This is a genomic window from Bombella sp. ESL0385, from assembly GCF_009725755.1.
GTDB lineage: Bacteria > Pseudomonadota > Alphaproteobacteria > Acetobacterales > Acetobacteraceae > Bombella > Bombella pollinis.
Genome location: NZ_WNIJ01000001.1, coordinates 1,261,671 through 1,319,341 on the forward strand (window position 1 = coordinate 1,261,671; position 57,671 = coordinate 1,319,341).

A 57,671-nucleotide genomic window follows, 5' to 3' on the forward strand; every position below is an offset into this window, starting at 1 on the left:
CCTCTTTCGTAACCGAACCCCCGCCCCATGGCTGCCAAACCTTCCCATACAGCTCATAAGAAACAACGGAGGCCCTTTTTTCTCCTCCGTTGGGTAGCGGCCTGTCGGCAATGGCGCAATGACCGTAAGCAAAACCCTTTTAGCTGGTTAGAAACAAGCCATAATCGGCTCATCTATTTGGGGATGGGATTTCTCTTTCTTTATGGTGGGGTCGCGTTAAAGGCCCTCTTTGCCACCATTCTTGCCCCTATGGCCCCGCTTCCTAATCAAGTCGGGGCAATTATTCCCGACATTCCCCACCCAGACCCTAAAGCCCTCGCTGGCAGTGGGTTTGTACTGCCTAATATTCAACGCGCTACCATTACAGACCGTAACGGCCAGCCCTTGGCTCTCTCTCTGCCAGTTGTGCAAGTTTACGCCAACCCGATGGAAATTATTGAGCCTGAAGATGTTGCCAAACAACTCCATTCCATATTGCCTAATCTAAATATCCCTGAGACCATTCGCCGCTTAAAGCAGAAAAAACAGTTCGTTTATCTCGCCCGCAATATTGCCCCTGTTGATGAATTGGCAATTAATAATCTAGGCATCCCCGGCATTTATTTTGAGAATGGTGAACAACGCCATTACCCGCTTGGCACGCTTGCCGCGCAAATATTAGGGGCTGTGGATATTGATAATCACGGCATTGCAGGGGTGGAGAAATATTTTAATCAACGCCTCCTCAGCGACCGCACCCCCCTGCGCCTCTCCCTTGATGCCCGCGTGCAAGCGGCAATGCGCGATGAACTTAATGAAGCCAAAACACGCTTCCGCGCTATTGGGGCCTCGGCCATCCTCATGGATGTCCATACGGGGGAAATCATCGCTATGATTAGCTTGCCTGATTATGATGCGAATGACTTCGCCCATGCCTCAGATGATGCACGCTTTAACCGTGCGGTAACAGGTATGTATGAGCCGGGATCGACCTTTAAGCTACAAACAGCAGCTATGGCGTTACAGCTTGGGGTAGCGCATCCGTGGGACCAATTCTCTACCATTCCTATCAAGGTGGGGCGGTTTAAAATCTCCGACTTAAAGACCGACCATTTCGCCCCTTGGCTGGCTCTACCATCGGTCATGGCGTTTTCCTCCAACCCTGCTTCAGCTCATATTGCCCTAGATGTCGGGCGGGAACGCCAACATGATTGGCTTAAAAATATGGGCTTCCTCGACCGCGTCCCAGTCGAACTCCCCGAGGCGGGCCGTCCCATCGTCCCTTCCCTCAAAAATTGGGGGGAAACCACCGTTATGACCGTAGGCTTTGGTCATGGTGTTGCGGAATCCCCTCTCGCTATCGTCCGTGGGACAGCCACAACGGGGAATGGTGGGTACCTCGTCACCCCTACACTCTTAGCCCGCGATCATCTAAATGATGATGTCGTAATGGCTGAGGAGGAGAAAGGCCCACATCTCATCTCCACCCACAATGCAGACCTATTACGGCGTATTTTACGGCTCGTTGTTACAAAAGGCATCGGTAAAAAGGCCGAAAGCCCCGGCTATCTCGTTGGTGGGAAAACCGGCACAGCAGAGAAAATCGGGGCACATGGCGGGTACCTTAAACACGTCAATATTACCGCCTTTACCGGCATGTTCCCCATGAACGCCCCACGCTATGCACTCTATGTCATGCTGGATGCCCCCCAAGGTACGGCAGAAACCCATGGCTGGACAACCGCCGGCTGGATTGCCGCACCGACATTCTCCAAAATCGTCACACGCGTTGCCCCTATGCTGGGCCTCTTTCCCGTCCCGCCGGAGAAGGCCCAGCAGCTTGATGACCAACTCGCCCTTGCTTTGACCCCACCCGTCCCGCCGGGAGTGCGTCGCCCCCTTGGCCCTGGTAATGACCCCGGCGCGGCGGCTGTTAATCGCCTCGCTGCTAAACATACCCCTCATCACGCTCATTAGGCCCTGCTCATGAAACTCTCTGCCTTACTCCATCGCTACGCTCTCTCCTCCCCCAGCACGCATGACCCCCTCATCACCGCAATCACGGCTGATAGTCGGCAGGTCAAAGCGGGGAGCCTCTTTGTCGCCCTAAGCGGCCATAAACATGATGGGCGAGACTTCATCCCCGCCGCGATTACCCAAGGGGCAGCCGCAATCATCCTTGCCCCCAAACAAGGGGAAACCCTCCCGCCGGAGCGACATGAAAACGGCCATACAGCCCCCCTCATCCCTGTAGCGGACCCAGCCCATTTCCTCGCCCAAGCGGCCGCTTACCTCGCAGGGCCACAACCAGCACATATCACCGCCATTACGGGGACAAATGGCAAAAGCAGCACGGCTGACTTCCTCCGCCAGCTTTATCAACTCCGCCATTATAAAGCTGCCAGCCTCGGTACGTTAGGCCTCATCAGCGATGTAGAGATGCCCCCTCTGCCAGCCTTAACCACGCCTGATGCTGTTAGCTTAGCAACAACACTCGCGCGCCTAAAAACCTATGGTGTTGAACATGTCGCCTTAGAGGCATCATCCCACGGGCTTCATCAAAAACGGCTTGATGGCGTGGCCATTACCGCAGCAGGTTTTTCCAACCTCACGCGTGATCATCTCGATTATCATCACACGATGGAGGACTATCGAGACGCTAAGCTCTCCCTCTTTAGCACCCTATTGCCGGAAGGGGGACTTGCGGTCATCAATGATGATATAGATGTTGAGAGCCGAAACGCCCTCCAGCATATTGCCGCAAAACGCGCTCTAAAACTCCGCACAGTCGGCACAAAGGGTGAGACAATCCGCCTTCTCGATGCGCAACCAACCCCACATGGGCAAGACCTCACCATCCAGCTTTATGGCCGTACATTACCGCCTATTCACTTCCCACTGCCGGGGCGGTTCCAAGCGGAAAATGCATTGCTTGCCGCCGCTCTTTGCTGGGAGCATGAGGAGGAAGCAGATGCCATCATCGCCCTGCTCCCCCATTTAAAAGGGGTACCGGGCCGGTGTGAACCGGTCGCAACCCTCCCTAACGGGGCCTGCGCTTATGTCGATTACGCCCATACGCCTGATGCATTAGAGCATGTTCTCCTCAGCCTCCGCCCCCACGCAGCGGGGCGGTTGGTGGTGGTCTTTGGTGCAGGAGGCGACCGCGACAAAGGCAAACGCCCTCTCATGGGGCAGATTGCCGCTCATCTCGCTGATGAGGTCATCATTACTGATGATAACCCCCGCAGCGAAGACCCCGCCACTATCCGTGCCGCCATCCGCGCGACAGCTCCCCAAGCGCAAGAGATTGGTAACCGCAAAGACGCTATCCAAACCGCTCTTGAGAGCCTCAGAGAAGGTGATGTGCTGCTCATCGCTGGGAAAGGCCATGAGACTGGCCAGATTATCAACGGGGTAACCCATCCTTTTGATGACCGTACACTCACAGCCGCCCTCGCTGCGGAGTTATCATAATGCCCACCAGCACAGCCCCACTTTGGACAAGCCAAGACCTCCGCAACGCCACACAAGGCCGGCTCACCGGTGATGTGCATGTCCGTGCTGTCTGTATTGATACGCGCAGCCTCCAACCGGGGGATCTTTTTATTGCACTCATTGGCCATAATGCAGATGGGCACCAATACCTCAAGCAGGCTTTAGAGCATGGCGCGGCCTGCGTTATGGCGCATGATGGTGCAGCCATTGCTAAAGCTGGCTTAACCGATGACCCTCGCCTCCTCCTCGTCTCGGACACGATGCAGGCCCTAGAGGCATTAGGGCGTTATCGCCGTGCTCAGTTTAAAGGCAAGGCCATTGCCATCACAGGGAGCGTAGGCAAAACCACAACCAAAAACATGCTCGCCACAGCCTTAGCCGCTTATGGGAAGGTCCATGCCTCGGTGGCCTCCTTTAACAACCATTGGGGCGTCCCCCTTACCTTAGCGCGCTTACCTCAAGACGCTGCCTTTTGCATTAGCGAAGTAGGCATGAACCACCCTGGCGAGATTACCCCTCTAGTGGCTCAAATCCGCCCCGATATTGGCCTTATTACCACCATCGGGAGCGCACATCTCGGCCATATGGGCAGCCTTAACGCCATCGCTGCGGAAAAAGCCAGCCTCTTTGCGGCTCTACCAGCGGGTGGAACGGCCCTCTGCCCAGAAGAAGCCGCGCAATTCCCCGCTGTCACCCACGCTATCCCACAAGATGTCTCCCTCTGGCAGGTGGGGACAACGTCTCATGCAACCATTCATTGTGATGAGCTGCACTGCACCGCCACGGGAAGCCAACTTCATCTCTCCACGCCGGCGGGGGAAGCACAGCTTACACTTACAGCCCCGGGGCCTCACCTCGCCCGCAATGCCGCTCTAGCTCTTGGTGCAGTGGCTGCTTTGGGCCTTCCGCCCCAGGCGGGGGCCACGGCTTTACGCCACTTCCAGCCCGAGGCGGGGCGTGGGCAACAACGGCTTTTACCCGGTGAAATCACCTTATTGGATGAAAGCTATAATGCCTCCGGCCCCAGCATACGTGCAGCACTGGAGACGCTAAGCTTAATGCCCGCCCCCCGCCATATTGCCGCCCTGGGGGATATACGCGAGCTCGGCACCTTTGCCGCAGAGGAGCATCGTGCCCTAGCCCAACCGTTAACAGAGCATAACATCCTTACTTTTTGTTGTGGCCCGCATATGAAATCCCTTTACGAGGCCCTTCCCCGATCCCTACAGGGCGGTTATGCTGAGACATCAACCCAACTTGCCCTTCTTCTACGCCCTGCTTTGCAGAAGGGGGACGTTTTGCTTGTAAAGGGCAGCTTGGGAAGCCGTATGCGTGACCTCATTGCGTTATTAGACCAACCCGAATCATCCCACAGCCCAGAGTCCACCTAATGCTGTTTAACCTCCTTGCCGCTCCCTATTCTTCCCATGGTGGCCTGCTCAACCTACTGCATTATATGACCTTTCGGGCCGGATGTGCTTGCTTAACGGCATTAATCATCTCCCTCCTCTTGGGGAAACCTTTTATTGCCCAGCTTAAACGCATTCAACGGCAAGGCCAGCCCATCCGCGCTTTAGGGCCAGAACGCCATATTTTGGAGAAAGCAGGCACCCCCACAATGGGCGGGGGCCTTATTCTTTTCTCCCTCGCTCTCTCCACCCTATTATGGGCAGATTTACGCGATGGTTTTGTGTGGGCTGTCTTACTCACCACGCTAGGCTTTGGCGCTATTGGCTTTGCAGATGATTACCTCAAACTCGCCAAAGGCAATAGCAAAGGGGTCTCTAAAAAACTCCGCCTCGGTGGGGAGTTCCTCATCTCTTGTCTTGCAGGCATTGCGATGGAGGCCCTCACCCCGCCAGAGTTCCGCAATGCGGTGGCCTTTCCCTTTACAAAAACCTTCATGTTGCATTTGGGCTATGTGTTCCCCCTCTTTGCAATGGTCACCATCACAGGTTTTGGTAATGCGGTAAACCTCACTGATGGGCTTGATGGCCTCGCTACCGTCCCCTCCATCATCGCTGCTTTGGTCTTTGCCTTAATCGCCTATCTGGTTGGTAACCACGTCTTTGCAGATTATCTTCAGCTTCATCACGTCCCTGGCACGGGGGAGCTAAGCATCTTCTGCGCGGCTCTCATTGGGGCGGGTTTGGGCTTCTTATGGTTCAATGCTCCCCCGGCAGAGGTCTTTATGGGCGATACCGGCTCCCTAGCCCTTGGTGGGGCTTTAGGCGCGGTGTCCGTAGCGGTTAAGCACGAGCTAGTCCTCTGCCTCGTAGGGGGGTTATTTGTGATGGAGACCATCTCCGTCATTCTCCAAGTCTTTTGGTTCCGCCGAACGGGAAAACGTATTTTTCTTATGGCTCCCCTCCACCATCATTTTGAGAAAATGGGCTGGCAAGAGCCAAAGATTGTCGTACGCTTTTGGATTGTCGCTATCATCTTGGGGCTATGTGGCCTCGCTACGTTGAAGATACGCTAATCATGGCCCATCCCACATCACCTCCTCCCTCATCATGGCCTAAAACCCTCCTCTCCGGGCAGCGTTATGCTGTATGCGGGCTAGGGCGTAATGGAGCTGCTGTTGTGGAAGCCCTTCTCGCTATGGGGGCGGAGGTTCATGCGTGGGATGACCATAGCCCTACCCTCTCTAAAGCCCTGACCGTCCATCCCAGCCTCACACTGGCCCCACTTGATGACCTCTCCGGCTTTACAGCCCTCATCCTCTCACCCGGCATTGCCCATCATCTACCGCAGCCACACCCTACGGCACGCCTTGCTCAAAAGCAGCACATCCCCATCCTCTCCGATGCGGAGTTGCTCTGGCAGGTCACCCGCAAAGCAGGCTCTAAAGCGCGCTTTGTCTCCATCACGGGGACCAATGGCAAGTCCACCACTACGGCTCTATTAACCCATATCCTCACCGAGACCGGTATTCCTGCTTATTGTGGCGGCAATTTCGGCACGGCCTCTCTGGCCTTACCGCCCCTTGGCGATGATGGTGTTTATGTTATCGAGATGTCCTCTTACATGCTCGAGCGTCTGGAGCATTATCACGCTTGTGCGGCTGTCCTCCTCAATTTAACACCTGACCATCTCGACCGTCATGGCTCTATGGAGGGCTATCTCACCGCCAAAGCTCATGTATTTGATAACATGACCAAAGGCGACCTCGCCCTTTTGGGAGAGGCTGCCTCATGGAGCAAACCCCTCCAAACCCGCCTGACCTCCCAGGGGCTAGACGTCCATACTCTTACTATCACCGATGCCCTTTCCCCGGAGGATGCCCCCTTCCTACCCGGCCCGCATAATGCCCAGAATATTGAAGCCTGCCGCCTCATAGCGCGTCATCTTGGCCTCTCTGATGCAAGCATTGCCCGTGGCATACGCAGCTTCCCCGGGTTAGACCATCGCCTGCAACATATCGCAGAGGCAAAGGGCATCGCTTTTATCAATGATAGCAAAGCCACCAATGCGGAAGCCAGCTTCCACGCTCTGCGGGCTTTTCCTCATCTTTTATGGATTGCTGGCGGTATAACTAAAGAGGGCGGCATTACAAATCTCGCCCCGGTTTTAGGACATGTAAGTCGCGCCTTCCTCATTGGGCAGGATGCCCCCCTCCTTGCCGAGACGCTTAAAGCCCATAATATAGCTTTTGAAATCAGCACAACGTTGGAGCAAGCCACCCGCGCCGCTTGGGCCTATGCACAAGCCAGCACCACCCCCTTACCGATTATTCTCTCCCCCGCTTGCGCGAGTTTTGACCAATTCCGTAATTTTGAGGAACGTGGCACAGCCTTTGCCACCCTCGCACGCACACTCTGCCATGCCGATTGCCCTGCTGAGGAGGAAGCCCGCTAATGGCTCTATCCGACCGCACGAACAACTCCCACCATGCCCAATGGTGGCGTAGTCTCGACCATGTAAGCCTTAGCTGCGTTGGTGCGCTCATCGCCCTTGGCTATATCCTCATGCTCGCCGCAAGCCCTGCTGTGGCCCACCGCATTGGGGCCTCACGCAATATGTTCATCCTCAAACAAGTGGTCTTTTTGGCCTTAGCCGGGGCAGTCGTCATCGTCACATCCCGCCTGACCCCGCGCATGGTGCTACGCATTGCGCTCATTGGCGGGGTCATGGCCTTGGGAGCCACCTTCATGACGCTCATTCATGGGATGGAAATTAAAGGCGCGCGCCGCTGGATTGCCCTACCCTTAATGTCTGTGCAGCCTTCGGAGTTTCTAAAGCCCTGCTTCGCCGTTGTGACGGGGTGGTTGCTTAACCTTCGTTATGAAAAAACCCTCTCTAATGGTTGGCGATTTCCGGGGCGTTTGGTCGCTTGTGGTGTTTATCTGGTCATTGCTGCACTCCTTCAAGCCCAACCAGATATCGGGATGCTATCTGTCATTAGCATGGTGTTCATCACCCAACTCTTTATTGATGGCTTGCCTATTATTGTCTTTGGTATGCTCGTCTCCGCAGCTTTAGGGGCTTTTGGTGTTGCGTATCTGGTGTTTGAGCATGTTCACTCCCGCGTGCAACGCTTCCTCCACCCCGATGTGGGGGACCATTACCAAATTGATACCTCTATGCGTGCCTTTGGTAACGGCGGGTTGCTCGGACGTGGGCCGGGGGAAGGCCGTGTTAAAGACCTCCTACCCGATGCTCATGCTGATTTTGTCTTTTCCGTCGCGGGGGAAGAATATGGCTTTGTCATGTGCCTTTTTATCATCGCGCTCTTTACTATCTTGGTCTTTTCCACGCTCAATCGCTTATTGGAGGAGAAGAACCCTTTCATCATCCTCTCCACAAGCGGGTTGATAACAGGCTTTGGCTTACAAGCTTTTGTCAATATGGGGTCATCGCTACATTTAATCCCCACTAAAGGGATGACCTTACCGTTTATCTCCTATGGGGGAAGTTCCGCTCTCTCTGTTGCTTTAACAATCGGCATAGCCCTAGCCTTAACACGCCACCGTGCAAAACCAGGCCTCTTTACACCAGCCTCTCATGAGGCCAATACACGCTTATCAGCTCCATCTAAAAAGGAAGAATAACGCATGACACACGCCCCTATCATCATCGCCGCTGGAGGAACAGGCGGGCATTTCTTCCCCGCTATTGCCTTGGGGGAAGAACTCCACCAGCGTGGCTACCCGCTCATCCTCATGACAGACCAACGCCGTAATCGCGCAGAACAAAGCATCTTTGCGCTCTACCCCCGCTATACACTCACCAGCAGCGGCGTGGCGGGTAAAAAACCACTTGATAAGCTTAAAGCAATTAGTCGCTTATTATGGAGCTGCCTTGGCGCGCGTAAACTCATCGCTATCTGCCGTCCAGCCGCCGTTATCGGCTTTGGGGGGTACCCCTCCATCCCCCCGTTACTAGGCAGCCGCTTGCTGTGCCGTAACCGCCCTGCGCTCATCATCCATGAGGGCAACGCTATTCTCGGCCAAGCCAATGTTGTTCTCTCACGCTTTGCTAATGCCATTGCCACCTCTTACCCACGGGTCATGCGCCTCCCTGTTGGGAAAAAGGTCATCCAAACAGGTATGCCCGTCCGCCCTGCGATTGAAGCCCTAGCTGATGAGCCATACAGCCCACCCACCCTCCATACAAACGAGGACCCCATCCATCTCCTCATCTGGGGCGGCTCTCTTGGTGCGCAGATTTTCAGTACGGTCGTGCCTCAAGCCCTCTGTAATTTACCCCAATATGTCCGCATCCGCTTGCATGTTACGCAGCAAGCCCATGAGGATATGATCCCCGTGCTAACCAACTTGTACAAACAAGTCGGTATCACAGCACATGTTACCCCCTTTATTGATGATGTCGCCTCCGAGCTTAAAAAGGCTCATCTCGTCATCGGGCGGGCTGGTGGCTCCTCCGTGGCAGAACTCGCCACAGCGGGGCGTCCCTCCATCATGGTGCCCCTCCCCATTGCTGCCTCTGATGAGCAAGGCGTCAATGCTCAAACGATGGAGCACGCAGGCGGGGGCTGGATGATTCGCCAGCGTGATTTCAAGTCTGAAAAGCTCTGCGACATGCTCCTCCATCTCTTTGAGCATCCTGATGAGCTAAAACATGCTGCCCATGCAGCACGGACGCTCCAACATCGCCATGCTGCTAAAAAACTGGCTGACCTTGTTGAAGCCACTCTAAAACGCTGATTATCTGCCCTCTCCCCCCTTTATTGACTGGAGTAACCCTTTATGCGCGCATTACCCCTTAACCTGGGTTTAATCCATTTTGTTGGTATTGGGGGCATTGGCATGTCCGGCATTGCAGAAGTGCTGCATCTGCTGGGCTATAAAGTGCAGGGGTCTGATATTGCCGAGAATGCGAATGTTCAACGCCTTCGCAAAGCAGGGATCACCGTCCATATCGGTCATGATGCCGCTAATTTGGGTGAAGCGCGCGTGGTGGTGACCTCCACGGCGGTTAAACGTGATAACCCAGAGGTTGTTGCCGCACGCGCCCGACTCATCCCCGTTGTAAGACGGGCCGAGATGCTCGCCGAACTCATGCGCCTACGCTGGGCTATCGCCATTGGGGGGACGCACGGCAAAACCACCACCACCAGCCTTGTGGCCTGCGTGCTAGAGCAAGCCAAGCTGGACCCGACCGTCATCAATGGCGGAATCATCGAGGCTTACGGCACCAATACCCGCATGGGTGCTGGGGATTGGATGGTCGTAGAAGCTGATGAGAGTGACGGCTCCTTCCTCCGCTTACCGGCTATCATCGCCGTTGTTACCAATATGGACCCCGAACATCTGGACCATTGGGGCTCTGATGAGGCTATGGAGGCAGGCTACCGGCAATTTGTCTCCAACATTCCCTTTTATGGTTTTGCCGTCTTATGTGTGGACCATCCACGCGTCCAACAGATGATCCCTCAACTCTCTGATCATCGCCTCATTACCTACGGCTTCAGCCCGCAAGCGGATGTCCGGGCCGAAATCACCGGGACAGATAGTGAGGGCGTCACCTTCCACGTCACCATCACAGACCGTACCGCTAACACCCAACGGCGTGCAGGGCCGTTCCATCTCCCCATGTTTGGCCATCATAATGTCCTCAATGCTGTAGCTGCCATTGCCGTAGCTTTAGAGATGGACATTCCCGATACGGTCATCGCCGATGCTCTTGGCGGCTTCCGCGGGGTGCAACGCCGCTTTACCCTCACCGGGACATGGAATAACGTAAAAATCATTGATGATTACGGCCATCATCCTGTTGAAATCGCCGCCGTGCTAAAAGCCGCGCGACAAGCTGGGGCAAAACACGTTATTGCTGTGATACAACCTCATCGTTATTCCCGCTTGCAGGCCCTCTTTAACGACTTCTGCACCTGTATGAATGATGCTGATACCGTCATCGTTGCTGATGTCTATGCCGCAGGGGAGCCCCCCCTTGAAGGCATTGGGCGTGATCAGTTGGTCGAAGGGCTACGCGATCGTGGACACCGCCATGTTCTGCCCCTCCCTTCGGAAAAAGACCTCGCTGCCTTAATTGCAGACATTGCCGTACCGGGGGATTATGTTCTCTGCTTAGGCGCAGGTTCCATCACCCATTGGGCAAAAGCCCTCCCTGCTCAGCTCGCTGCGCATAAACCGGAGAGCTTATGACCAGTACAGCAGCCCCTTTCCAGCCGCTCCGTGGCAGGCTGAAAGCCAATGTCCCCCTTGCCCCGCGCAGTTGGTTCCGCACTGGGGGGCAGGCGGACTGGCTCTTTGTCCCACAAGATGAAGAAGACCTCGCCACAGCTCTACAGCAAAGCCCGCCTAATATGCCCCTTACCGTCTTGGGGGCATGCTCTAACGTTATCATTCGCGATGGCGGGTTAGCCGGACTAACGCTACGCCTCGCCGGTGGTTTTGCCCAGATTGAAGCTGATGGTGATGGGCTCATCGCCGGGGCGGCAGCACTGGATAGCAGCGTGGCAGAAGCCGCCGCCCGCGCTGGGATGGCAGGCTTTGCCTTTCTCTCCACCATTCCCGGCTCTATTGGCGGGGCAGTACGGATGAATGCTGGGGCTTATGAGGGGGATATGGCCTCCTTGTTAGATTGGGTTGAGATTCTCACGCGTGAGGGCACATATCAACGCCTCCCCGCAGCGGATTTGCACATGGGCTACCGCCATACAACCCTGCCAGACGGTGCCATCATCCTCCGCGCTCGTCTCAAAGCCCAAGGGGCGGAAGACCCCACCCTCATCCAAGAAGCGATGCACATTATGCGGGCTAAACGCGAGGCCAGCCAGCCTTTACGCGCTCGTACTGGCGGCTCGACCTTCCGTAACCCAGAGGGGCATAAAGCGTGGGAGCTGATAGACGCCGCTGGCTGCCGTGGGTTGCGTCATGGTGGAGCACAAATAAGTGAAAAACACTGCAATTTTATGCTCAATACAGGCCACGCTACCAGCACCGAGCTAGAAGACCTTGGCGAGATGGTCCGCGCCCGCGTGCTAGCACAAAGCGGTATAGAGCTACAGTGGGAAATTAAACGGCTAGGCCGCCTCTCTCATCCAGCATGATGAAGTTTTGAGTATGACGCAGCACTTATCCTCCTCTCCGACCTCACAGTCTGTAGCCGTTCTTATGGGCGGGACCTCCAGCGAGCGCAGCGTAAGCCTCTCAAGCGGCAAAGCCGTCACAGCGGCTTTAAAAGAAGCCGGACATCACGTCCACGCGCTTGATGTCGGGCCGGACATCACCACGACCATCGCCGCGTTAAAAGCCTGCCGCCCAACAGTTGTCTTTAATGCGCTGCATGGCCCCGGTGGGGAGGATGGTGCCATTCAGGGCGTGTTAGAATGGCTAGGCCTGCCCTACACACATTCCGGCATTTTAGCCTCGGCAATAGCGATGAATAAGGCCACCACCCGCATGGCCCTCCAAGCAGCTGGCCTACCCGTAGCAGAGGGCTGCCTCATCACCCCCGCCGCCCTTATTGACCATGCCCCCCTTCCCGCGCCTTATGTCCTCAAACCAGTCGCCGAAGGCTCCTCTGTTGGGGTGCATATTCTCCATCAAGATGATGAATCAACACGCCGTACGATTGCGGAATCATGGACCTATGGCCCGCAGATTTTGGCTGAACGCTTCATCCCCGGGCGGGAACTTACCGTAGCTGTGTTGGGGGATACCCCCCTCGCTGTGACAGAGATTCTCCCCCAAGAAGGCGGGGGATTTTATGACTTCGCTGCAAAATATCAGGCGAATGGCTCCCGCCATATCATTCCCGCCCCCCTGCCCACATCCATCACTGAGCGCGCCCTCGCCCTAGCATGCCAAGCTCATCATGCCCTTGGCTGCAAGGGGGCAAGCCGGACGGATTATCGCTATGATGAACAAACTCATCAGCTCGTGATTTTGGAGGTCAATACCCAACCGGGGATGACAGCAACCTCCCTCCTGCCAGAGCAAGCCACCGCGCGTGGGGTCAGCTACCCGCAACTTTGTGATTGGTTAATCAAAGACGCGCTGGGCCAAGCAAGCCCCCTTACCCTTACATCTCTGCCTTCGACACATACAGCCTAACACCCTATGGCGTTTTTCTTCAAAAAACGGCCTCACATGCCGCTAGACCCTTACGAGGACCGCCCCTCTCGCCTCTTTCTCTTTTGGCAGCGTCAAAAGATGATTCTCCGGCGTCTAGGCATTGTCGTTCTCGTTGGGGTACTCCTCGCTGGAACAAGTTGGTTGGCATGGCTCAGCCTAGGTGGCCATGCTTTTACCAACGCCTTAACCGAACGCTTCGCCCAACTAGACCCCCTCCGCATCCGTCACATCATCATCACAGGCCGCCATTTAACTGATGAAAGCGACGTGATGGAGGCCCTCGGCACGGGCTTAGATCATTCGCTCTTCGGTTTCTCCGTAGAGGATGCCCGCAAACGCCTTGATAAACTACCCTTTATTGAGCATTCGACCGTCGAGCGTCATCTACCCGATACAGTCCTCATCACGTTGGAAGAAAAACACCCTATCGCCATCTGGCAAATTGATGGCCATTTCATCCTCATCAACCAAAAGGGCGATAATGTCTCCCAGCAAGAATTGACCGCAGGTAACCGCTCTGCCTTTCGTAAATTACCGCTTGTTGTCGGGGCTGGGGCAAACCTAGAAGCCGCCTCTATTTTAGGGTTATTAGACCATTATCCCGACATTAATAGCCATGTTCTTGCCTTCATCCGCATCGGGCAAAGACGCTGGAACATCCTCATGAAGAATGGCACAACCCTCCTCCTGCCCGAAGGAGCAGAGGCTGCCGCTTTGGAGCGTCTGCATAGCTACCAAACGACATTCCAACTCCTTGACCGTCCCTTAAAAAGCATTGACATGCGCCTGCCCGACCGTATGGTCATTCATCCTGAAGTCCCTAATACCGAGCAAGAAACCCCATCACCGCCTACCCCATCGCCCTCAGTAGAGCATTAAGCTTATGCCACACACACACCATCTTGCTCCCCTCACCCCCCATCCAGACCGTGCGGTTCTACCCATCCTCCCCTCAGAGGAGCAAAAAGGCTTCCTTTGGACCCCCGGCCTAAAGGCTGTCTTAGATATTGGCTCTACCAAAATTACATGCCTAATTGGGCAAGGGTTAAAGAATGGGGGGTTACGTGTCCTTAGTTGGGGCTGGAGACGATCCGAAGGTGTAACCTCTGGTGCGATTGTCGATACAAAACAGCTAGAGCGCGTCATCCGCGCTACAGTTGGCGATGCAGAGCGAAAAATTCACCGTCATATTAGGGATGTAACCGTCAATCTTTCCTGCGGGAAACCACGCAGCTACCATCTTGATGCCTACCTCACCCCCAATGGGCGCGAGGTTAATGACGCCGATGTCCACACACTTTACGAACAAGCACGCTATGAGGCTATGGAGCCTGACCGCCGCATCGTCCATGCCATGCCTCTCGGCTTCAACATTGATGATAGCGTCACCGTCCTCAACCCTTGTGGTCATCAATGTGAAAGATTAATGGGCAAGTTCCATATTATTGATGCCCAAACTGGCGTTCTCCATACATTAGATAACCTCCTCCAGCGGGCTGAACTCCGCGCTGTGGACATACTCTCTAGCCCCATTGCCTCTGGCATCGCGGTAACAGACCATGATGAACGCGACCTGGGTGTTACAGTCGTTGATATGGGGGCAGGCACCACAACCCTAGCCGTTTTTGCCCGTGGGCGTGTTCTTTATACACGCCATCTCCGGGTTGGAAGCCACCATATCACCAATGATATTGCCCGCGCCCTCACAATCCCTATTGATGCAGCAGAACGCCTAAAAACACTTTACGGTGTTGCCTATGCGTCTGCTGATGATGCTAGCCTCCCCATTGCTCTGCCTCTCCCCCATCATAGCGGCATCCGCCACATCACACGGGCTGATATTGTTCGTGCCATTGCTCCGCGTGTGGAAGAAACCTTAGAGATGCTCCGCCACGAGCTTAACGGCGCAGGGCTGGGCCACCCAGCAGAAGGGCCAGTCATCCTCACCGGTGGCGGGGCCTTGCTAAATGGGTTGGATAATGTTGCTGCGGAGATTCTCAACCGCCCCATCCAAGTCCGCCCCCCAACTGCTATACGCGGCTTGCCGCAATCCAGTCATCCCTCTATATGGGCCGGCTTCTCCACCGCAGCAGGGCTGTTGGCATGGTCAGCAGGGGCACGCAATAGCTTTTGCTTGGCAGACCAAAATGCGCCCCCCCGTGGGTTTGGTAAACGATTGGCAAGCTTACTGCGTAAAAAATGATAATTAGCGCAGAATACTCATATTTAAGGTTACATTTGGTACTATTAATGATAGCGTGCCAGCACTTTATAGCCGCTACACCATATCTGCGGTTCTTTTTTCTTTAACCCTAGCCGGAGCTTCATCGTTATGTCATTAACTCTGACACCCACAACCCCCGGTTTAAGTGCCGTCAGCCCGCCGCGCATTACCGTTATTGGGGTTGGGGGCGGTGGTGTTAATGCCGTCAATAACATGATCAGCGGCCAGCTCCGTGGGGTGAACTTCATCGCCGCGAATACCGATGCTCAACAACTTGCCCTCTCCAAGGCGGAGACGCGTTTGCAACTCGGCCCAACATTAACGCGCGGCCTTGGGGCGGGGGCTAAGCCGGAGATTGGTCGCCAATCTGCCGAGGAAGTGGAAGACGAAATCCGCCAACATCTTGAAGGGGTAGACCTCGTTTTCGTCACTGCCGGTATGGGTGGTGGGACTGGGACCGGTGCCGCTCCCGTTGTTGCACGCATCGCCCACGAGGCCGGGGCCCTAACCATCGGCGTTGTGTCAAAACCTTTCGAGTTTGAAGGGGCACGCCGCGGCCGTGCCGCCGCCGCTGGGATTGCTGAGCTAGAGAAATATGTTGATACTTTGCTCGTCATCCCTAACCAAAATCTCTTTGGCGCAGCATCATTTAACACCCCTTTAGTGCAGGCCTACGCTATGGCGGATGATGTCCTCTATAGTGGGGTCCGCAGCGTTACAGACCTCATGGTCGAAGCGGGCTACCAAAACCTCGATTTTGCCGATGTCCGCACAGTTATGAGCGGTATGGGCAAAGCAATGATGGGTATTGGGATAGCCTCTGCCGAAGAAGACGGCGAGGATTGGGCCATTACAGCGGCAGAGCGTGCTATCTCCAACCCTCTATTAGAAGAAACCTCTATTAAGGGGGCCCGTGCTTTGCTGGTCAATGTCACGCTAGGGCCAGATATGAGCTTGATCGCTTATAATCAAATTATGAATCTCATCCGCGAAACAGCGAATTGTGACGATGAAGAAATCAATAGTGGCTTCGTTGTTGATGAGAATATGCAAGGACGGGTCCAAGTTTCTGTCATCGCTACCGGCCTTGATGGCAGAACACACACTGCCCCTCACTCTGAGGAACCTGCTGCACCCGCTGCTCCTGTAGAGGCTGCCGCACCTACACACACACAAGATGACGCCCAACCTATCGCTGAAGAGGCCCCTCCTCCCCCCCCCATCCATGAGGAAACCCCTGCCCCAGAACCCCGCAGCGAGGATGCCCCTCACCACATAGCCGGTAGCTCCGCCGCGCCATCGGCTCCCAATTATACCCTTCCCGAACGTGAACCCTTGGAGGTCTCACGCCTACAAGAGGACGCTCCGCAAACCGGCGGCGGTTTGTTTAGCCGCTTTTTCCGCAGCCGCCCTACCCCACCGACGGAGCGCAAAACCCCTGTAGCCCCCACTATGCGTGAGGACACCCATCCCTCTCACCCTACAAATAGTGAGGAGGATGACCTCAACATCCCCACCTATCTACGGCGTGGCCCCAAATCCTAAAGGGGCCACTCCGTGCCCCCCACTAACATCGTAGATGCCCCACATTATGGGGGGCAGATACCACCCCATAAGGGTAAGCATGATCCCGCGCAACAAACCACTCTAGCTCACGCCATCCATTGCCGTGGTGTGGGGTTACATAGTGGACGGCCCGTTACATTACGGCTATCGCCTGCGCCTGCTGATACGGGTTTACATATCCAGCGGTTAGACCGCCCCGATGCGCGCCCTTTTCGGCTTACATCGGGCTGCATTATGTCTAGCCCCCTTGCCACGGTTGCAGCCTCTCCTCATCAAAGCGACCTCCATGTCGCCACTATTGAGCATCTGCTCGCAGCCCTTCATGCGTGCAAAATTGATAACCTCCTCATCCAACTTGATGGGCCAGAACTCCCCATTCTGGATGGTTGCGCAGCGCCCTTTATCTTCTTGCTAGAGGCCGCAGGGCGTACATATCTTAACGCCCCACGTCACATTATTGCTGTCCGTCAGCCTATCTCTGTCGAAGGAGAAAACGGAGCTTATGCCCGCCTCCTACCCCACCATCAAAACCAACTTCATCTCTCTTTAAGCATAGACTTCCCTGCCCCCGCTATTGGCCAACAATCCTATGCGCTCACGCTTGATAAAAAGCATTTTAAACGCGACATCGCCTTTGCCCGTACCTTCGTAAATTATGAGGATATAGGCCGCCTCCATGCTCAAGGGCTTGCCCTTGGTGGATCGTTAGAGAACGCCTTAGTCATCCAACACGACCATGCGCTCAACCCCGGCGGGATGCGCCATGTTGATGAATGTGTCCGCCATAAGATGCTTGATGCTATCGGCGACCTCTATTGCACAGGCTATAGCCTTGCCGCCCGGTTTGAGGCACATAAAACTGGCCATTCCCTCAATAATCAACTTCTCCGCGCCCTATTCGCCTCACGCGATAATTGGCAATTTGTTAAGGATTTCGCAACAATCCTTCCTTTACCTCATGAAAATATCGGGCTAAAGGACAAGAACACCCTTCCCCTAGAAAACTCCCATGCTATAAGAAAATCATGGTCAGCAGCATCCTAAACACACAGAATACCCGCTCTCGTTTCTATCTTTCGGCTTTTACAGCTCCTGTTCTGCTAGGCTTTGCCCTGCTCACGGGCTGCTCATCAGATGCCGATATTCAAGCGAAATTGCCACGCACCGCCGATGCCGAGACGCTCTATAATTACGGGATTGATGCCCTCCATGGCGGGCATTACAAACTCGCTAGTGCTGAGTTTGAGCTTCTGCAACAGAATTACCCATATTCCGGCTATACCGGTAATGCGGAGCTGATGGAGGGATACGCATATTACCTTCAAGGCGAATACGCGCTCTCTGTCCAGCAGTTAGAACGCTATCTGCAACTCCACCCCACCAGCCCAGATGCCGCCTACGCCTACTATCTGCGTGGCTTATGCTATTACGAACAAATCGGCGTTGTCTCGCGCGACCAGCTCGGCACGCTTGAGGCGATGGATGCCCTCCAAGAGGTCATTACACGCTTCCCGCAAACATCCTACGCGCGTGATGCACAATTAAAAATTGACCTCTGTCGCGACCATCTCGCTGGGAAAGAGATGTTCGTTGGTCGTTACTATCAGCGTGAGAAAGATTATCAGGCGGCTTACGGACGGTATCAGCGCGTTATCCAAGACTTCCAGACAACCAACCATGTTCCCGAGGCTTTGGAACGTCTTGTTGAGGTTAATCTGAATCTTGGCTTGCCAGATGAGGCCCGCCAAGCCGCTGCTGTGCTAGGTTATAATGCACCAGATAGCCGTTGGTACCATCTGGCTTATCGTAAGCTAAAAGCAAATCATCAACTTACACCGCAGATCCGCAAACCAGAGCCTCTGCGCAAGCAGCCGAAAGAAAAGCACCATCATGGCAAACATCATCATGATGCCGTGATGCCTGCCCCCGCAATTGCCAACCCTGCTAAGTCAGACTCTGTGATTACACAGCCTGTCTCAGCGACACAATCCACCCCTGTAGCAGCGATTGACATTCCACCAACCAATAACACTCCTGCCAACAAGGCAAAAAAAGGGAAATAAGCCTTAAAGTTAAGGCCAATAAGCCCGCAATCTTGCGAAATTGGCCTTAACGTCTCATATATCTGGCACTGCATGGTTTAAAACATCCAAGAGATGCACCATCTTTGCGAGGTTCTGGAGGCTGCATTATGCTCACACATCTCTCCATCCGTGATGTTGTCTTAATCGAGAAACTGGACCTCCCCTTCCATGCGGGGCTAACCGTCCTAACGGGGGAAACCGGGGCCGGTAAATCCATCTTGCTCGATAGTTTAGGCCTTGCTTTGGGGGAGCGGACCAATAGCCGCATCATCCGCTCTGGGGCAGAGCAAAGCAGCGTTACCGCCGTGTTTGAACTCCCCGCTGACCATCCCGCTTATGCCCTCCTCCGCCAAAAAGACATTGCCTCTATTGAGGAAGGCGAGCCTATCGTCCTCCGCCGTATTGTCACGCAAGAGGGACGCTCCCGCGCTTATATTTGTGACCAACCAGTCGGCATCACTATTTTGCGGGATGTTGCCGCCTTACTGGTGGAGATTCAAGGTCAGCATGAACAAATGGGGCTGGCGAATCAAGCGGCTCATCAATCATTATTAGATGCATTCGGCGTTCCTACCACCTTATGCCAAAAGGTCGCCAAAACGTGGGATGAATGGCAACATGCCCTCCGTTCCCTAAAGACCGCTCGCCAAGAGATAGAGGAGGCCACCCAAGAGGAGGACTGGCTCCGCCAAATTGCAGAGGATCTCACCGCCCTCGCCCCCCAAGAAGGCGAGGAGGAAGAACTCGCCGCTCTCCGCGTTAAGCTCCAACAAGATGAACGCCGGGGCGAGGCCGTAGCCGCTGCTTTGGGTGAGCTCACCCCACGGGATCGCCGCTCAGCCACGCCAGCCAATGCCCTACGTGCGGCTAATCGTGCGCTCTCTCGCCTCTTACCCTCCCCTTTAGATCGGGAACAAGCCACTGCACAGGAGATTCCCTCTGCTCAGCAAGAGCAAGCGCAAGATGCCCTCACCGCGCTAGAAAAAGCCGAAGAATATCTCGCTGAGGCCGAAACCCTCCTCTCCCGCCTTGCAGTAGATACCACTGTCGATTCACGCCTTTTAGAAGAGACGGAAGAACGCCTCTTTACCCTCCGCGCTGAGGCCCGCAAACATAAGATAAGTGTTAGCGAACTCCCCGATTTTCTGGACAATATCAATCAACGCCTCGCCTCGATTGAGTCCAGCACAGAGGCTCTCGCAAAATTAGAAGAACAAGTACACCAAAAGCGCGCCGCTTATGAGGCCGCAGCGCAAGAGCTTAGCATCGCTAGGGAAAAAGCCGCTCGCCAGATTGAAAAACGCGTTATGGCGGAATTAGCCCCCCTCAAATTAGAACGCGCCCGCTTTATTGTAGAACTCTCCTCCCTCGCACCAGAGCAATGGAACCGCCATGGGATGGAGCAGGTCGCCTTCCTCATTGCCGCTAACCCCGGCCAACCACCCGGCCCACTTGGCAAGGTCGCCTCTGGGGGGGAACTCTCCCGCCTTATGCTCGCTCTTAAAGTCGTACTCGCGGGACGGTCCTCCCTTACAACGCTCGTGTTTGATGAAGTTGATTCCGGCGTGGGCGGGGCCACGGCCTCAGCCATTGGCGAGCGACTTCATCGCGTAGCGCAGGATGTGCAGGTGTTGGCCATCACCCATAGCCCGCAAGTTGCCTCTCGTGGAGATTATCAACTCCGCATTGCCAAGCATGTAAAGCAAAACCACACGCAAACCAGCGCAACCCTCCTCAGTGAGGAAGAACGCCGGGAAGAACTCGCCCGTATGCTTGCGGGCACTACCGTTACCGATGCCGCCCGTGCGGCGGCCGATAGCCTTTTGGGACCCACAACACCATGACCACCCAAACCCCGGCCCAACGTTACGCAGAGCTTGAAGCTAAAATCGCCCGATGGAATGAGGCGTATCATGGCCATGACGCGCCGGAAGTCTCCGATGCTCTTTATGACCAAACCCGGCTAGAGCTTGTCATGCTAGAGGCTCGCCACCCCGAATTAAAACGAAAAGATGGTGCCTCTGCCCAGATCGGGGCTGCCCCTAACCCTGCCTTCGGCAAGGTCGAGCATCGCGCGCCTATGCTCTCGCTCGATAATGTTTTTAATGAGGAAGACTTCGCCCATTTCATCAGCAAGATTGGCCGTTTTTTAGGGCTTGATAATAGCCAAACTGATGCCCTCATCTTCATTGCAGAGCCTAAAATTGATGGGCTTTCCATCAACCTAACCTATGAAAATGGCCAACTTACAGTCGCCACCACCCGCGGCGATGGCACGGTTGGGGAGGATGTTACGGCCAATATCCGTACCATCAGCACAATCCCACAACAGCTTCCCGCCCCTTATCCTGCTGTTATCGAAATCCGGGGCGAAATCTTTATGAGCCGCGCGGCCTTTCTCGCCCTCAACAAACAACAAGAAGAACGCGGTGAGAAGCCCTTCGCCAACCCACGCAATGCCGCTGCTGGGTCCCTCCGCCAATTAGATGCTTCTATTACCGCGTGCCGTCCTTTAGGGCTTTTTGCTTATGGGATGGGCTATAATACGGGGCTTGATGTCACCACCCATACAGAATGGCTCGATCAGCTAAAATCGTGGGGCTTCAGCGTTAATCCCCTCTCCCGCACCATCCATCATGCCAGTGATGTCCCCGCTTATGTGGCAGAGCTTGCTACGGCACGGCCTGACCTTGATTATGATATTGATGGCATCGTTTTTAAACTTGACGATATCGCCCTCCAAACACGGCTCGGCTTTGTAGGCCGTGCGCCTCGCTGGGCGATTGCGTGGAAGTTCCCTGCCGAACAAGCCATCACCCGCCTTAATGATATTGAGGTCCAAGTCGGCCGTACAGGGGCCCTCACCCCCGTGGCGCATTTAGAGCCTATCAATGTTGGTGGGGTCATCGTCTCGCGGGCTACCTTGCATAATGAGGATGAAATCCGCCGCCTTGATGCCCGCCCCGGTGACCTCGTCCAGATTCAACGCGCAGGGGATGTTATTCCCCAAATCGTACGCGTTATGGATGCAGAGCGTCCAAACCGTGCCCCGCCTTTCCACTTCCCCGACCACTGCCCCGTCTGCCACGCCCATGCCGAACGTATAGGTGATGAAGCCGTACGCCGATGCAGCGGTGGCCTTACCTGCCCCGCTCAAACGGTCGAGCGACTCATTCACTTTGTCTCTCGCAAGGCCTTTGATATTGATGGCCTTGGCGAACGCAGCATTCGCAGCTTTTACGAGCTCGGTCTTGTTCGCCGCCCCGGGGACATCTTCCGCCTATATGAGCATAAAGACCGCCTCCAAAAGCTAGAAGGCTGGGGGCCGCAATCGGTCGAAAACCTCCTTAACGCGATTGAAGCCCGCCGCACCATCAGCTTTGCGCGGTTCATCTACGCCCTTGGCATCCGGCGTATTGGGGAACGTAACGCCCAGCTTCTGGCCCGCCATTATCACAGCTACCCCATATGGCATAAAGCTATGATGGCCGCGCAACAGCCTGATAGCGAAGAGCGCGCTCATCTTAGTGCCATTATGGGCATCGGCCCCGCCATTGCAGAAGAAATCGCCAATTTCTTTGAGGAAGAGCATAATCAAGAGGCCTTAAATGACCTCACCCCCACCCTCACCATCTCAGAGGAAACCAGCCCCACCCGCGGCGAAGGGGACGATGCCCCTTTAACAGGGGAGATTATGGTCTTTACTGGCTCCCTCACCACGATGTCCCGCCCGGAAGCCAAAGCCATTGCCGAGCGTCTTGGCGCGCAAGTAACAGATAGCGTCTCGCGCCGCACCACGCTGGTTGTTTTGGGTGAAAAAGCAGGCTCTAAAGCCAAAAAGGCCCATGAGCTTAACATCCGCACTGTTAACGAAGCCAAATGGCGCGCGATTGCCGGGTTAGCAGGAGACGTGTAGAGACAATCCATGCCCACTATATCACCAACCCACCATCCCCTCCTGATGCTCACAACCGGCCTCATCGCTATTGTGCTGCTTATTGGGGTGTCCGTCCTCATCTCCCTTTCGGAGATTTCCTTCGCTGCGGCGCGCGAGACGCGTATGCGTGCCCTAGCCGAGGCCGGGGATAAACGCGCCCGTGCCTTCCTTCGCCTCCGCCGCAATAGCGGACAAGTGATGACGGCTATCCAAATCTGCCTCAACGCGGTTGGGATTCTCGGCGGTGTGATTGGTGATGCCCTCCTTACCGACCCCTTTGCCGATGGGCTTTGCGCGTTAGGTATGGCCGCCCCTTTAGCGGAGAAAATAGGCTCCTTCAGCTCCTTTATCCTCGTCACTGGGCTATTCGTCCTCTTTGCGGACCTCCTGCCCAAACGCACAGCGATGAACGCCCCGGATAAAATCGCCCTCGCTGTTGGATGGTTCCCCGCCCTTGTCCTAAAATTGCTTTACCCGGCTGTGTGGGTCTTTTCGCATATTGCAGACCTCATCTTAAAACTCCTGCGCATCCCTGCTACCGCCACGGTAGAGCCTGTCACACCGGAGGACCTCCGCGCCATTCTGGCCGCAGGTACAGCCTCTGGCGTGTTATTAGAGCAAGAACATCAGATGATTCAAAATGTCATGGCCTTACAGACACGCTCTGTGACCTCCGCCATGACCCCGCGTGATGAAATCGTCTATCTTGATGTCAATGAAAGCTTGGAGAGCCAACGCGATAAAGTCCGTGTCCGACCTTACTCGCGCTATCCTTTATGTAATGGCTCGTTAGACCAAGTCATCGGCTCTATTCGGGCTGAAGATGTTCTCGTGGCTGTGGTAGATGAACCCGCCACTCTAACAGACCCGCAAAAAGCCCCTCCCAAACAAATCTTCAACATGCGGCGTGATGTTCTCTCCCTGCCCGATACGCTTAATCTTTGGGAGACGCTCGCGCAGTTCGATACACATGGGGCAGGTTTTGCGCTCATCTTTAACGAATATGGGCTAGTTGTTGGCCTCATCACCTATAAGGATATTATGGGTGCGCTCATGGATGGGCTTGCTAACCCATTTGAGGAACAAGCCATCGTCCGCCGTGATGATGATTCTTGGCTCATTGACGGGGCAGCCCCTGTTCTTGATGTCGTGCGGGAGCTTGATATTCCTCTCATTCTTGACCATGCCGAGTTTGATACAATCGGCGGCTTTGTCATCCACCGCCTCCGCCGTATGGCCCGCAAGGCTGATCGTATTGAGGTTGCAGGGTTCCGCTTTGAGGTAGTCGATGTCGAGCGATTCCGCATCAATCAGCTCCTCGTCACACGGATGAAGAAGGCCATTCCATGACGCCCTCTCTTGCCACACCGTACGGCACGGCCCAAGATGCGCTGCTCATTATCGATATGCAGCGGGACTTCATGCCCGGTGGGGCCTTGCCTGTCTCCGATGGGGATAGGCTCATCCCTCATATCAATCAGCTAACAAAGCTTGGCTTTCGTGCCGTCATCGCTACGCAGGACTGGCACCCGGCAGGCCATTGCTCCTTCACCCAACAAGGCGGGTCTTGGCCTATCCATTGCCTTGCAGGCAGCCACGGTGCCGCCTTTGTGGATGGGTTAAACCACAGCCCTATAACCCATATCATCCGCAAAGGCACAGCATTGGGAGCAGACTCCAACTCCGCCTTTTACGATGATACAGGCACATCCACCGGGCTAACCGCCCTGCTCAAAGGCTTAGGCGTATCCCGCGTCTTTCTCTGCGGTGTGGCGTTAGATGTCTGCGTACTCGCAAGCGCGCGCCACGCCGTGCAGGATGGCTTTACCACCACCATCCTCCAACACGCCTCTGCGGGCATCAACATCACGCCTGAGTTTTTCGCAAAAGCCAAGCGTGAGCAGATTCATATCAGCAACCCCTAATTCACGGCATCGTCTCTTGCGGCTTCGAGAGCCATCCCCCCGTAAATCCGGCTTTCTCCAACCCTGCACGGATATAACGGTTCTTCCGCATCACCTTCCATACAAAGCCGCTGCGTAGATTCTCAATCATCAGCAAAATTGGCCCTTGATCAATACCAAGCTGCTGCTCATCCACCCAAAACCCATCCTTCGTCTCAAAACTTGGGTTAAACGCATCCAAAAAACCATATTGATTATAAATCCGCGCCCCGTAGCGTTCCTTCATCGCTTTTAGCGCAGGCAGCGTAATTTCCGGCGCAAACGCAACGGACCCACCTATGGCCGTTGGGGCAATCGTACCATCATCTAAGACATAATCGCGCCCCGCCCCACGGGCACTATAAGCCATAAAATGCCGCTTCTGCCCATCGACCTCACGCTCAGCCTCACCCGGCCCATCGGAGGCCGTTAAGCCCCAGACATTCTCGTCATATCCCCGCCAATGGCCCGGATTATGCACGGCATAATCCCGCTGCGCATAAACAGCCTCACGACTATTCTGGAAGTAATCGTACCCGCGCTCACGGCTCGCTTTATCGCGAATATCACGGAAATCGACCCACGATTCGCTATATTGATGCCCAAATAATGGCGCGAAATTAAGGAGGTGATGCCCGTAAAACTCCCCTTGCTGTCCTTTATGCGTCTCCGTCCAACGGTCCCATGTTTCCGCTGGCAGAGCATGAGATGGGGCCCCTAACGCCATAACATACAGCATCAGCCCCTCATTATAGCCTTTCCATTCCGCAGAGAGGAACTTATCAGGCGGCATCCACCCCATGCTCAACCAAGAGCTTTTACCGCCTGTCATCCAACGCCAATTCACACGGCGATAAAGCTTATCCGCTAATGCCCGAATCTCACGCTCATCAGCATTATGTCCATCATAATAGGACTGGGTGAATAACACCCCAGCCATCAATAAGGCCGTATCAATACTCGAAAGTTCCGACCAATCTGCCACGCGCAAACCGGTCTCAGAATCTAAGAAATGATAGAAAAACCCACGATACCCCGCCGTCCCATTCACCGCGCGCCCTTGCGGTAAAGAGAGAAGAAAACGCAGCGTGACCAAACTGCGCTCCACAGCCTGCGCCCGTGTGATATAGCCACGCTCCACACCAATGCCATAAGCTGTCAAACCAAAGCCAACACTGGCAATACTCGCCGCCCCATGCGGCAAAGGCGCACGGTCTGGCACCAACCCATTGCGCGGATTCGCCGTCTCCCAAAACCAATTAAAGGTCCGATGCTCTACCTCCTCAAGGAAAATATCATGAGAGGAAAGAGAGGCCCTAGAGGACTGTACTGCCGAGGATGCCGCATAAGACGTTGAGGGGATCATACACCCTCCCCCCACACATGCTGCTATCCCTACATATAAGAAACGCCACACGAATGAGCGTAAAACGACACGGGACTCCGTCATACTCTCTTATCCTCCCATCAAATCGCCTCTCTATGAAAAAACAAACCCCGCCACACCACAAGGACCAAATGGTCTCCCCCAAGGAGGAAAGGTATAAAATAAGATATATAATTATTTAATTAAATATAAACCATATATTAATGTATAATTAGACATATAATTTTTCTTCTTGAAGTTAAAAATATAGAGTATATTTTAAGTATTACGTTTTATTTATAGAAGGTTAATAATGAAGTTCTGCGTTATTGGTGCTGGCTTTAGCGGGACCATCATTAGCCGTCATCTCGCCCTACATGGTCATGACGTTCTCCTATTAGATGAACGCCCACATCTCGCAGGTAACTGCCATACATCGCGTGACCCGAGCAGCCATATTATGCTTCACCATTATGGGCCACATATCTTTCATACAGCCCATCATCATGTTTGGGAATTTATAACGCAATTTGGTACATTTCGGCCCTATATTAATCGGGTCAAAGCCATAGCTCAAAATCACGTCTTTTCTTTACCTATTAATTTGATGACCATAAATCAATTTTATAAAAAGACACTAAATCCTCAAGAAGCAGAACAATTTATCTATAATATCGCTGACAAAACAATCAAAAATCCTTCCAATTTTGAAGAACAAGCAATCTCCCTCATCGGAAAAGACTTATACAATACCTTCTTCCGAGGCTACACACGCAAACAATGGGGGATGGACCCTAAGGAGCTTCCTGCTTCCATCCTAAAAAGGCTACCAATACGGTTCAATTATGATGACAATTACTTTAACCACCCTTATCAAGGGATTCCAGAGCAAGGCTATACAGCCCTTATTAACTCTATGCTGCTCAACCTCCCTATAGACATCCAACTCAATACAAGGTTTGAAGATATTCCTTTCAAAAATCAATTTGACCATATCTTCTATACAGGACCACTTGACCGTTACTTTAACTATGCCTACGGCCGTCTACCCTATCGCACATTAGATTTTGAAAAATATGAAGGCCTTGGTGATTACCAAGGCACAGCCGTCATCAATTATTGTGATGAAGCCGTTCCCTACACACGCATCGCCGAGCATAAACATTTCACCCCATGGGAGGCACCACATCTTAAAAAGACCGTTTGGTTTCGGGAATATAGCCGCCTCGCTCAAGCTGATGATGCGCCTTATTACCCTATACGGCTTGCTCATAAGAGCCAAAACCTAGCCCATTACATCCAAAAAGCACGGGCGACCCCTCATGTGTCCTTTCTAGGACGACTCGGCACTTATAGATATTTAGATATGGATGTCACAATCAACGAAGCCCTTCAGGCCTGCCAGAAGATAGACCACGCCCTAAAGAGCGATACGCCTATCCCCAGCTTTTTTATAGACCCGTCCTAAAAGAGCTTAACTATGCAAGGTCAGGCTTCCAGCCCGCTCCATCGGAATAGTATCCAGAATATAACGCCACTCCTCCCGCAAGCGCGATGCGACATCAGCTTCCTCAATCATATCCAACAGATAATTCAGCCGCTCCTCCCACGCATAGCGGACGATATTTTCAGCATCTCGCAAGGCAGGTACACGGCGGAGACGTTCCAATTCATTCCGTGTTGCATGTTCACGCAATAAAATATTCTCATTTACCGCGGTGGATGTATCCTCAAGCTGCGTGATGTAAGAGTTCGCCCAATAATCAGCATAACGCTCAACACCGAAGGAAATCGCACCATCTAGCCCGCTATTACGCGCATATTTCCAAACCCATTCCACAATAGATTTAAAATAATAATGCGAGACATAGATTTTATCGAAATACCCGTGGTCAGAGAAAGCAGGGTCCCGCCCGATCCCCGGCGGTGGGTTGCGATATTCATGCAAACCGCCATTAGCCAACCGGTAAGTAAAGGAATCACCATGCCAAGCCAGTGGGTTATGCGGGCGTGATTGCAGCACGCTATGAGGCCGACAGACTGTCTTAACAAGACGCCATCCCTCACCAACACGCCCATGAGACACAATCACCCTATTACGCTGTGTCAGCGGGATTGTAAGGTCGGAGAAACCATTCTGATTCACTTCAGACGAGATAAACTGCCAATTAAGCGCGATAGCATCGGCATCCCATCGCTCCATGCCTTTTAAATAATCTTGTACCCTATCAAACATCGGCGATAATGTTATGAACTCATCCCCATCAAGGATAAAGCTCCATTCATAATCCAAAATATCGGGCAAAATATTCAACGCATGTCCATATGCTTTTAACTGCGCTGAATCCCCTAACGAGACCTTATTATCAATATATGTAATGATACCTTCATGATGTAAGGCTTTTAACAAAACATCAGATTGGTCATCATTATCATTACTATAGATAAAGAAATGCTCAACACCGATATTTCTATGATAGGCAATCCATTCTAATAGATAAATACCCTCATTGCGTACTGTGGAAAGCAGGCACACTTTTTTACGCGGCTGGATATGGCGGCGCATATAATGCACCAGCATTTGTAAAAAGCCTTCCGGGGCCCCAACCACACCGTAAGTCAGCCTTATATTACCCTCATCACAGACCAAAGAGGCGCGTGATGCAGGACGACCCTCATCATCCCACGCAACCAAAGCCTTAATAGCCTCGACCCAGAAGCCCTCTTTCACCTTCTGCCCCAAAGCCCCTAATAGAGCCTCATCCTTAAAGAGCAGGGCCGCAAAGGCGCGCATATCCGCCGCCCGCATGAAAGGAAAAACGGCATCCAGCACATGCTGGAGGCACGGCCCCTCATAAGTGAGAATCAATGTGCGTAATGCGTCTGGCCTCAAAGCTTGCCGGAAATGCCCCGCTAAGGCACGACCAAGCTCCAGCAAGCTCCCCTCAGGCTCTACTGGACAGAAGCGGAACTGCTCCCACCCCTTCATCTGCACGCAATCACCGAGGAGATGGTTAACACCCTTTGTATAAGACCATGCGTGCGTTGTGCAGAAACGCTCTTGTACAAAAACGCTCTCTAACCCCGCATATTCCCCACTTTCTACCGTTTTAATGCGGCGAAAAGGAATCACTGTGCCTTTATAGAGGAACTGATCCACCCATAGGACAGAAGGCATTGTACCTTCCTCCATAGGGGGCTCTGCTGTTAAGAATGCATAATCAGGCCATTGTGGGAATACCACACACAATAATGGGCGATAGAGTGACGTACCATCCTCTGCGCGCGAGACCATCTCATCACAACGCACATGGCACACCGCACCGTCTGCCTGCCTCACAGCTAGCCAGCCTCCGTGGGCAGTTTCCAAATAAAAAAAACTTCCCCGGTCTGCTTTCATGCCTGACAACCCTTCTGCATTCTTACCACACTAATCTCGCTTTTTTATCTTGGCACCTTTATCAGGTATTGGTATTGTTTGGCTATGCAGACATTACCTCTCCCATCGGCTGGCACCATTCCCATCGTTCTAGGCCTAAGCGAAAACTTCGCGCCTTACGCCTATACTACCATACAATCCGGGTTAGACAATATTCTTCCCGGGGTTCGTTTGGCCTTTTACCTATTCCATGAGGGGATGTCCGAGGCGGTGCAAAATATTGGCCGCGCCCTCTTTAACACGGACCGCTCAGAGATCCATTTCGTGGATGTCAGCGAGTGGATGAACAGGCATAATCCTTCTTACTTGGGCCATGCCTCGCGCCCTACTTTCTACCGCCTTGCAATCCCAGAGCTGCTGCATAATTTTCCGCGTGTTATCTATCTTGATTCTGACATCTTTATGCGGCGTTGCCCGAGCTTACTTTATTATTCCATCCATAAAGATGCCCAAATTGGGGCCACACGGGACCTTTTGATGATCCCTGCTCAGCATAATGGCTTCCGCCTCCCGCAAGAAGTCGCTGGGGGACCTCCTTTAATTGATTATCATCGCGGCGCGCTTGGGGTTCAAAACTCTGATGACTATTTCCAAGGTGGTGTGCTGGTTATCAATATCAACAAAATTACAGAGCATCAGGTCAAAGAATGTGGTGCATTATGTGGTACGCTCTTTTGGATGATGGACCAAGATATCCTTAATCGCATCTTCTATGGCCGTGTTTGTTTTATTCATCCCAATTGGGATGTTTGCTGGGGGCCGGGATGTGAAGAAGCAAGTGAGAATCTGCCCGACCATTGGCGCGATCTCTACCAAGAGACCTTAAAAGACCCATTTGCCATCCATTATACCGGCTTCCCTAAACCATGGAATGGATGGGATGGTCCTTACACCGATGATTACCGTAAAACGCTCGAACGCGTTATGGTACGCTTCTAAGATCTAAGACAACACCCCAGAGACATCATCTCTGGGGTGTTTTTTTTGCCCTTAACACCACCCCTTTCATAATTCCTTTAAAACTATGAAAGGGTATGTATCGCTGCAATCAGTCTTCCAACGGCACGTCAGAACGTGTCACTGTTAGCTTTATCTGGTCGCTCTCTGGGCTAAGCAACAGCACATCCACAGACTTACCCGGCGGAATCTCACCAATCTCAGCCAGCTTCTCAAGATTCCGAGAAAGAGCCACTTTATGCTCGCCGAGCCAGAAGTAGTTCCCGATATTATGGGCAACATCCGGCCATGTCAGGCCGCTCACCGGCTTACCATTAATCTTCAACTCAGCAAAAGAGCCATCAATAAAAATGGAGAAAGCATCCATCATGGGCTTTGTCAGAGGGATGAAACGTTCCCAATCCAACAGGTAGCCAGCATACCAGTGTGTATCTTCGTTGCTAGGGTTAATGGAGAGGAATGTCCCCGCAGCCCCTTGCGTTTGAAGCCCAACAATATGCTTACCAGCCTCCACAAATTGTGCCTCTGGTAAACCTTGAGGGATAGAAGATGTCCGGCGCAGCATTACACGTGACGGCGTTTGCACGGGCCAAGAAGAAATCATAAACAAATCAGGATATTCACACGGTGTCAGAAACTGACGACGCAAATCCTTCCGGTCGGCATCATAATTTAGAACATGGCCGAACCAATCCATAAGCCATACACGTTGCAAAGCATCAAAATCAGGCATAGACATTTCCTTCACTGAAGATAGGACATACGCCAACAGGCGTACACTCTCTTAACAGGCTTTACCAGAATCCTAACAAAACATCAAAAAAAGATGCGCACTACACTCCATTTATAATGCAGCGGGGTTCTGCACTATAGGTGAGATAGACGCAGAATAATGCACGCGACCTGTATGCTGCTCATGCCCGCCTCTCTCACCAACGGTTGTATATTCCACGCCGTTGCTTAAACTATGAATATGACGGACTGGTCCCTCGTGAGCATAAGCCTCAATCATACGCGAATACATAATAGGGCCTGTCAGCACCAACGTACCATGCCGCCCAGTCCCCTGCATATCCGGCTGATAAACCCGCAATAAACACATCACCTGATGGATAATACGCCGCATTAAAGGATGCCCAGACGCGCAGATGATATAATATTGCTCATACTCGCCATAGGTCATATGCTGAACTTCGGGATGTTGACGCGCCCCATGCCACCATTGCGAGACCAAGAAGCGATCCTCAGGCTTAATAATCGTACTAAGCGGTGCTGCGATAACGGATTTTAAATCCACATAAACACCACCTACCGCGTATAAACATAAGTACCGGAACAGGTCAGCTTTCGCCGCACCATAATCAGGATGAATAGCCTGATAATATTCGTAAACCTCCTCGCTATAATAATCCAAGAGGAACTTTTTTATGTCAAAAAACCCACCATCAGACCAATAAAAATACTCATATTCTGAATTTAAATGAATGAGCTGTGCGCGGTTTTCACGAAATATTTCGGGGTATTCTCCCGGATCACCCAAACCAATACCAATCTGATGAATATTCCTCTCAACCCCTCCATTAAGAGGCCGCTCGGCTACAGGGTCTGGAAGGATGGAAGGGTCAATCTCCTGAAAAATCTCATTCTTCCTTGGTGATGCAACATGCGTAACACTCATATCATGGGCAAAAGAGAGGCAACCCTTCTCTGCATGTTGAAAAACATACCGCCCATTTGCCACATACTGACGCACATAGCCTCTTGCTTCTAACTCCTCTTGCGTGAGGGGGTGTGCCTCATCCTTATCAAACCAAGAACATAAATGGCGTTGTACAATCTCCCCATCATGCAGGGCGATATAAGTCCCCAGATACCCAACGAACATGGCCTTAGCCCTCCCCCACGATAGGTTGCAGACGGGTTGCTGTGATAATGCAATGCCCTTTCCCCTCATAAAGGGGTAAAGAGAGTGTTACAGTTTCATTCACACCCAAACGTCCCAAAGCCGCAAAGGCGGCTCGGCTTTCCTTTAAATCAATCCGGGCATCACCCAGCAGTGCAGTATGGAACTCAGACGCACCCCCTACAGGAAACACTAATTCCCTTACTCTTTGTCCTGTAGAGGCTAGTCGTACTTCGCCAATATCGGGGTTTGTCATTAAAACCAACCCTTGGAACATATCATGCGTAATAGGTAAAAAACGCTCCCACCCATTAAGCCCAACGACAAGAGGCGTTTTGTTATTATGAACGTCAATAGAAAGATATTCGCCTGTTAATTTCTTACGCAAAGTTACAAAATCATCAGATGTACGTTCTAACAAAAACTCTGGCACCTCTAACGGGCTCCCTGCACTCCCCCACCATGTCGGCACAGAGGAGATTGGCAATGGATAAGGCAGAGCCACAAATCCCTTTAATAACATCCCTAATATCGGAACGCGCGCCAGCCCTTTGTAATAAGGAGCGTAACATAGAACATGCCCGTAAGCATCAAGGAACCAAATACGCTCAAAAGAGACATTAAAAGCGTTTTTTATCGACATTTAAAATCCTTATTACCCTACTATTCTAACACATAGCGATATTGTGCTTATTGCACGGCTAAATCATCAGGCGAAACATCTTTCTCTTTTACAGAGGAAGGCCCTTCATCCTGCTCTGAAACTGATGCTTCGTGCAATTCACGCAGCTTCTTTTGATACAAATCCTTGAGATACTGCCCAGCCCTTAAATAAACCACACGACCAAAATGATCATAGGTGTGAGCATCCTCAGGGGATTGGATGAATTGGTCAAAATTGACACAACGCACATTCGGGAACTCCTCAGAGACCTCATACTGCCAGAATGCCACCGTATTATGCCGCTCTAAAATCCCAGAATCTGGATATAAGTCCGGCACCTTAGACGGCAAGGTAAACAACACAACATCACAGTGAGCAGGAACTTTACGCAAAATAGCCCTTAGATTCTCCTTATGTCGCTCCTCATCAATCACACCTAGGGGCCGTAGATTCGCTTTTGCAAAGCGATAATGCCGCAACTCAGAACGTGGACCCCCCATCCTCAAGAAGTCATCTTCATAAAACTCTTGAAAGTTACCGTATGCTACCTGCGGAGGGCAATAAGTCGCCGTATGCTCACTATCGGGCAAACGGTAAATCTGGAATCCAGCATCAGCCCAAAAACTAAAAACAACAAGTCCCCAAGCGGCATCTTCTAATGGCTTTAAGGAGGGGAAGAAATCCTCCGCTTGATAACCACATTGCCGCAGAGTTGTTTTTTCCTGCTCGCAACCTTCCACACTAATACGCACCATAGAGGAATGGTCCCGCCGGATAAGGAAGCCATGGCGCACCGTATTTGTAAAAACGGTAATATCGCTAGAGCAATCCTTCACATAATGCCGAATGGAATCAACATCACATCCGCCACCCATAAGAATGGGATAATCCGCTTGCTCAAGAGGGACAGCCTCCCCGTCACTATCAAAGGATGTGAGCTGTACCCAATCCACGGGGGCTGTATCTGTAGTCGGGTCATTTGCGACCTCGCCTTGTACCTCAAGATAAGGTTTACCTAGATAACGATAAACCCATGTCTCAATATGCATCCCCAATGTACGGCAGGAAAAGCAGAAATGCACAAGGAAGTTATCCGTTGCATTTTGCACGACATGGAAAAAACCAACAATCCCATAATCGCCGTAATTATCCCGGACACGCACCACCGCCATATGGTTGAACGTGCCTGTATGCTCTACCATCCGCTCTACATCATAAAGGGCTTCCGCTTTATTCTCTGAGAGCCTCTTTTTTGTAAAGTTAAGCTGATTCGTCCGATTGAGCAGCTCGGCAACACGCTCTTTATGGTCTGTCAAATCATAGATAATTTCGACCTGTATATTACTCTTTCTAAGAAACTCATAATCATCAAGAGCAGCATCACCATTTCCTTCACGGTCTGCATATTTCTGCTCTTGCAATTTATACTGTTTAAGACGTGTTTTTTCTTTATCATCTTTGCCCTTAAAAAGGTCAGACTCTAATATCTGGGCTATAAAATGCTCATCCTCAACCTGAATACCGGGGCAGGCTTGACGCACTTCCTCACGATTAGTGGCATTATCATCAATGAACATAACCGCCTCTGGGCGAAGCTGCATTTTTTGAATAATCTCAGCAACACGTTTACCTTTGCTGGACCAATCAATACTGGGAAACACAAAGTGATCCCACACACCCATAGCCTCAAGCTGCGTTTTGACAGATTCAAAATCATTTTTTGAACAAATCGAGTTCATAATGCCGCGCTCCGTTAAAGAGACGACAATCTCCGAAGAATCACTTCCCGCAATGATGCCCTCCTCGGCTAATGTACCTTTCCAAAAGGTCTCGTCCATGTCCCATATTAGCAATCGAACTGCTTCACTCATCCCCACATCCTAACCCCGTACAGAAAGAAGGCTTTTTACAACCCTCTCACCTACGGCACACAAAGTGTAACGCTCTATCTCCGTACAGTATAAACTTTTTCTCAAGAATGAGGAAATAATCTTATAAAGAATCATAAAAAGTTCTATAGTCTTGTGATGATGCAGCATAGCTCACCTTTTTTTGAGAGAGTTTGGTTTCTGGATTGCTTTGGGCATATCATCGGCTATGCTCCCTCTCAGGGCCGCCTTATTCGTACGCCCTTCCAAGGGACGCTAACCAATGGCTTTGTACCCTCCCCCTTCCCCATTCCGCTAGAAGCGGAGCTTACATGGTGGACCCTTTATGGGGAGCAACTACCCATTGAGCCTCTGATTATGAAGAAAATCCGCAGAGGTCTGGTTAAATTGCAGAAGAAAGGGGCACAAGAATTTTTGAGCATCAATCCACGTTCTGATGACCTAGGCTTTGTAAACGCCGTAAATGCGTGGGAGCAGTTTCTCCCTGTGACAGAGCAAATATTGCAAGGGCTTTCCCTCATCAGTGACCCTGATATGAGCACTATTTGTGAGGCAACATCAGCGCAACATGTGGGGCATTTCTCTTTTTTACCCCCTAGTGAAAATAAACCAGGCTGCGGGCGCATCGGGGATCATATAATCAATATTTATAACAATCTCTCTAGCCTCTCTGCTTTATCCAGCATTCAAGAGGGTGAGATGCGCACAATCTCTTTAACAAATGATGAAGATAACGCCATCAGTCACTTCACCCTCTCCTGCCGCTCGGTCAAACCCTAAGCGAAAGGGCCTGCATCATGTTCCTTAGCCGCCTTAATACTTATATTGCCTACACCACCGAGAGGCTAACACAACAGCATGTTTGCGCTTACAGCGATGAAAACGCTCTCCCTCCTGCCTCTGAGCAAGAGATGGCAAAGCATGGCTATGTGCTTAAAAATATGGGCAATAATCAATGTGTCTTTACCCATCCTGAAAAAGGAAACCTCGTTCTCCATCCTGATATGTCCATGGCTCACCATAGCAATATGCTCAGTGCCGATAGCTATGTGCGTATCATTGACCCTAATATACTTCCCGCCCCGCCATCAGCCGTAACGCCAGCCACCCAAATTGCAAAATATATCCACCAAACAGGCAAAGAGGCTGAGTTCCCCGAATCGTTTCGGCAAAATCGTGATAATCTGATTCTTCTCAACCCAGATTATGACTTCTGCTATTGGTCCGACCAAGGCGGCCGTACTATTCATGAGTTTATAGCAGAGCACTATGGTCACGATGTTTTACAATATTATAACGCTATAAACCCTCGCTACGGAGCCGCACGAGCCGATCTTTTCCGCTATCTTTGCCTCTATCAGCTTGGCGGCGTGTATTTGGACCTTAAATCAACAATCGTTGTCCCGCTGCATACAATAATTCATCCTGACGATACAGCCTTATTATCTTTCTGGCCACGTGTCAGTACGGAATATCCTGAGATTCAGCATGTTAAATATGCGGGAGAATATCAACAATTCTTCCTTATCTACGCAGCAGGGCACCCTCTATTGCGGCGTATTATTCATCAAACATTATGTAATATTAAGCTTTATGACCCTTTCATCCATGGTGTCGGCCTGCAAGGGACGTTCCTAACCACGGGGCCTATTATATATTCCCGTATTCTCCACAGCTATCGCACACCGCACAATGCACGGCTTTTCCATGCGTTAACAAGTGGTGTTGAGTATAATATTTTCTCTCACGAGGCTCATTACGCCAAAATTGGGCCAACGCATTATACGCGCCAAGACACCCCCCTCATCCTCAACCCCGAATCACTCCCTTAAAACACTGCCCACAGCACTAAGGGAGTGCGCGGCTCCATGTTGTGCCCTTTTACGGAGAGAGGATTAACTGTCCTACTCACAGAGGCTAAGAAGGCTATCTATTGTAAAGGGTAAAATATAAGCTGGTGCGCCCTGCTGGATTCGAACCAGCGACCCACAGCTTAGAAGGCTGTTGCTCTATCCAGCTGAGCTAAGGGCGCGCTGTGCCCTACTATAAAACGTGGTCGGGGCGCCCGGACTCGAACCGGGGGCCTCCTGTACCCAAAACAGGCGCGCTACCAGGCTGCGCCACGCCCCGACGACGTGAGCTACTTCTTAAAGGGCCTTACCCTTTTAGACAAGAGGGTTTCGGCCCAAAAAGGATGTTTTTTTACAAATTATACAACACTCCCTCGGCTAAGGGGCGGTACAAATTGCGGGGCCATATCCCACGGGAACAACACCCATGTATCTTGTGCGACTTCCGTTACATAATGGTCTGTATAAGGTCGGCCATCGGGTTTGGCATAAAGGCACGCAAACACCGCCTTAGGCAGCATCTCCCGCACATAACGCGCTGTCACACCGGAATCGACAAGGTCATCAACAATGAGGAACCCCTCACCGTCCCCTGCGGCCTCTGCCGCTTTGAGCAGTTTGGGTGCCTGCTGGGTCCCTTCCTCCCCCTCATAGCTCACTACTGAGACCGTCTCGATCAACCGGCATCCCAGCTCTCGCCCTAAAATTGCGGCAGGAATCAAACCGCCCCGTGTAATAGCCACAAGACCACGGAAGGGCCTATATTGACGCATCAACTCCGTTGCAAGCAGACGCGCATCACGGTGGAGTTGATCCCATGTCACGGTTGCATATTTAATGCTCTGAGAGCCTTGTGTCTGCGCTGCGCCTGTCATGTTGTTCTCTGCCCTTCCTTATGGCTAGTCCTCATACTTCCCCCCTCATACTGCATTGTAAGAAAGGGTAGAACCGTTAGGGCAGATTATTTGCAAGGGCTATAAAAAAAGCCCGCACCTTAAAAGGTCGGACTTACTAAAAAGGCTGGCTCCCGAAGTAGGACTCGAACCTACGACCCAGCGATTAACAGTCGCTTGCTCTACCAACTGAGCTATTCGGGACCAGCGAGGCTCTATCTAGCGAAACTCCTCGGATGGGTAAAGGCTTTTTTTCACAATGATGAAAAAACTTTCCTCGCTTTAAGCACAAAAAAAGCCCGCACCTTAAAAGGTCGGACTTGCCCAAAAGGCTGGCTCCCGAAGTAGGACTCGAACCTACGACCCAGCGATTAACAGTCGCTTGCTCTACCAACTGAGCTATTCGGGACCAGCGAGGCTCTATCTAGCGAAACTTAACCGATGGGTAAAGCCCTATAATGCGCTTCTCCACAAGAAAGATGCAAAACCTTCCTTATTAAAGAGATAGCGGCGGCCCCTTACTCCAGCTCCTCCCGCCCCTCGGTTGCTAATTGGTCAACGCGCTCATTTTCCTCTAGCCCTGCGTGAGCCTTCACCCAATGCCATTCTATTTTATGGCGTTTTGCAACGTCTAAAATGCGCCGCCATAAATCCATATTCGCTACCGGGTCACCTGATGCATTACGCCAATTACGGCGTACCCACCCTGTATGCCAACGCGTTATGCCATTCTGCAAATAAGCACTATCGGTATAAAGATTCACGATACAAGGTCGCTTTAGGGCCTCCAAGGCCATAGCGGCAGCGGTAAGCTCCATACGATTATTGGTCGTCTCCGCTTCGCCGCCTTTCATTTCCTTCTCATGCCCTTGATAGCGCAAAAGTACGCCCCATCCCCCGGGGCCGGGATTAGGTTTACACCCGCCATCGGTCCAAATATCAACCTCCATAGTGGGGGTATCTTTCGCCTCAGCATTACGGGACATGCGGCACCTTTTGGAAATGATTCAACCGCCGTTGATACGCCCATGGGTCTTTACGCGTCACTAACGCCCCGGCTGGGGTATGAACCCAGTCATAAAGACGCGTGAGCAAAAACCGTAACGCCGCCCCTTGGCATAAGACCGGCAAAGCCGCCCGCTCTGCATCACTTAGGGAGCGAATCTGCTCGTAACCTTGTAAAAGGGCCGCTGCTCGGTCGGGTTGATAATCTTGCTCGGCTTTAAAGCACCACGCATTTACACAAATAGCGAGGTCATAAGCGAGAAAGTCTGTACAGGCGAAGTAGAAGTCGATAATGCCGGATAAGGTCTCTCCTTCAAAAAAGACATTATCCACGAATAAATCGGCATGAATCTGCCCACGCGGTAAATCATTCGCCTCTGGCCATGCCTTAATAGCCGCAGCGAGAGCCTCTTTTGTTTCTGTAATGAGGGCTGCTACAGCCTCATCACCGCCATCGGTGCAACTTGCGAAGACGCTTTGCCATCCCTGTGGCCCCAGAGCGTTGGGACGCTCCGCTTCATAACTTTGCCCCGCCTTGTGCAAACGCGCCAAAGCCTGCCCCACTTGCGCGCACGCCGCTGGTGTAATCTCCTCCCGTGCGTGCCCCTCAAGGAAGCTGACAATCACAGCAGGCTTACCCGCTAATTGCCGCAATACGCGGCCATCCCGCGCCATGACAGGTTGAGGGCACGCAATATCATGCTGCGCTAAATGACCCATCAACCCCAAGAACCACGGCAATTCTTGCGGGTTCATGCGTTTTTCAAAAAGGGTTAGGATAAAGCGGCCCTGCGTTGTCTTGAGCAAAAAATTGCTATTTTCAACACCTTCCGCAATTCCAACGAAGGAGTGCAAGTCCCCTATAGCGTAAAGGGAGAGGAAGTCCCGTAAGACCTCCTCATCTAACTCCGTATAAACGGCCATAAGGCTTTAGACCGCATCCGCCAGAGGCTGTGGCAAGCGGAAATTGATATTCTCCTCCTTCACAATGCGCTCCTCAATAGTGACATCATAGCGAGCGGAAAGCTCCTCTATCATCTCCTGCACCAAGCTCTCCGGTGCGGAAGCCCCGGCACTCATCCCCAATGTTTTAACGCCATTCAATTCGCTCCAATCCATATCGGAGACTTTCGGCACCAAGAGGGCACGCTTTGCAAGAGAGCGTTCTGCCACTTCGCGTAGCCGCTGCGAATTGGAGGAGTTGGGCGAGCCAATAACAATCACCAAATCACATTCCGCAGCCAGCTCCTTAACCGCCATTTGGCGATTCGTCGTGGCGTAACAAATATCTTCCCGCCGTGGCCCCTCAATATTAGGAAAACGCGTACGCAGAATATCAACAATCTCCGCTGTATCATCAACTGAGAGTGTCGTTTGGGTAATGAAGGCGAGACGATTCACATCCTTTGGCTGAACCTCAGCAGCCTCACGCGCATCATTAATCAAGGTAACGGCTCCGGGAGGGAGCTGCCCCATCGTCCCCACAACCTCGGGGTGACCTGCATGGCCAATCATCAAAATATGACGCTGCTCCGGCCCACCACCGGCAAAATGACGCTCTGCCTCCCGATGCACTTTAGAGACAAGCGGGCATGTAGCATCCAAATATAAGAGGTTACGCCGCTGCGCCTCCGCTGGCACGGATTTCGGCACACCATGGGCGGAAAACACCACATGACCATCTTCAGGAACTTCATCAAGCTCCTCTACAAAGATAGCCCCTTTTTCTTCCAGCCCCTCCACAACGGTACGGTTATGAACAATCTCATGGCGGACATAAACAGGAGCACCATAGCGGCGTAAGGCTTCCTCCACCACACGAATGGCGCGGTCCACCCCCGCACAAAAGCCACGCGGGCCGGCGAGTAGAATCTTTAATTTAGGCCGAGAGGCCGGCGAATCTGCTCCGGGGTTAGCAGAGTTGGAGGTTACAAGCGTCGTCTGTTCTGACATAATCTTCCCCAGGCAGGCGATAAACGATACAATATTGAACGGTTTGGCGATACCTCATACAAGGACATAGCGCATAAAGCATCCCCTTGGGGCCCTATATCGTCTGTATTGCCGTCTGCTGCAATGTCCTGCACCTAATTTTCTGTGGAGTTTTCTGAGTCCGATGCCTGTATTCTCCTCTCCTACCCGCATTTTCTCCCACCTGATGGGGGGACTCAGTACCCTCATGCTCGTAACATTACTCACTGGCTGTGAGGGTGAAGACACAACCCACACCTTCGCCCCCGCCTGCCCTAAGTTTGATGTACCCAGCCCCTTAGCCGACCTCATTACCTATGATGGTAAAGGGCTAGATGCCGCGCACAGGCTGACCTCAACGCATATTCTGGCCGTGCAAGGTGATTGCCGTACAGGCCCTAAGGATGAACAAAAACGCCCCCTCACCCGTGTTCGTCTTAGCTTGAACCTTCAGCTAGAGCGCGGCCCGGCGGCAAAGGGCGATACTGTGACCATTCCGTATTTTGTAGCCATCCTGCAAGATGGACAGATTGTGGATAAAAAAATCTTCACCGAGACGGTGAAATTAACGCCCTCTCTCTCGGTTATGCAGGCCAACACGCCCTTACGCTTTATTGATATTCCAACAGGGAACAACCCGCAAATTAGCCCCTACTCTATGGAAATCGGCTTCCAATTAAACCATGATGAGCTGACATATAACCGCACACATTTGCGGGCTGCGCAGTTCCAAGAGCATGTGCAGTAAGTAAGGTCCGTCCCCTATATGGCGGCTATATGCCGCCACCTATGCTCATCCTCCAAAAGCGTGCCGAGTGTCTGGCCAATCAAATAATTGGCCACGGCACGCTCATTAAACAGCTGATGATAACGCTGCCACCCCGCCCGCGCGACCGCTTGCCGCGCCTTGGGGTGGTGATGGAAGAAGCGCAGCATCTCACTTAGCTCCTCCAGCGTATTAAAAAAGCCCATTTCTTGGTCAGAAAAGAGGCGGTCATACCCTGTTTGCCGCTCCATAACCACAAGCTGGCCATTGCCAATCATCTGCGCAAGACGGTCAGAACTATAGAGGTAATAATCTGCGCGGCGGCTAATATTAAGACCCATTGCGCTCTGCTCTAGCAATGCGGCGTAAAAAGGCCCGTTCACATAAGGTTGCCCGCGTACCCCAGCATACGCATAGCGCATAGTGGGCGGCAATGTCCCCTCTAACATCTGGCAAAACCGATTCATCTCCCAGCTCTGACCACAAATGAGCCGCTCTCGCGCTGGATTGCCACAAGAATAAAAAAGGTCCGCCTTCAAAAACTGATTCGCAAACGCTCGGCCACGCTCAATGCTGGCATCTACCGGATTCGGTAAAAAATAGACGCGCCCTTCCTCTCCCACACACTCTCGCACAACAGAGCCTGCTGTGGAGATAAAGCTTGCATCCACCACCTGATGCCGCGCTGCAAAATCCCGTGCATTATCGGGAACAAATAATGCATCAATATTCCATTGAACGATGAGCATACCCGGCTGCTGGCGGCGTATCTCCGCAATAACAGCCGGGGGAATCATGTAGCCATGACCTAGTAAAAGAAGGTCCGGCGCACTAAGAGCGAGAAACGCCTTCAACGCACGCCATAAATATCGCCGCCCTAATTTGCGGCTGCCAAACCATCCCCCCGCACGCGCAATATCGCGGTAGGAGACATCAATAACGTGATGCCCGTTGCGGATTAACCCATGAGAGAGCTTTCCCCCCACGCTAAACTGGCTAGGGGCGTTCTTCTTCAAACTAAAAAAGAAATCCCCGACATGGACAATCTTTAACGGGCGCGCCGCCACCCGTTCTTGCCCATGCCGCGGCATAGGCCCTTAATCCTTCCACCATTGCACTGGCTCTTGGCCAGATTCATCCGTCTCCAATGGAGCTGTTTTCACCGTCTCCACCGCCGCAGATTTTTTGCGTTGTTGCTCCTTCAGTTGATGCAGCTCCGAACGAAGGCGTAAAATCTCCTCATCACGTTTTCGGAGTTCAGCCTTCCCTTCATCCACTTGGAGACGCAAATGCGTTATTTGCGTTGTCGCCGTACGGACACGTTCCCCCAAAAGCGCAATTTCTGCCTCTGCGTCATGAGCGCGGCGTCTTTCCCGCTGTAAACTCTGCTTGAGCCGCTCTTGCTCCTGCCCCGCTTCTGTCGTGATAGCCGCGCGGTTTGTATGCCGCTTCTGCCCGGGGCGCGTAAGAGTTTGATGCTCCACGACCACGGTATCATCCCCCGCAAAACGCCGCCGCCTTGCTGTGGTCTGCTGCCCTACCCGCGCCCTAGAGGGACCACGCCCCTCCTGATGAGCTTGCGGGCGTGATGTGCCCTCACTGCCTTGCGGGCTTGTCTTCCCTTTATTACCCATCCCCATTCTCTCCAACGCTTCACGGAGAGAATGTTCACTCAGATATGATTCATCCTGCATTGTCTATAATTTCAACAATCTTCAATAAAGTGATACAGCTAGGCCCGTTACCCTACCCCTCTCTCTACAAAATCCCCCCTCGAAGAAGAATGATGCATCACATTTAGAGAGAATAACGAACCTTTATTGTGAGCTACTACTTGCCTCTGCCACATCATCACAAAAAAGTCAAAAACAAGTTAACGATGATATAACCCATTACCTTGAGTACGGCACTGCTCCAACAAAGTTGCTACTGCAGTTGCAAGGCTTTTCACATCGGCTATACTCCCATTTTTCTGCACAGCAACTAAAGTGGCTCGCTCTTTAGCCGTGGAAGCATGGGTAATATCGTATAAGAAGGCCTTATCAAAAGGCCGCCCATACAGCTTGCCCAACGTCGCCAAACGGGCTTTCTCCACCGGCGAGGATGTATCCGCCAAAGTAAGATTAAAGTTCGTTGCAATCTTCTGCGCGGCAACATGCGTTTTATCGTAATCTTGCGCTAGCTGACTTGCAAAACCCTTAATAAGGGCATCCTCACTATGGGTTGCGGCTAAACTTGCAATAGCCTTCATATAAACGGCTTTAGAATCAATGCTCTGCACTATACCCACATCTGCCGCAGCAAGCTTAGGCGATGCTGTAGGGCCTTTTGGCAAGGGGGGAACCCTTGGAGGATTCGGCGGGAACATACATCCCCCCATCGCTAAAAATGCGATACAGGTTATAGAATAACGTCTCATACAATTTTCCCCTTCTCATCCCTCAAAACAACTGAAACAATGGGCGTCTCTTAGAATGACATCAGGTTATACTCAATATGCCACCACATAACAGGATGATTCCCCACTCTATGTGTAAGATATTACATTATCTTTTCGCACTTGGTGCTCTTTATGCTGGCCTTGCTGTGGCAACACAGGCACTTGCAACGCATCTACCTGATGCCGCCTTCTTCCCACCACAAGGGCGTAGCATGGTGCAAAAAGCCGCTGATATTGCCTTATGGCACGGTATTGCACTTTGCGCTCTTACCCTAGGCGTCACCCGCCTGCATCCGCTTCGCCTTACTATAGGATGCTTAGGACTCGCACTCGGCACCACCTTTTTTAGCATCCCCGTCGCCTTACATGGCTTTGGGTATCTCCTTCTCGCACGGCTTGCCCCTCTTGGAGGCAGTATGATCATCCTCTCATGGTTGTGCGTGGCATCATCCGCTTTAGGGCAAAAGAAGCCCTAACGCCTGCGGAGTTTATGTAAGAGCCACAACCCGATAAGCTGAATCAGCAGGGCCAATATAAAACACGCCAACACAATGCCAAGGAGCAACATTTGCTCCCGCCCCAAAGCGGTCTCGATATGGAATAAGCTATAAAGCTGCTGCCACCATCTTGTCCCAGCCACATACTGCACAAGAGGAAATACAGGGCGATAAAACCGCACGATCAGAAGGAAGCCGAATGTCAGCCCCAACAACACAAACATACGACCAAGCGTAGAAGCAACTGATACCTCTTTCCGTGAGGCTTTATAAAAAATTGGCCGTTTTCGTCTCACCGCAAACACCTATCCTCCTGATGACGTGCCCGCACCCTAGCAGGAAATCACGGCTTATCAAGAAAGGCCGACTTTTAAGAAGTATTTTCACAGTTGCGCTGTTACGCTTTTGCTAACAACTATCGTCCTAGCCCTTTATCCCCGCCACAAAATCCTTCAATCGCTCGCAGGCTTCGGCAAGCTCTGCATCGGCGGCCGCAAAGGAGAGCCGTAAATGTGGGCCATAACCAAAGGCAGAGCCGGGAACTGTAGCGATGTGCGCTTCCTCCAACAGAGCCTCAGCAAAGGCGACATCATCTTTTAACAAACGCCCCCCGGCTGAATACATTCCCATCAAAGTAGATAAGCCGGGATAAGCATAAAATGCCCCTTGCGGCATAGCGCAGCTAAGCCCGGTAATCTGCTGTAAAGCCCCGACCACAACGCCACGTCGCCGCTCATAAGTTGCCCGCATCGCCTGCACCCCGGCCATATCTTCCCGCAAAGCCGCGGCGGCCCCGCCTTGTGCCAAGGTACAAATGCCGGATGTCGCATTGCCCTGTACTTTAATCATCGCCTTAATGAGCGGCACAGGACCACAAGCGAAGCCGACACGCCAGCCAGTCATCGCATAAGCTTTGCTCATCCCATTGATGATGAGGACACGCTCTGCCAAATCCGGCGCGACATTGAGCAAAGAAAGATGCGCTTTACCATCAAAGGTGAGATGCTCGTAAATCTCGTCACTCATCACCATGACATGCGGGGCATCGCGCAACACGGCAGCAATCGCCTCCAAATCAGCGCGCTCTAGAATAGCCCCGGTCGGATTATTGGGGAAGTTCAGCACAAGCCAACGCGTGCGTGGGGTGATTGCTGAGCGAATCGCTTCTGCTTGTGGGCGAAAGCCATCTTCCTCCCGGCAAGGGACCTCCACCGGCACACCACCAAACATCCGCGCAATAAGGGGATAACTCACCCAATAAGGAGCGGGAACAACAACCTCATCCCCCTCATTTAAGGAGGCCATAAACGCATTAAAAATAGCTTGTTTGCCGCCATTACAGACCATCAACTGCTCTAGCGATACATCCAACCCATTATCCCGCTTAAACTTTGCCGCAATGGCCTCCAATAGCGGCTTCTGACCGGGAATTGGCGGATAACCAGTATGCCCCGCGCGGACTTCTGCCACCGCACCTTCCAACGCGGCGTTAGGCGATGGGAAATCCGGCTGGCCCAAGGCTAAGGAAATCACCGGCTTACCCTGCGCTTTAAGCTCACGCGCACGCGCGGCCATAGCAATGGTTGCGGGTGTGGGTAATGTCGCTAAACGCTCAGCTGGTTTAAACATTAGGCTAGCCCCTCACAAAAACGGGCAATGCGGCGACAGGCTTCCTCCAAAAGCTCCGTGCTTGTCGCGTATGACACACGGAAATAACCCGGCATCAAAAACGCAGTGCCATGCACGGCAGCAACCCCGGTTTCATCCAACAAGGCCGTGACGAAATCTTCATCATTCTTCAGCACATGCCCACTTGCTGTGCGCTTACCCAACAGATTTTGCACCGAGACGAACACATAAAAAGCCCCTTCCGGCTTAGGGCATATAAGCCCCGGCACGCGGGAAAGGGCTGCGACCACGAGGTCCCGCCGTTTTTGATAAACAGAGACCATCTCTTGAATGAAATCTTGCGGGGCAGACACAGCCGCCAAGGCCGCCGCTTGGGCGATAGAGCAGGCATTACTCGTACTTTGGCCTTGCAGCTTTATCAGCTCCTTTATCAACTGCACGGGGGCGGCAGCAAAACCAATACGCCAGCCTGTCATGGCATAGGCTTTACTGACACCATTCATCGTAAGGGTACGCTCCCGCAAGCGCGGCTCTACCTGCACGATGGTATAAGCCTGCCGCCCATCATAGGTCAGCTTGGCATAAATATCGTCCGTTAAAACCCAAATCTGCGGATGCTCTAGCAGCACATCTGTTAGGGCCTTTAACTCTTCACGAGAATACGCACTGCCTGTCGGATTACAGGGGGAGTTCAACATCAGCCAACGCGTCCGCGGTGTAATGGCTGCCCGTAACTGCTCGGCTGTTAGACGGAACCCCGTCTCGGACGTCGTGGGTACGATGACCGGCTTACCATCAGCCAGCTGTACAATATCAGGGTAAGAGACCCACGCCGGGGCCGGGATGATGACCTCATCCCCCTCATTCAATGTCGCGACCATGGCGTTATAAATGACCTGCTTACCGCCTATAGAGATGCAAATCTCCTCCGCGCGGTAATCAAGGTCGAAATCAGCATTCAACCGCGCAGCAACAGCTTGGCGTAAGGCCGGTGTTCCCGCTACGTCTGTATATTTTGTCTCGCCACGCTGGATTGCCTCTATCGCTGCCTGTTTGATGAAGTCAGGCGTATCAAAATCCGGCTCCCCGGCAGAGAGGCTAATAATATCCCGCCCCTCTGCTTTTAAAGCCCGCGCCTTTTGCGTAATGGCGATGGTCTGGCTAGGCAAAATACGCCCCATCCGCGTGGCAGCAAGTGGCATATCCACTCCTCTTTACATCTTTAACAGGGGCTTCTTAGGCCCCTTGCACTTAAGCGCGGGCGCGCAATGCTTTGAGAACAGCCGCACCCATCTCCTCAGTCCCCACGGGGGTATCGCCCGCCGCCGCAATATCTGCCGTCCGTAACCCAGAGGCCAGAACATCAGACACGGCTTGCTCAATCAACGCAGCATCCTCACCACGCTCCAGCGAATAACGCAGTAACATCGCTAAGGAGAGGATTTGCGCAAGCGGGTTCGCAATGCCCTTGCCCGCAATATCGGGTGCACTCCCATGAATGGGCTCATATAAAGCCGCGCGTTTATCACTCCCGACCGGTGTGCCTAATGTGGCAGAAGGCAACATGCCTAAAGAGCCCGTCAACATCGAGGCGAGGTCAGATAATAAATCCCCAAAGAGATTCCCCGTAACCATCACATCAAATTGCCGTGGGTCCCGCACGAGCTGCATCGCACAATTATCAGCTAACATGTGGGTCAGCGTGACATCGCTATATTCACGTTTATGTAGGTCCGTCACAACCTCACGCCAGAGCAGACCGCTCTCCATGACATTGCCCTTCTCTACCGAGCAAACACGACCACTCCGCAAACGAGCGAGGTCAAACGCTACACGGGCCACACGCTCAATCTCGGCTGTGGTGTAAACTTCGGTATTAATCCCGCGCTTTGTGCCATCGGGGAGGGTCTCAATACCGCGCGGCTCGCCAAAATACACACCGCCGACCGTCTCACGCACAATCATCAAATCCAACCCACGCACCACATCCGGCTTTAACGCAGATGCCGATAATAGCGGGTCGAACAATTTGGCAGGACGTAGGTTTGCGTAAAGATTCAAATCCTTACGCAAGCGCAGAATAGCTACCTCTGGCCGGCGGTCAAAGGGGACATCCTTCCATGCTGGGTCCCCTACCGAGCCAAATAAAACAGCATCGGCCGCTTTTGCTTTGGCAATCACCTCATCGCGGATAGGTACATCATATTTAGCCAGAGACGCCCCACCGACAAGGTCCTCCGACAAGTCAACATTAAGCCCGCGCTCGGCCTTCAACCAATCAATAATCTTGACCGCCTGAGCCATAATCTCTGGCCCGATGCCATCACCGGGCAGCAAAAGGATTTTATGTGAGGCACTCATGCTGTTTCTCCTTTTGCGCCAATGACGCTTTGCGGGCGGCTAGCTTGCTTCGTTGAAGGCACCCACGCGCGTGAAGGCCGGGCCTCAAAAGCGCGGATGGCCTCCTCATGAGTCTTCAGCGTTTGAGCCACATCATCCAGCCCTTCTAAAAGAACCTGACGGCGGAACGGGTCCATCTCAAACGTCACGACCTCACCATCAGGGCGATGAATCTCTTGCTTTTCCAAATCAACGGTTAAGCGCGCATTTTCACCATGGCTCGCATCCTCCATCAGAGCGAGGCATTGCTCACGCGGCAGGCGAATGGGCAAAATGCCATTCTTAAAGCAGTTATTATAGAAAATATCGGCAAAGCTGGGCGCGATAACGCAACGAATACCGAAATCCAACAACGCCCAAGGGGCATGCTCGCGCGAAGAACCACAGCCCAGATTATCTAGCGTGATGAGAATACCAGCCTTACGATAGGCTGGTTTATTCAGCACGAAATCCGGGTTTTCCTTCCCCTGCGCATCATAACGTTGCCCGGCGAAAAGATGCTTACCCAACCCCGTGCGATGAATGGTTTTAAGAAAACGAGCCGGGATGATTTGGTCCGTATCCACATTCTCTTGTGGGAGAGCCGCTGCAACGCTGGTTAAACGTGTAAATTTTTCCATGATTAAGCGGCTCCTTCTGCCAATTCAGGCTTTAACAAATCACGCGCATCACAGAGCGTCCCTGTCACAGCCGCCGCAGCGGCCATGGTGGGAGAGCAAAGATGCGTCCGCCCATCCGGGCCTTGCCGTCCCTCAAAATTACGATTGGAAGTAGACGCAGAACGCTGCCCCGCACTGAGCTTATCGGGATTCATACCCAAGCACATAGAGCAGCCCGCTTCGCGCCATTCAAACCCGGCTTCACGGAAGATTTTGTCCAGCCCTTCTTGCTCCGCAGCATAGCGCACAAGGCCAGAGCCCGGCACGACCATCGCGCGCACACCCTCGGCCACCTTACGCCCCTTGAGGACTGCCGCAGCGGCGCGAAGGTCCTCAATACGGCTATTCGTACAAGAGCCAATAAAGACGACATCCACCGGTGTGCCGGCAATTTTCTGCCCTGCTTCTAGCCCCATATAGGCCAGCGTGCGGCGGATGCGCTCGGCCTTGGCTGGGTCGGCAAACTCCTCAGGGCGGGGCACGGTGCCTGTAATGGGCAGGACATCTTCCGGGCTTGTCCCCCATGTGACAGACGGCGTAATTGCCGCGGCATCCAACACCACTTCTTCATCAAAATGCGCGCCATCATCGGTGGCTAACGTCTTCCAATAAGCCACGGCTTGCTCGAAAGCCTCACCCTGCGGGGCAAAAGGACGACCCTTTACATACGCAAAGGTCGTTTCATCCGGTGCGACCATGCCCGCGCGCGCTCCGGCCTCGATAGACATATTACACAGCGTCATGCGCCCAGCCATATCCAGATTACGGATGGCAGAACCTGCAAACTCAATCACATGGCCTGTCCCACCAGCTGTGCCGATACGGCCAATGATGCTGAGCATGATGTCCTTTGCCGTCACGCCCGGTGCAACATCACCCTCAACCCGCACACGCATATTCTTGCTACGCTTCTGAAGCAGCGTCTGGGTTGCCAATACATGCTCGACTTCAGACGTACCAATACCAAAAGCCAAAGAGCCAAAAGCCCCATGGGTGGAGGTATGGCTATCCCCGCACACAATCGTCATGCCGGGGAGGGAAACGCCTTGCTCTGGCCCAACCACATGCACAATGCCCTGCTGGCGGGACCGTAAAGGAAAATATGGAACGCCAAACTCTTTAACATTCGCCTCCAATGTTTCAATTTGAAGGCGGCTCTGCGGGTCTTCCACCGGTTGGGAGCGGTCAGAGGTCGGGACGTTATGGTCTGCCACAGCCATTGTGGCATCAGGACGCCGTACTGGGCGGCCCGCAGCCCGCAAACTCTCAAAAGCCTGCGGGCTGGTCACCTCATGGAGGAGGTGCCGGTCGATGTAGAGAAGGCTTGTTCCGTCATCAAGGGTTTTCACCACATGATCATCCCAGATCTTATCGTATAAAGTTCTAGGGGTTTCCGGATGTTGCATTCTCTCTCATCTCCTTTAATGAGAGCTGAAGAATCAGCCCTCCTGCTTCACATCGCGTGGACGCTCGGCAATACGAGCGGACTTACCAGAGCGACCGCGCAGATAATATAGCTTCGCACGGCGCACCTTACCACGGCGCACTACTGTAATATCAGCAATCGCAGGGGAGAAAAGAGGAAAAACACGCTCCACCCCCTCACCATTGGAGACTTTACGCACCGTAAAGCTGCTGCCAAGGCCACGGTTAGAGCGGGCAATCACGACCCCCTCAAACACCTGAACACGTTCGCGTGTGCCTTCCACAACGCGCACACCAACGCGCACTGTATCCCCTGCGGCGAACTCTGGCACGCTACGGATAGCAGCGAGACGCTCCATTTCGCGCGCCTCATATTGCTGAATGATGTTCATACTCAAACTCCTGCAAAAACAAACTCAATCGTACTGAAAGCGTTCATACACAGCCCAGAGGTCTGGGCGGCGCGTCCGCGTTACAGCAATGGATTTCTCATCACGCCAACGGGCGATCTCCCCATGATTGCCAGATAGCAGAACCGGAGGAACCTCGCGCCCCTCCCAACATGCAGGCCGTGTATATTGAGGATATTCCAACAATCCAGCAGAGAAGCTTTCTTCCTCCCCACTTAATGCGGACCCCATCACACCCGGCAGAAGCCTCACACAACCATCCAAAAGGGCTAACGCTGGGATTTCTCCCCCTGAAAGGACAAAATCCCCCATGCAGACTTGCTCGACTGCATGTTTCTCCAGCACGCGCTCATCCACCCCTTCGAACCGTCCACAAAGAATGATAACCCCATCCCCCTGAACGTAACGTGCAATATCCTTCTGCCCTAGGCGATGCCCACGCGGTGTTGGATAAATCACCGGGCGGTTATCGCCTACCTGCTTTACACTGGTTAGGGCGTCATCCAGCACATCAGGCCGCATAACCATCCCTGCTCCCCCGCCAAAAGGCGCGTCATCCAAAGCTTTATGCACCCCCCGCCCAAAGGGGCGAAGGTCGTGCGTATGGCACGCCCATAAAGCTCGCTCTAACGCACGGCCTGCTAAAGAACAGCCTAGCGGGCCGGGGAACATCTCCGGGAAAAGGGTTAAGATATCAGCCTGCCATGTCATGAGCGGACTTCTACCTCACCAGCTAAATCCCCTTCTACCTCCACAGCCTCCGGCGGAACGATCACAAGGCGTTTTGCCTTTATGTCTAGCTCCGGCACGCACGCCATGGTGAAAGGAATCAACTGCCCTGTTTCCAGCTCTAAGCTTGTGCCTGCCCCATAATCATGGACATTCACAACACGCCCAACTGCTTCCCCAGAGGTGAGAGAGGCCTCCATACCGATGAGATCAATATGGTAGAACTCATCCTCATCTGCCTCTGGCAATGCCTCACGCGCTGCATAGAGCTTACGATTCACCAGCTTTTCTGCCGCTGTACGGTCCGGTAATGGCTGGCCATCCTGCCCTAGAATGGCCGCTATGCCCGGTGCCTTCCAGCGTATATGCCACATAGCCCCTGTCTCATCATGCAGAGGGCCAAGTGCCTCCACAGTTTCGGGATGCTCTGTGGCAGGATGCAGGCGCACAAGGCCCCTTACACCATGCGGGCGGCCAATTGTGGCCACCAAAACATCCTGATGTGACGAAGATTGTGACAAGAGGAAATCTCCCGCTTAGGCCTTACTCGGCCTCGGCTGCCTTAGCGGCCTCAGCAGCGGCAGCAGCACGCTCTTGGGCTTTCTTCTTCGGTGCAGATTTCTTCGGCTGCTCATGGAAGGTCGGCTTCGGAGCCAACCCTGCATGACCGAGGAAACGTGCCACACGGTCGGTCGCTTGCGCGCCCTTCTCCAGCCAATGCTTAATGCGCTCGTCATTAAGACGGACACGCTCGGCATGGTCGGAAGGAAGCATCGGGTTATAAGCCCCGACCTTCTCTACAAAACGGCCATCACGCGGGCTACGGCTGTCGGCCACCACAATGTGATAGTACGGACGCTTCTTCGCCCCTGCGCGGGATAGACGAATCTTCAGGCTCATAATAACTCCTGCCTTATCAAAACATTACAAAAAACACACAGCCAAGCAGACACTTAGCCAAAAGGTGGTCGGCCAGCTGGACCGCCCATCCCCTTGAGCATATCACCTAGGCCACCAGCACCCCCCATGCCACGCATCAACCCTGCTAAGCCGCCCATTTTACTAAGCCGCTTCATCATCGTGGCCATCTCGCTAAATTGCTTTAATAGCCGGTTGACCTCTGGCACGCTCGTCCCAGAGCCAAGAGCGATACGCTTCTTACGTGACGCCTTGATAATCTCCGGGTTTTTGCGCTCCTGCACTGTCATGGAGGAAATAATCGCCTTGTGCCGGTTGAAGATGGAGGTATCCAAATCCTTCCCCGCGAGCTTATCCTTCAGCTTGCCCATCCCCGGCAACATACCAAGAATACCAGAGATAGACCCAAGGCGGTTAATTTGATTGATCTGTGAGACGTAATCATTCAGATCAAACTTGCCGGCGAGCATCCGCTTGGCAACACGCTCACCTTCTTCCTGATCAAGCTGCTCGGACGCTTTTTCCACCAGCCCGGCGACATCGCCTAAACCGAGGATACGCCCTGCAACACGCTCAGGATGAAACTCTTCCAGAGCGTCCATCTTCTCACCAGAGCCGGTGAATTTGATGGGCTCCCCTGTCACGGCCTTCATGGAGAGGGCGGCACCACCACGGGCATCACCATCCATACGGCTCATAATCACGCCTGTTAGCCCGACCTGCTCCTTAAAGGATTGGGCGGTATTAACGGCATCTTGCCCGGTCATGGCATCTACAACCAGCAGCGTTTCCACCGGTTTTGCCACGTCACGGACCTGACGGACCTCATCCATCAAGGCTTCATCAATCGCCAGACGCCCTGCGGTATCTAAAATAACGACATCAAAGCCTTCACGACGGCCAGCCTCTAGCGCGCGGCGGGCAATATCAACCGGCCCTTGCCCCTGCTCTATCGGCAATGAGGTGACTAACCCCTCCGTCCGTCCCCCCACTTGCTCAGCAATTTGCTGAAGCTGCAACTGCGCGGCGGGACGCTGCACGTCCAAGCTCGCCAGCAGCACCTTTTTACGCTCCCGGCTAGCAAGGCGCAAAGCCAGCTTACCGGCGGTCGTGGTTTTACCCGCCCCCTGCAAACCAACCAAAAGATACGGAATCGGTGCCGGGGCAGAGAGGTTAAGCGGAACAGCCCCCGCCCCGCCCAGAGCCTCAATCAACGCATCATTGACAATCTTCGCCACAGCCTGACCGGGGGAGACGCCATCCAGCACCTCACCACCAACAGCGCGCTCCTTTACCTTGCTGACAAAGCTGCGCACCACAGGCAGGGCGACATCGGCCTCCAGCATGGCCAAGCGAACCTCGCGCATGGCCTCGGTGACGTCACCCTCCGAAAGCTTCCCCCCACGGGAGAGACCCTCAAAGACCTTCGACATTCTGCCAGAGAGCTGCTCGAACACGATCTATCCTTAATTCCATGACAAATGCGCCACTGCGCGAACCCTCGCGGAGTGACGTGTCCGTAAACTTTTTATGCCTTTACGACCTCTACCGCCCTCCGTCAAGCATTTCCCACTCTGCCCTACCTTCTGTTGCCTCTCTTGCAGCAGAAGCGTAGCCTAAGTGGGCCTCTTTATATGATGATCGGACTCACAAAGGGTTACAGCATGAATATTCTCATCGTCCTCGCCCATCCTGAACGCCAATCCCTCAATGGGGCTTTGGTTGATATTGCCGCACGAGAACTCGGCTCCCTCGGCCATGAAGTGCGTCTATCCGACCTTTATCGCATGGAGTGGAAAGCCACGGTTGATCGTGCTGACTTCCCCCATCAAACAACGGGCGAGCCTTTTAATGTCGCAGCCTCCTCTGCCCAAGCTTATAAGAGTGGAGAACTGACCGAAGATGTTAAAGAGGAGCAAGAAAAGCTCCTCTGGGCTGATGCGGTTATCTTCCAATTCCCCCTCTGGTGGTTTTCTGCTCCGGCTATTTTAAAGGGATGGATTGAGCGCGTCTTTTCTGCTGGCTTTGCATATGGCACAGGCAAAAGCTACGGCGATGGAAGCATGAAGGGCAAACGCGCCATGCTCAGCGTGACAATCGGCGGGACAGAACATGACTACGCCGCCCGCGGCATTTGCGGCCCTATTGAGGACCTCCTCTTCCCGCTCACCCATGGCACGCTCTTTTATACGGGCTTTGCTACCTTGCCGTCCTTCCTCGTCTATAACGCCGACCGGCTAGAAGATTATGGCGAAGGCTTCCCGGCTGTTGTTGACCGCTTCCGGGATCGTCTCGCCACGTTAGAAACCACGCCGCCTATTGCGTTCCGCTCCGCAGCGAGTGGGGATTACGACCCTAAAACGCGGGAGCTTCGTCCCGGTTTGGAAGAGGCTCATGCGCATGGCTTTAACCTCCATATCAAAAAGCTATCCTAATCCCGCTCTCACACGCGTTCTCTAACCCTCTCCCCCTTCTGAAAGCTGCTCCATGACCGCACATAACATTACTTGCCCGCACTGCCATGAGACGTTCTCGCTTGATAATGCAGGCTATGCTGACATTGTTAAACAAGTGCGCGATAAGGAGTTCTCCAAGGCCCTGCATGAAAAGTTGGAAGCTGCTGCCCAGGAGGAACGTCTTGTTGCCGAGCGCGCTAAGCTGGCCTCCGAGCGTGAGATGAATCAGGCCCTTCATGAGCGTGATGCGAAAATACAAGCCCTTAAAAGCCAGCTTGAGCGACATGAAGCCGACCAGCAAGCTGCCGCCCGCCTCGCTGAAGCAGAAAAGAAGGCCCAGCTACAAGAGGCTGTGCAAGCTAAGGAGCGGGAAATCCATGCCCTCCAAGCCAAGCTATCAGCAAGCAAAACAGAGCAGGAGCTTGCTATTACGAAGGCGGTGGACGCGATTCAGAAGGAACGTGACACCCTACAAAACACCTTAAGTGAAGCTGAACTCAAAAGCCGCCTCGCCACCACGCAACTAAAAGAGCGTTACGAGTTGCAGCTAAAGGACCGTGACGACCACATCGAGCGACTAAAGGACATGAAGGCCCGTCTCTCCACCAAAATGGTTGGGGAAACGTTGGAGCAGCATTGCGAGGTGGAGTTTAACCGCTCCCGCGCTATGGCCTTCCCGCGCGCGTATTTTGAGAAAGATAATGACGCGCGCTCTGGCAGTAAGGGCGATTACATCTTCCGCGATATGGATGAAAGCGGAACGGAAATCCTCTCCATCATGTTTGAGATGAAGAACGAAAATGACAGCACAGCCACCAAAAAGAAGAATGAAGATTTCCTCAAAGAGTTAGACAAAGACCGCACGGAGAAGAAATGCGAATATGCCGTGCTGGTCTCCCTGCTAGAGCCAGAAAATGAGCTATATAACACAGGCATTGTGGATGTCTCACATCGCTACCCGAAGATGTACATCATCCGCCCGCAATTCTTCCTTCCCATTATCTCCCTCCTTCGCAATGCGTCCACCAATGCACTAACCTATAAGAGAGAGCTAGAACTCACACGCCAGCAAAGCATTGATGTCACCAATTTTGAGGAGAAGCTGGAGACATTTAAAAACGGCTTCTCCCGCAATTACGACCTCGCCCATAAGCAGTTTAACAAAGCGATTGAGGAGATTGATAAATCCATCTCCCACCTTCAGAAAATCAAAGAAAACCTGCTGAGTTCGGGCAACAACCTCCGTCTTGCCAATGACAAAGCCCAAGACGTCACCATCAAAAAACTCACACGCGGCAATGCAACAATGAAGGCGCAATTTGCGGCTCTGAAGGGAGAGTGATGGGTTTCATGAAGAAAGTAGAATATTTCATACGTTGACCTCTTTCATGGAAGGAGCTATCTTTATTCCATGGTAAAAGAACTGGTGAGCTGCAACTCACCAGTTCTATGCCTCCATACCACAGATACGGAGATTATCATGAAGTATGATGCACCGCACTCTAACATAAAAAACTGGTTACATACCAGTCTTTTCATACTAACTACCGTTCTCCCTCTTCTCATCAACCACCCCGCGGATGAGAAGCAGATCGATATTTCTGCAGTAATCGCGATATCCATCCAAAAAATGTAATCACTTTTTAGCCGTTCCTAAGTTCCTCGCCTTTGCGGGGATGAACCGATAGTCGAATATTTCATCGGTTCTATGGAAGAACGTTCCTCGCCCTCGCGGGGATATACGGAAAAAGCCACTCTATAACGGGGTGGCTTTTTCTTTACCCTTTATACCCCCATACCGCGAACACCGCTTGACGCTATTCGCGTGAGACAGTATCAACAGCCGCAGATTGGATGGGTGTCCGAGTGGTTTAAGGAACTGGTCTTGAAAACCAGCGTGCGTGGAAGCGTACCGTGGGTTCGAATCCCACCCCATCCGCCACGAGTACCTCAAAAAATGGCAGTTTCCTGCGCCTTTTGGGGTAAACCTCTTTTCCAGTCCTTACTTTAGACCATACTTCATGCAAACGCATGACAGTTTCCGATTCTGTCCCTGAAGCGTAACCGCCTCCCACATGTGAGAGCACCACGCGGGAAATGCCCTAAGCCATTCCCAGAAATACAGCCAACAGACGCGTAATCTCCACCATCTGATAATCATGAAGCCGCCCAAACGCAGGGCCTACTTTCCCGCGCTGTATGGTCGATGGCTTATCAATCATGATGCTGGACATCTTCTTCAGACCATTAACGCCATCTGGCTCTACTGTCAGCCGCAACAAGGGGGCGTCCTGTATGGTGCTTGTTACGGGCAAAATAACGACACTGGCCGTCTCATGGTAGCTGTCTGCCTGAATAATTAGAGCTGGACGAGGCTTGCCAAGGTCTCCCTGCAAGGCAACCGTGACCAGATCGCCCCGCCTCATTCCCAGCCCTCAATCTGGGCAGCGGCTAGCTCAGAGAAAGCCAGATCATCGCCCTGCTTTTCATCGCAAGCCCGTATCAACCGCGCTTGTCGCGATGCTTCGCGGGTGAAATCAGGACGCCTTGTATCAGGCACCCAAAGTTGAACAGGGCGCATACCGGCCCGCTTCATCACTTCCCGATGCTT

53 protein-coding genes and 5 tRNA genes (1 of these 58 only partly in view) are annotated in these 57,671 nt (G+C 52.8%); 28 read left to right on the plus strand and 30 right to left on the minus strand.

The window, feature by feature from the left end; all coding sequences use genetic code 11:
- Positions 1–183 precede the first annotated feature (183 nt).
- The 19 genes from GM557_RS05865 (at position 184) to GM557_RS05955 (ending at position 24,776) form a co-directional block, all read left to right on the plus strand.
- On the plus strand, positions 184–1,956 hold the full coding sequence (locus tag GM557_RS05865; protein WP_230880631.1) for a penicillin-binding protein 2: 1,773 nt from the start codon (positions 184–186) through the stop codon (positions 1,954–1,956).
- Positions 1,957–1,965: 9 nt separating this feature from the next.
- Complete coding sequence (locus GM557_RS05870; RefSeq protein ID WP_155573338.1) at positions 1,966–3,453, plus strand: UDP-N-acetylmuramoyl-L-alanyl-D-glutamate--2,6-diaminopimelate ligase; 1,488 nt, start codon at positions 1,966–1,968, stop codon at positions 3,451–3,453.
- Complete coding sequence (gene murF, locus GM557_RS05875) at positions 3,453–4,865, plus strand: UDP-N-acetylmuramoyl-tripeptide--D-alanyl-D-alanine ligase (protein WP_155573339.1); 1,413 nt, start codon at positions 3,453–3,455, stop codon at positions 4,863–4,865. Before GM557_RS05870 ends, murF begins: the two co-directional genes overlap by 1 nt.
- Positions 4,865–5,956 (plus strand): phospho-N-acetylmuramoyl-pentapeptide-transferase, encoded by a 1,092-nt coding sequence (mraY, locus tag GM557_RS05880; RefSeq protein WP_155573340.1) that lies wholly within the window; start codon positions 4,865–4,867, stop codon positions 5,954–5,956. Before murF ends, mraY begins: the two co-directional genes overlap by 1 nt.
- 2 nt (positions 5,957–5,958) lie before the next feature.
- Complete coding sequence (murD, locus tag GM557_RS05885) at positions 5,959–7,335, plus strand: UDP-N-acetylmuramoyl-L-alanine--D-glutamate ligase (protein ID WP_155573341.1); 1,377 nt, start codon at positions 5,959–5,961, stop codon at positions 7,333–7,335.
- Positions 7,335–8,528 (plus strand): FtsW/RodA/SpoVE family cell cycle protein, encoded by a 1,194-nt coding sequence (locus GM557_RS05890; protein WP_155573342.1) that lies wholly within the window; start codon positions 7,335–7,337, stop codon positions 8,526–8,528. The genes murD and GM557_RS05890 overlap by 1 nt, the downstream gene beginning before the upstream one ends.
- A gap of 3 nt (positions 8,529–8,531) precedes the next feature.
- Positions 8,532–9,644 (plus strand): undecaprenyldiphospho-muramoylpentapeptide beta-N-acetylglucosaminyltransferase, encoded by a 1,113-nt coding sequence (gene murG / locus GM557_RS05895; RefSeq protein ID WP_155573343.1) that lies wholly within the window; start codon positions 8,532–8,534, stop codon positions 9,642–9,644.
- Positions 9,645–9,686: 42 nt separating this feature from the next.
- Positions 9,687–11,105 (plus strand): UDP-N-acetylmuramate--L-alanine ligase, encoded by a 1,419-nt coding sequence (gene murC, locus GM557_RS05900; protein ID WP_155573344.1) that lies wholly within the window; start codon positions 9,687–9,689, stop codon positions 11,103–11,105.
- Complete coding sequence (gene murB, locus GM557_RS05905) at positions 11,102–12,013, plus strand: UDP-N-acetylmuramate dehydrogenase (protein ID WP_155573345.1); 912 nt, start codon at positions 11,102–11,104, stop codon at positions 12,011–12,013. The genes murC and murB overlap by 4 nt, the downstream gene beginning before the upstream one ends.
- Before the next feature lie 13 nt (positions 12,014–12,026).
- Positions 12,027–13,019: a D-alanine--D-alanine ligase gene (locus tag GM557_RS05910; RefSeq protein ID WP_155573346.1), complete on the plus strand. Its 993-nt coding sequence runs from the start codon at positions 12,027–12,029 to the stop codon at positions 13,017–13,019.
- A 6-nt stretch (positions 13,020–13,025) separates the two neighbouring features.
- Positions 13,026–13,919 (plus strand): cell division protein FtsQ/DivIB, encoded by an 894-nt coding sequence (locus GM557_RS05915; protein ID WP_155573347.1) that lies wholly within the window; start codon positions 13,026–13,028, stop codon positions 13,917–13,919.
- Positions 13,920–13,923: 4 nt separating this feature from the next.
- On the plus strand, positions 13,924–15,243 hold the full coding sequence (gene ftsA, locus GM557_RS05920; protein ID WP_155573348.1) for a cell division protein FtsA: 1,320 nt from the start codon (positions 13,924–13,926) through the stop codon (positions 15,241–15,243).
- A 129-nt stretch (positions 15,244–15,372) separates the two neighbouring features.
- Entirely contained in the window at positions 15,373–16,809 is a 1,437-nt protein-coding gene (gene ftsZ, locus GM557_RS05925; protein ID WP_155573349.1) for a cell division protein FtsZ, read from the plus strand.
- A 12-nt stretch (positions 16,810–16,821) separates the two neighbouring features.
- On the plus strand, positions 16,822–17,874 hold the full coding sequence (gene lpxC / locus GM557_RS05930) for a UDP-3-O-acyl-N-acetylglucosamine deacetylase (RefSeq protein ID WP_155573350.1): 1,053 nt from the start codon (positions 16,822–16,824) through the stop codon (positions 17,872–17,874).
- Positions 17,856–18,893 (plus strand): outer membrane protein assembly factor BamD, encoded by a 1,038-nt coding sequence (locus GM557_RS05935; protein WP_230873287.1) that lies wholly within the window; start codon positions 17,856–17,858, stop codon positions 18,891–18,893. The genes lpxC and GM557_RS05935 overlap by 19 nt, the downstream gene beginning before the upstream one ends.
- A 128-nt stretch (positions 18,894–19,021) precedes the next feature.
- Positions 19,022–20,758: a DNA repair protein RecN gene (gene recN / locus GM557_RS05940; RefSeq protein WP_155573351.1), complete on the plus strand. Its 1,737-nt coding sequence runs from the start codon at positions 19,022–19,024 to the stop codon at positions 20,756–20,758.
- The gene (gene ligA / locus GM557_RS05945; protein WP_155573352.1) at positions 20,755–22,830 is read left to right on the plus strand and encodes an NAD-dependent DNA ligase LigA; all 2,076 of its coding nucleotides are present in this window, start codon (positions 20,755–20,757) and stop codon (positions 22,828–22,830) included. The genes recN and ligA overlap by 4 nt, the downstream gene beginning before the upstream one ends.
- Before the next feature lie 9 nt (positions 22,831–22,839).
- On the plus strand, positions 22,840–24,201 hold the full coding sequence (locus GM557_RS05950) for a hemolysin family protein (protein WP_155573353.1): 1,362 nt from the start codon (positions 22,840–22,842) through the stop codon (positions 24,199–24,201).
- Positions 24,198–24,776, plus strand: coding sequence for an isochorismatase family protein (locus GM557_RS05955; RefSeq protein WP_155573354.1), 579 nt, complete (start codon positions 24,198–24,200; stop codon positions 24,774–24,776). Before GM557_RS05950 ends, GM557_RS05955 begins: the two co-directional genes overlap by 4 nt.
- A gap of 1 nt (position 24,777) precedes the next feature.
- On the opposite strand, the gene GM557_RS05960 is transcribed toward GM557_RS05955, so the two are convergent.
- Positions 24,778–26,160: a glucoamylase family protein gene (locus GM557_RS05960; RefSeq protein WP_155573355.1), complete on the minus strand. Its 1,383-nt coding sequence runs from the start codon at positions 26,158–26,160 to the stop codon at positions 24,778–24,780.
- A gap of 313 nt (positions 26,161–26,473) precedes the next feature.
- On the opposite strand from GM557_RS05960, the gene glf reads away from it, so the two are divergent.
- The gene (gene glf / locus GM557_RS05965) at positions 26,474–27,628 is read left to right on the plus strand and encodes a UDP-galactopyranose mutase (protein WP_155573356.1); all 1,155 of its coding nucleotides are present in this window, start codon (positions 26,474–26,476) and stop codon (positions 27,626–27,628) included.
- Positions 27,629–27,634: 6 nt separating this feature from the next.
- On the opposite strand, the gene GM557_RS09040 is transcribed toward glf, so the two are convergent.
- The gene (locus GM557_RS09040; protein WP_196424600.1) at positions 27,635–29,500 is read right to left on the minus strand and encodes a glycosyltransferase family 2 protein; all 1,866 of its coding nucleotides are present in this window, start codon (positions 29,498–29,500) and stop codon (positions 27,635–27,637) included.
- 144 nt (positions 29,501–29,644) lie between these two features.
- Here GM557_RS09040 and GM557_RS05975 point away from each other — a divergent pair, with 144 nt between their 5' ends.
- Positions 29,645–30,538, plus strand: a complete 894-nt coding sequence (locus GM557_RS05975; RefSeq protein WP_155573358.1) for a glycosyltransferase family 8 protein — start codon at positions 29,645–29,647, stop codon at positions 30,536–30,538.
- Between the two features lie 109 nt (positions 30,539–30,647).
- Here GM557_RS05975 and GM557_RS05980 read toward each other — a convergent pair whose 3' ends face one another.
- The 4 genes from GM557_RS05980 to GM557_RS05995 all read right to left on the minus strand — a co-directional run bounded on the left by GM557_RS05980 (position 30,648) and on the right by GM557_RS05995 (position 34,994).
- Complete coding sequence (locus GM557_RS05980) at positions 30,648–31,289, minus strand: hypothetical protein (RefSeq protein ID WP_155573359.1); 642 nt, start codon at positions 31,287–31,289, stop codon at positions 30,648–30,650.
- 111 nt (positions 31,290–31,400) lie between these two features.
- Positions 31,401–32,441 carry a glycosyltransferase family 32 protein gene (locus tag GM557_RS05985; protein ID WP_196424601.1) on the minus strand — a complete coding sequence of 347 codons (1,041 nt, stop codon included), beginning with the start codon at positions 32,439–32,441 and terminating at the stop codon, positions 31,401–31,403.
- Between the two features lie 4 nt (positions 32,442–32,445).
- Positions 32,446–33,102, minus strand: a complete 657-nt coding sequence (locus GM557_RS05990) for a hypothetical protein (protein WP_155573361.1) — start codon at positions 33,100–33,102, stop codon at positions 32,446–32,448.
- 47 nt (positions 33,103–33,149) lie between these two features.
- Positions 33,150–34,994, minus strand: a complete 1,845-nt coding sequence (locus GM557_RS05995; RefSeq protein WP_155573362.1) for an HAD-IIIC family phosphatase — start codon at positions 34,992–34,994, stop codon at positions 33,150–33,152.
- Positions 34,995–35,150: 156 nt separating this feature from the next.
- Between GM557_RS05995 and GM557_RS06000 the strand changes: the two genes are divergently transcribed.
- On the plus strand, positions 35,151–35,792 hold the full coding sequence (locus GM557_RS06000; protein WP_155573363.1) for a hypothetical protein: 642 nt from the start codon (positions 35,151–35,153) through the stop codon (positions 35,790–35,792).
- A gap of 17 nt (positions 35,793–35,809) precedes the next feature.
- The gene (locus GM557_RS06005; RefSeq protein WP_155573364.1) at positions 35,810–36,844 is read left to right on the plus strand and encodes a glycosyltransferase family 32 protein; all 1,035 of its coding nucleotides are present in this window, start codon (positions 35,810–35,812) and stop codon (positions 36,842–36,844) included.
- 123 nt (positions 36,845–36,967) lie between these two features.
- Here the strand turns inward: GM557_RS06005 and GM557_RS06010 are convergent.
- From GM557_RS06010 to ispH, 8 genes are all read right to left on the minus strand, one after another.
- Positions 36,968–37,044 (minus strand) — tRNA-Arg (locus GM557_RS06010).
- Between the two features lie 21 nt (positions 37,045–37,065).
- Positions 37,066–37,142: transfer RNA gene (locus GM557_RS06015), tRNA-Pro, on the minus strand.
- 79 nt (positions 37,143–37,221) lie between these two features.
- Positions 37,222–37,737, minus strand: a complete 516-nt coding sequence (gene gpt / locus GM557_RS06020) for a xanthine phosphoribosyltransferase (protein ID WP_155573365.1) — start codon at positions 37,735–37,737, stop codon at positions 37,222–37,224.
- A gap of 146 nt (positions 37,738–37,883) precedes the next feature.
- Positions 37,884–37,959: transfer RNA gene (locus tag GM557_RS06025), tRNA-Asn, on the minus strand.
- Positions 37,960–38,088: 129 nt separating this feature from the next.
- A tRNA-Asn gene (locus GM557_RS06030) sits at positions 38,089–38,164 on the minus strand.
- Between the two features lie 109 nt (positions 38,165–38,273).
- Positions 38,274–38,741, minus strand: a complete 468-nt coding sequence (rnhA, locus tag GM557_RS06035) for a ribonuclease HI (protein WP_155573366.1) — start codon at positions 38,739–38,741, stop codon at positions 38,274–38,276.
- A complete protein-coding gene (locus tag GM557_RS06040) occupies positions 38,731–39,684 on the minus strand; it encodes a homoserine kinase (protein ID WP_155573367.1) in 954 nt (317 codons plus the stop codon). Before GM557_RS06040 ends, rnhA begins: the two co-directional genes overlap by 11 nt.
- Positions 39,685–39,690: 6 nt before the next feature.
- On the minus strand, positions 39,691–40,713 hold the full coding sequence (ispH, locus tag GM557_RS06045; protein ID WP_155573368.1) for a 4-hydroxy-3-methylbut-2-enyl diphosphate reductase: 1,023 nt from the start codon (positions 40,711–40,713) through the stop codon (positions 39,691–39,693).
- Positions 40,714–40,939: 226 nt separating this feature from the next.
- Here ispH and GM557_RS06050 point away from each other — a divergent pair, with 226 nt between their 5' ends.
- Positions 40,940–41,479: a hypothetical protein gene (locus GM557_RS06050; RefSeq protein ID WP_155573369.1), complete on the plus strand. Its 540-nt coding sequence runs from the start codon at positions 40,940–40,942 to the stop codon at positions 41,477–41,479.
- Between the two features lie 14 nt (positions 41,480–41,493).
- Here the strand turns inward: GM557_RS06050 and GM557_RS06055 are convergent, their stop codons facing one another.
- From GM557_RS06055 to GM557_RS06065, 3 genes are all read right to left on the minus strand, one after another.
- On the minus strand, positions 41,494–42,588 hold the full coding sequence (locus GM557_RS06055) for a glycosyltransferase (RefSeq protein WP_155573370.1): 1,095 nt from the start codon (positions 42,586–42,588) through the stop codon (positions 41,494–41,496).
- A 6-nt stretch (positions 42,589–42,594) separates the two neighbouring features.
- Positions 42,595–43,191 (minus strand): hypothetical protein, encoded by a 597-nt coding sequence (locus GM557_RS06060; RefSeq protein ID WP_155573371.1) that lies wholly within the window; start codon positions 43,189–43,191, stop codon positions 42,595–42,597.
- A 179-nt stretch (positions 43,192–43,370) separates the two neighbouring features.
- The gene (locus GM557_RS06065; protein ID WP_155573372.1) at positions 43,371–43,916 is read right to left on the minus strand and encodes a DUF4142 domain-containing protein; all 546 of its coding nucleotides are present in this window, start codon (positions 43,914–43,916) and stop codon (positions 43,371–43,373) included.
- A gap of 110 nt (positions 43,917–44,026) precedes the next feature.
- On the opposite strand from GM557_RS06065, the gene GM557_RS06070 reads away from it, so the two are divergent.
- A complete protein-coding gene (locus tag GM557_RS06070) occupies positions 44,027–44,413 on the plus strand; it encodes a DUF423 domain-containing protein (protein ID WP_196424603.1) in 387 nt (128 codons plus the stop codon).
- On the opposite strand, the gene GM557_RS06075 is transcribed toward GM557_RS06070, so the two are convergent.
- The 11 genes from GM557_RS06075 to ffh form a co-directional block, all read right to left on the minus strand.
- Positions 44,410–44,739 carry a hypothetical protein gene (locus GM557_RS06075; RefSeq protein ID WP_370513439.1) on the minus strand — a complete coding sequence of 110 codons (330 nt, stop codon included), beginning with the start codon at positions 44,737–44,739 and terminating at the stop codon, positions 44,410–44,412. The genes GM557_RS06070 and GM557_RS06075 overlap by 4 nt on opposite strands.
- A 118-nt stretch (positions 44,740–44,857) precedes the next feature.
- Positions 44,858–46,063 (minus strand): pyridoxal phosphate-dependent aminotransferase, encoded by a 1,206-nt coding sequence (locus GM557_RS06080; protein WP_155573374.1) that lies wholly within the window; start codon positions 46,061–46,063, stop codon positions 44,858–44,860.
- Positions 46,063–47,265: a pyridoxal phosphate-dependent aminotransferase gene (locus GM557_RS06085; protein ID WP_155573375.1), complete on the minus strand. Its 1,203-nt coding sequence runs from the start codon at positions 47,263–47,265 to the stop codon at positions 46,063–46,065. The genes GM557_RS06080 and GM557_RS06085 overlap by 1 nt, the downstream gene beginning before the upstream one ends.
- A gap of 49 nt (positions 47,266–47,314) precedes the next feature.
- Positions 47,315–48,424 (minus strand): 3-isopropylmalate dehydrogenase, encoded by a 1,110-nt coding sequence (gene leuB / locus GM557_RS06090; RefSeq protein ID WP_155573376.1) that lies wholly within the window; start codon positions 48,422–48,424, stop codon positions 47,315–47,317.
- Positions 48,421–49,083, minus strand: a complete 663-nt coding sequence (gene leuD / locus GM557_RS06095; RefSeq protein WP_155573377.1) for a 3-isopropylmalate dehydratase small subunit — start codon at positions 49,081–49,083, stop codon at positions 48,421–48,423. Before leuD ends, leuB begins: the two co-directional genes overlap by 4 nt.
- Positions 49,084–49,085: 2 nt before the next feature.
- Entirely contained in the window at positions 49,086–50,528 is a 1,443-nt protein-coding gene (gene leuC, locus GM557_RS06100) for a 3-isopropylmalate dehydratase large subunit (RefSeq protein WP_155573378.1), read from the minus strand.
- Positions 50,529–50,561: 33 nt separating this feature from the next.
- Complete coding sequence (gene rplS, locus GM557_RS06105; protein ID WP_155573379.1) at positions 50,562–50,939, minus strand: 50S ribosomal protein L19; 378 nt, start codon at positions 50,937–50,939, stop codon at positions 50,562–50,564.
- A 24-nt stretch (positions 50,940–50,963) separates the two neighbouring features.
- Positions 50,964–51,668, minus strand: a complete 705-nt coding sequence (gene trmD / locus GM557_RS06110) for a tRNA (guanosine(37)-N1)-methyltransferase TrmD (RefSeq protein ID WP_155573380.1) — start codon at positions 51,666–51,668, stop codon at positions 50,964–50,966.
- Complete coding sequence (gene rimM, locus GM557_RS06115) at positions 51,665–52,207, minus strand: ribosome maturation factor RimM (RefSeq protein WP_155573381.1); 543 nt, start codon at positions 52,205–52,207, stop codon at positions 51,665–51,667. Before rimM ends, trmD begins: the two co-directional genes overlap by 4 nt.
- Before the next feature lie 22 nt (positions 52,208–52,229).
- Positions 52,230–52,586, minus strand: coding sequence for a 30S ribosomal protein S16 (rpsP, locus tag GM557_RS06120; RefSeq protein WP_155573382.1), 357 nt, complete (start codon positions 52,584–52,586; stop codon positions 52,230–52,232).
- A 53-nt stretch (positions 52,587–52,639) separates the two neighbouring features.
- Positions 52,640–54,061 carry a signal recognition particle protein gene (gene ffh, locus GM557_RS06125; RefSeq protein ID WP_099027236.1) on the minus strand — a complete coding sequence of 474 codons (1,422 nt, stop codon included), beginning with the start codon at positions 54,059–54,061 and terminating at the stop codon, positions 52,640–52,642.
- A gap of 207 nt (positions 54,062–54,268) precedes the next feature.
- Here ffh and GM557_RS06130 point away from each other — a divergent pair, with 207 nt between their 5' ends.
- From GM557_RS06130 to GM557_RS06140, 3 genes are all read left to right on the plus strand, one after another.
- Positions 54,269–55,039 carry an NAD(P)H-dependent oxidoreductase gene (locus tag GM557_RS06130; protein ID WP_155573549.1) on the plus strand — a complete coding sequence of 257 codons (771 nt, stop codon included), beginning with the start codon at positions 54,269–54,271 and terminating at the stop codon, positions 55,037–55,039.
- Between the two features lie 52 nt (positions 55,040–55,091).
- Complete coding sequence (locus GM557_RS06135; protein ID WP_155573383.1) at positions 55,092–56,402, plus strand: DUF2130 domain-containing protein; 1,311 nt, start codon at positions 55,092–55,094, stop codon at positions 56,400–56,402.
- A gap of 510 nt (positions 56,403–56,912) precedes the next feature.
- Positions 56,913–57,002 (plus strand) — tRNA-Ser (locus tag GM557_RS06140).
- 160 nt (positions 57,003–57,162) lie between these two features.
- On the opposite strand, the gene GM557_RS06145 is transcribed toward GM557_RS06140, so the two are convergent.
- Entirely contained in the window at positions 57,163–57,486 is a 324-nt protein-coding gene (locus tag GM557_RS06145) for a type II toxin-antitoxin system PemK/MazF family toxin (RefSeq protein ID WP_086431497.1), read from the minus strand.
- On the minus strand, positions 57,483–57,671 hold the 3' portion of the coding sequence (locus tag GM557_RS06150; RefSeq protein ID WP_086431498.1) for an antitoxin MazE family protein. The gene runs 36 nt beyond the window's last position; only the last 189 of its 225 coding nucleotides appear in the window; the start codon falls outside the window, past its right edge; the stop codon is at positions 57,483–57,485. Before GM557_RS06150 ends, GM557_RS06145 begins: the two co-directional genes overlap by 4 nt.

Excerpts from the sequence above, each read along its gene's own strand:
- murB (WP_155573345.1), top strand. The coding sequence starts at position 11,102 with ATGACCAGTACAGCAGCCCCTTTCCAGCCGCTCCGTGGCAGGCTGAAA.
- GM557_RS05865 (WP_230880631.1), top strand. The coding sequence starts at position 184 with ATGGGATTTCTCTTTCTTTATGGTGGGGTCGCGTTAAAGGCCCTCTTT.
- GM557_RS06130 (WP_155573549.1), top strand. The coding sequence starts at position 54,269 with ATGAATATTCTCATCGTCCTCGCCCATCCTGAACGCCAATCCCTCAAT.
- GM557_RS05890 (WP_155573342.1), top strand. The coding sequence starts at position 7,335 with ATGGCTCTATCCGACCGCACGAACAACTCCCACCATGCCCAATGGTGG.
- rplS (WP_155573379.1), bottom strand. The coding sequence starts at position 50,939 with ATGAACATCATTCAGCAATATGAGGCGCGCGAAATGGAGCGTCTCGCT.
- mraY (WP_155573340.1), top strand. The coding sequence starts at position 4,865 with ATGCTGTTTAACCTCCTTGCCGCTCCCTATTCTTCCCATGGTGGCCTG.
- GM557_RS06065 (WP_155573372.1), bottom strand. The coding sequence starts at position 43,916 with ATGAGACGTTATTCTATAACCTGTATCGCATTTTTAGCGATGGGGGGA.
- GM557_RS05950 (WP_155573353.1), top strand. The coding sequence starts at position 22,840 with ATGCCCACTATATCACCAACCCACCATCCCCTCCTGATGCTCACAACC.
- GM557_RS05975 (WP_155573358.1), top strand. The coding sequence starts at position 29,645 with ATGCAGACATTACCTCTCCCATCGGCTGGCACCATTCCCATCGTTCTA.
- GM557_RS06085 (WP_155573375.1), bottom strand. The coding sequence starts at position 47,265 with ATGCCACTTGCTGCCACGCGGATGGGGCGTATTTTGCCTAGCCAGACC.
- GM557_RS06135 (WP_155573383.1), top strand. The coding sequence starts at position 55,092 with ATGACCGCACATAACATTACTTGCCCGCACTGCCATGAGACGTTCTCG.
- murD (WP_155573341.1), top strand. The coding sequence starts at position 5,959 with ATGGCCCATCCCACATCACCTCCTCCCTCATCATGGCCTAAAACCCTC.
- trmD (WP_155573380.1), bottom strand. The coding sequence starts at position 51,668 with ATGACATGGCAGGCTGATATCTTAACCCTTTTCCCGGAGATGTTCCCC.
- GM557_RS06040 (WP_155573367.1), bottom strand. The coding sequence starts at position 39,684 with ATGGCCGTTTATACGGAGTTAGATGAGGAGGTCTTACGGGACTTCCTC.
- GM557_RS06055 (WP_155573370.1), bottom strand. The coding sequence starts at position 42,588 with ATGCCGCGGCATGGGCAAGAACGGGTGGCGGCGCGCCCGTTAAAGATT.
- murF (WP_155573339.1), top strand. The coding sequence starts at position 3,453 with ATGCCCACCAGCACAGCCCCACTTTGGACAAGCCAAGACCTCCGCAAC.
- ligA (WP_155573352.1), top strand. The coding sequence starts at position 20,755 with ATGACCACCCAAACCCCGGCCCAACGTTACGCAGAGCTTGAAGCTAAA.
- leuD (WP_155573377.1), bottom strand. The coding sequence starts at position 49,083 with ATGGAAAAATTTACACGTTTAACCAGCGTTGCAGCGGCTCTCCCACAA.
- gpt (WP_155573365.1), bottom strand. The coding sequence starts at position 37,737 with ATGACAGGCGCAGCGCAGACACAAGGCTCTCAGAGCATTAAATATGCA.
- GM557_RS05935 (WP_230873287.1), top strand. The coding sequence starts at position 17,856 with ATGGTCAGCAGCATCCTAAACACACAGAATACCCGCTCTCGTTTCTAT.
- leuB (WP_155573376.1), bottom strand. The coding sequence starts at position 48,424 with ATGAGTGCCTCACATAAAATCCTTTTGCTGCCCGGTGATGGCATCGGG.
- GM557_RS06145 (WP_086431497.1), bottom strand. The coding sequence starts at position 57,486 with ATGAGGCGGGGCGATCTGGTCACGGTTGCCTTGCAGGGAGACCTTGGC.
- GM557_RS06000 (WP_155573363.1), top strand. The coding sequence starts at position 35,151 with ATGATGCAGCATAGCTCACCTTTTTTTGAGAGAGTTTGGTTTCTGGAT.
- recN (WP_155573351.1), top strand. The coding sequence starts at position 19,022 with ATGCTCACACATCTCTCCATCCGTGATGTTGTCTTAATCGAGAAACTG.
- murG (WP_155573343.1), top strand. The coding sequence starts at position 8,532 with ATGACACACGCCCCTATCATCATCGCCGCTGGAGGAACAGGCGGGCAT.
- GM557_RS05990 (WP_155573361.1), bottom strand. The coding sequence starts at position 33,102 with ATGTCGATAAAAAACGCTTTTAATGTCTCTTTTGAGCGTATTTGGTTC.
- GM557_RS05960 (WP_155573355.1), bottom strand. The coding sequence starts at position 26,160 with ATGATCCCCTCAACGTCTTATGCGGCATCCTCGGCAGTACAGTCCTCT.
- GM557_RS05985 (WP_196424601.1), bottom strand. The coding sequence starts at position 32,441 with ATGTTCGTTGGGTATCTGGGGACTTATATCGCCCTGCATGATGGGGAG.
- GM557_RS05995 (WP_155573362.1), bottom strand. The coding sequence starts at position 34,994 with ATGAGTGAAGCAGTTCGATTGCTAATATGGGACATGGACGAGACCTTT.
- GM557_RS05870 (WP_155573338.1), top strand. The coding sequence starts at position 1,966 with ATGAAACTCTCTGCCTTACTCCATCGCTACGCTCTCTCCTCCCCCAGC.
- GM557_RS06070 (WP_196424603.1), top strand. The coding sequence starts at position 44,027 with ATGTGTAAGATATTACATTATCTTTTCGCACTTGGTGCTCTTTATGCT.
- GM557_RS06005 (WP_155573364.1), top strand. The coding sequence starts at position 35,810 with ATGTTCCTTAGCCGCCTTAATACTTATATTGCCTACACCACCGAGAGG.
- rpsP (WP_155573382.1), bottom strand. The coding sequence starts at position 52,586 with ATGAGCCTGAAGATTCGTCTATCCCGCGCAGGGGCGAAGAAGCGTCCG.
- GM557_RS06060 (WP_155573371.1), bottom strand. The coding sequence starts at position 43,191 with ATGCAGGATGAATCATATCTGAGTGAACATTCTCTCCGTGAAGCGTTG.
- GM557_RS05915 (WP_155573347.1), top strand. The coding sequence starts at position 13,026 with ATGGCGTTTTTCTTCAAAAAACGGCCTCACATGCCGCTAGACCCTTAC.
- glf (WP_155573356.1), top strand. The coding sequence starts at position 26,474 with ATGAAGTTCTGCGTTATTGGTGCTGGCTTTAGCGGGACCATCATTAGC.
- leuC (WP_155573378.1), bottom strand. The coding sequence starts at position 50,528 with ATGCAACATCCGGAAACCCCTAGAACTTTATACGATAAGATCTGGGAT.
- rnhA (WP_155573366.1), bottom strand. The coding sequence starts at position 38,741 with ATGTCCCGTAATGCTGAGGCGAAAGATACCCCCACTATGGAGGTTGAT.
- ftsZ (WP_155573349.1), top strand. The coding sequence starts at position 15,373 with ATGTCATTAACTCTGACACCCACAACCCCCGGTTTAAGTGCCGTCAGC.
- GM557_RS05910 (WP_155573346.1), top strand. The coding sequence starts at position 12,027 with ATGACGCAGCACTTATCCTCCTCTCCGACCTCACAGTCTGTAGCCGTT.
- GM557_RS05980 (WP_155573359.1), bottom strand. The coding sequence starts at position 31,289 with ATGCCTGATTTTGATGCTTTGCAACGTGTATGGCTTATGGATTGGTTC.
- ftsA (WP_155573348.1), top strand. The coding sequence starts at position 13,924 with ATGCCACACACACACCATCTTGCTCCCCTCACCCCCCATCCAGACCGT.
- GM557_RS05955 (WP_155573354.1), top strand. The coding sequence starts at position 24,198 with ATGACGCCCTCTCTTGCCACACCGTACGGCACGGCCCAAGATGCGCTG.
- murC (WP_155573344.1), top strand. The coding sequence starts at position 9,687 with ATGCGCGCATTACCCCTTAACCTGGGTTTAATCCATTTTGTTGGTATT.
- GM557_RS06080 (WP_155573374.1), bottom strand. The coding sequence starts at position 46,063 with ATGTTTAAACCAGCTGAGCGTTTAGCGACATTACCCACACCCGCAACC.
- ispH (WP_155573368.1), bottom strand. The coding sequence starts at position 40,713 with ATGTCAGAACAGACGACGCTTGTAACCTCCAACTCTGCTAACCCCGGA.
- GM557_RS06050 (WP_155573369.1), top strand. The coding sequence starts at position 40,940 with ATGCTCGTAACATTACTCACTGGCTGTGAGGGTGAAGACACAACCCAC.